Origin of the sequence: Grimontia sp. AD028 (assembly GCF_000973155.1) — a bacterium.
GTDB classification, from domain to species: domain Bacteria; phylum Pseudomonadota; class Gammaproteobacteria; order Enterobacterales; family Vibrionaceae; genus Enterovibrio; species Enterovibrio indicus.
The window spans coordinates 1-47,137 of record NZ_LASY01000024.1; the positions used below are offsets into that span (position 1 = coordinate 1).

The 47,137-nt window shown below is 49.5% G+C and carries 38 protein-coding genes and 1 riboswitch; of the genes, 18 read left to right on the forward strand and 20 right to left on the reverse strand.

Going from position 1 to position 47,137, the window contains the following annotated elements:
- Positions 1-196: hypothetical protein (locus RN22_RS25420; RefSeq protein WP_046303506.1), on the reverse strand; the 196-nt coding region annotated here is incomplete at its 3' end.
- A 58-nt stretch (positions 197-254) separates the two neighbouring features.
- Here RN22_RS25420 and RN22_RS05875 point away from each other — a divergent pair.
- On the forward strand, positions 255-1,457 hold the full coding sequence (locus tag RN22_RS05875) for a sugar transporter (RefSeq protein ID WP_046303538.1): 1,203 nt from the start codon (positions 255-257) through the stop codon (positions 1,455-1,457).
- Positions 1,458-1,616: 159 nt separating this feature from the next.
- Complete coding sequence (gene speG / locus RN22_RS05880; RefSeq protein WP_046303507.1) at positions 1,617-2,141, forward strand: spermidine N1-acetyltransferase; 525 nt, start codon at positions 1,617-1,619, stop codon at positions 2,139-2,141.
- A gap of 68 nt (positions 2,142-2,209) precedes the next feature.
- On the opposite strand, the gene RN22_RS05885 is transcribed toward speG, so the two are convergent.
- The 6 genes from RN22_RS05885 to RN22_RS05910 all read right to left on the reverse strand — a co-directional run bounded on the left by RN22_RS05885 (position 2,210) and on the right by RN22_RS05910 (position 8,858).
- On the reverse strand, positions 2,210-3,184 hold the full coding sequence (locus tag RN22_RS05885) for an ABC transporter permease (RefSeq protein WP_046303508.1): 975 nt from the start codon (positions 3,182-3,184) through the stop codon (positions 2,210-2,212).
- Between the two features lies 1 nt (position 3,185).
- Entirely contained in the window at positions 3,186-4,304 is a 1,119-nt protein-coding gene (locus RN22_RS05890; RefSeq protein ID WP_046303509.1) for an ABC transporter permease, read from the reverse strand.
- The gene (locus RN22_RS05895; protein ID WP_046303510.1) at positions 4,301-5,845 is read right to left on the reverse strand and encodes an ABC transporter ATP-binding protein; all 1,545 of its coding nucleotides are present in this window, start codon (positions 5,843-5,845) and stop codon (positions 4,301-4,303) included. The genes RN22_RS05890 and RN22_RS05895 overlap by 4 nt, the downstream gene beginning before the upstream one ends.
- Positions 5,846-5,988: 143 nt before the next feature.
- Positions 5,989-6,987 (reverse strand): BMP family protein, encoded by a 999-nt coding sequence (locus tag RN22_RS05900; protein ID WP_002539073.1) that lies wholly within the window; start codon positions 6,985-6,987, stop codon positions 5,989-5,991.
- Between the two features lie 190 nt (positions 6,988-7,177).
- On the reverse strand, positions 7,178-8,308 hold the full coding sequence (locus RN22_RS05905) for an endonuclease/exonuclease/phosphatase family protein (protein ID WP_046303511.1): 1,131 nt from the start codon (positions 8,306-8,308) through the stop codon (positions 7,178-7,180).
- 46 nt (positions 8,309-8,354) lie between these two features.
- On the reverse strand, positions 8,355-8,858 hold the full coding sequence (locus tag RN22_RS05910) for a hypothetical protein (RefSeq protein WP_002539075.1): 504 nt from the start codon (positions 8,856-8,858) through the stop codon (positions 8,355-8,357).
- A gap of 377 nt (positions 8,859-9,235) precedes the next feature.
- Between RN22_RS05910 and mobB the strand changes: the two genes are divergently transcribed.
- The 3 genes from mobB (at position 9,236) to fabV (ending at position 11,702) form a co-directional block, all read left to right on the forward strand.
- A complete protein-coding gene (gene mobB, locus RN22_RS05915; RefSeq protein WP_046303512.1) occupies positions 9,236-9,817 on the forward strand; it encodes a molybdopterin-guanine dinucleotide biosynthesis protein B in 582 nt (193 codons plus the stop codon).
- Between the two features lie 222 nt (positions 9,818-10,039).
- The gene (locus tag RN22_RS05920) at positions 10,040-10,495 is read left to right on the forward strand and encodes a methylglyoxal synthase (RefSeq protein ID WP_039850084.1); all 456 of its coding nucleotides are present in this window, start codon (positions 10,040-10,042) and stop codon (positions 10,493-10,495) included.
- A 10-nt stretch (positions 10,496-10,505) separates the two neighbouring features.
- The gene (fabV, locus tag RN22_RS05925) at positions 10,506-11,702 is read left to right on the forward strand and encodes an enoyl-ACP reductase FabV (RefSeq protein ID WP_046303513.1); all 1,197 of its coding nucleotides are present in this window, start codon (positions 10,506-10,508) and stop codon (positions 11,700-11,702) included.
- 64 nt (positions 11,703-11,766) lie between these two features.
- On the opposite strand, the gene RN22_RS05930 is transcribed toward fabV, so the two are convergent.
- Positions 11,767-12,060 (reverse strand): helix-turn-helix domain-containing protein, encoded by a 294-nt coding sequence (locus tag RN22_RS05930; RefSeq protein WP_046303514.1) that lies wholly within the window; start codon positions 12,058-12,060, stop codon positions 11,767-11,769.
- Positions 12,061-12,313: 253 nt separating this feature from the next.
- On the opposite strand from RN22_RS05930, the gene RN22_RS05935 reads away from it, so the two are divergent.
- Positions 12,314-12,562 carry a hypothetical protein gene (locus tag RN22_RS05935; protein WP_046303515.1) on the forward strand — a complete coding sequence of 83 codons (249 nt, stop codon included), beginning with the start codon at positions 12,314-12,316 and terminating at the stop codon, positions 12,560-12,562.
- 131 nt (positions 12,563-12,693) lie between these two features.
- The gene (locus RN22_RS05940; protein WP_046303516.1) at positions 12,694-14,064 is read left to right on the forward strand and encodes a permease; all 1,371 of its coding nucleotides are present in this window, start codon (positions 12,694-12,696) and stop codon (positions 14,062-14,064) included.
- A gap of 13 nt (positions 14,065-14,077) precedes the next feature.
- On the opposite strand, the gene RN22_RS05945 is transcribed toward RN22_RS05940, so the two are convergent.
- Entirely contained in the window at positions 14,078-19,534 is a 5,457-nt protein-coding gene (locus RN22_RS05945) for an S-layer family protein (protein WP_046303517.1), read from the reverse strand.
- A gap of 272 nt (positions 19,535-19,806) precedes the next feature.
- Between RN22_RS05945 and RN22_RS05950 the strand changes: the two genes are divergently transcribed.
- The 3 genes from RN22_RS05950 (at position 19,807) to btsR (ending at position 23,808) form a co-directional block, all read left to right on the forward strand.
- Positions 19,807-21,291 carry a carbon starvation protein A gene (locus RN22_RS05950; RefSeq protein WP_046303518.1) on the forward strand — a complete coding sequence of 495 codons (1,485 nt, stop codon included), beginning with the start codon at positions 19,807-19,809 and terminating at the stop codon, positions 21,289-21,291.
- Between the two features lie 97 nt (positions 21,292-21,388).
- Positions 21,389-23,086: a sensor histidine kinase gene (locus RN22_RS05955; RefSeq protein WP_046303519.1), complete on the forward strand. Its 1,698-nt coding sequence runs from the start codon at positions 21,389-21,391 to the stop codon at positions 23,084-23,086.
- A complete protein-coding gene (btsR, locus tag RN22_RS05960) occupies positions 23,080-23,808 on the forward strand; it encodes a two-component system response regulator BtsR (protein ID WP_046303520.1) in 729 nt (242 codons plus the stop codon). The genes RN22_RS05955 and btsR overlap by 7 nt, the downstream gene beginning before the upstream one ends.
- Here btsR and kch read toward each other — a convergent pair.
- Positions 23,805-25,013 (reverse strand): voltage-gated potassium channel protein, encoded by a 1,209-nt coding sequence (gene kch, locus RN22_RS05965; RefSeq protein WP_082111367.1) that lies wholly within the window; start codon positions 25,011-25,013, stop codon positions 23,805-23,807. The two genes, btsR and kch, sit on opposite strands and share 4 nt — an antisense overlap.
- Before the next feature lie 92 nt (positions 25,014-25,105).
- Entirely contained in the window at positions 25,106-25,936 is an 831-nt protein-coding gene (gene thiD, locus RN22_RS05970; RefSeq protein ID WP_046303521.1) for a bifunctional hydroxymethylpyrimidine kinase/phosphomethylpyrimidine kinase, read from the reverse strand.
- 73 nt (positions 25,937-26,009) lie between these two features.
- A riboswitch (TPP riboswitch) is annotated at positions 26,010-26,107 on the reverse strand.
- Positions 26,108-26,289: 182 nt separating this feature from the next.
- Between thiD and RN22_RS05975 the strand changes: the two genes are divergently transcribed.
- The 5 genes from RN22_RS05975 (at position 26,290) to RN22_RS05995 (ending at position 33,629) form a co-directional block, all read left to right on the forward strand.
- Positions 26,290-26,679 carry a hypothetical protein gene (locus RN22_RS05975; protein ID WP_046303522.1) on the forward strand — a complete coding sequence of 130 codons (390 nt, stop codon included), beginning with the start codon at positions 26,290-26,292 and terminating at the stop codon, positions 26,677-26,679.
- An 86-nt stretch (positions 26,680-26,765) separates the two neighbouring features.
- Positions 26,766-28,142 carry a TolC family protein gene (locus RN22_RS05980; protein ID WP_046303523.1) on the forward strand — a complete coding sequence of 459 codons (1,377 nt, stop codon included), beginning with the start codon at positions 26,766-26,768 and terminating at the stop codon, positions 28,140-28,142.
- A gap of 13 nt (positions 28,143-28,155) precedes the next feature.
- On the forward strand, positions 28,156-29,871 hold the full coding sequence (locus RN22_RS05985) for an efflux RND transporter periplasmic adaptor subunit (protein WP_046303524.1): 1,716 nt from the start codon (positions 28,156-28,158) through the stop codon (positions 29,869-29,871).
- Entirely contained in the window at positions 29,868-32,996 is a 3,129-nt protein-coding gene (locus tag RN22_RS05990) for an efflux RND transporter permease subunit (RefSeq protein ID WP_046303525.1), read from the forward strand. The genes RN22_RS05985 and RN22_RS05990 overlap by 4 nt, the downstream gene beginning before the upstream one ends.
- Positions 32,997-33,050: 54 nt before the next feature.
- Positions 33,051-33,629, forward strand: coding sequence for a cupredoxin family protein (locus RN22_RS05995; RefSeq protein WP_046303526.1), 579 nt, complete (start codon positions 33,051-33,053; stop codon positions 33,627-33,629).
- Between the two features lie 42 nt (positions 33,630-33,671).
- On the opposite strand, the gene RN22_RS06000 is transcribed toward RN22_RS05995, so the two are convergent.
- Positions 33,672-34,400: an SDR family NAD(P)-dependent oxidoreductase gene (locus tag RN22_RS06000; protein WP_046303527.1), complete on the reverse strand. Its 729-nt coding sequence runs from the start codon at positions 34,398-34,400 to the stop codon at positions 33,672-33,674.
- A 110-nt stretch (positions 34,401-34,510) separates the two neighbouring features.
- On the opposite strand from RN22_RS06000, the gene RN22_RS06005 reads away from it, so the two are divergent.
- Positions 34,511-35,425, forward strand: coding sequence for a LysR family transcriptional regulator (locus tag RN22_RS06005; RefSeq protein ID WP_046303528.1), 915 nt, complete (start codon positions 34,511-34,513; stop codon positions 35,423-35,425).
- Between the two features lie 77 nt (positions 35,426-35,502).
- On the opposite strand, the gene RN22_RS06010 is transcribed toward RN22_RS06005, so the two are convergent.
- Both RN22_RS06010 and RN22_RS06015 read right to left on the reverse strand, forming a co-directional pair.
- Positions 35,503-37,110, reverse strand: a complete 1,608-nt coding sequence (locus RN22_RS06010) for a glycoside hydrolase family 3 N-terminal domain-containing protein (protein ID WP_046303529.1) — start codon at positions 37,108-37,110, stop codon at positions 35,503-35,505.
- A 26-nt stretch (positions 37,111-37,136) separates the two neighbouring features.
- On the reverse strand, positions 37,137-37,826 hold the full coding sequence (locus tag RN22_RS06015) for a hypothetical protein (protein ID WP_046303530.1): 690 nt from the start codon (positions 37,824-37,826) through the stop codon (positions 37,137-37,139).
- Between the two features lie 517 nt (positions 37,827-38,343).
- On the opposite strand from RN22_RS06015, the gene RN22_RS06020 reads away from it, so the two are divergent.
- Positions 38,344-39,255 (forward strand): LysR substrate-binding domain-containing protein, encoded by a 912-nt coding sequence (locus RN22_RS06020; RefSeq protein WP_082111368.1) that lies wholly within the window; start codon positions 38,344-38,346, stop codon positions 39,253-39,255.
- Positions 39,256-39,316: 61 nt separating this feature from the next.
- Here the strand turns inward: RN22_RS06020 and RN22_RS06025 are convergent, their stop codons facing one another.
- The 6 genes from RN22_RS06025 to RN22_RS06050 all read right to left on the reverse strand — a co-directional run bounded on the left by RN22_RS06025 (position 39,317) and on the right by RN22_RS06050 (position 46,006).
- Positions 39,317-40,219: a DMT family transporter gene (locus tag RN22_RS06025; protein ID WP_046303532.1), complete on the reverse strand. Its 903-nt coding sequence runs from the start codon at positions 40,217-40,219 to the stop codon at positions 39,317-39,319.
- Positions 40,212-41,276, reverse strand: a complete 1,065-nt coding sequence (locus RN22_RS06030) for a PLP-dependent cysteine synthase family protein (protein WP_046303533.1) — start codon at positions 41,274-41,276, stop codon at positions 40,212-40,214. The genes RN22_RS06025 and RN22_RS06030 overlap by 8 nt, the downstream gene beginning before the upstream one ends.
- Entirely contained in the window at positions 41,273-42,640 is a 1,368-nt protein-coding gene (locus RN22_RS06035; protein ID WP_052737498.1) for an alanine racemase, read from the reverse strand. The genes RN22_RS06030 and RN22_RS06035 overlap by 4 nt, the downstream gene beginning before the upstream one ends.
- A 228-nt stretch (positions 42,641-42,868) precedes the next feature.
- A complete protein-coding gene (locus RN22_RS06040; RefSeq protein WP_156168177.1) occupies positions 42,869-43,900 on the reverse strand; it encodes a hypothetical protein in 1,032 nt (343 codons plus the stop codon).
- 222 nt (positions 43,901-44,122) lie between these two features.
- A complete protein-coding gene (gene hchA, locus RN22_RS06045) occupies positions 44,123-44,989 on the reverse strand; it encodes a glyoxalase III HchA (RefSeq protein WP_046303535.1) in 867 nt (288 codons plus the stop codon).
- 75 nt (positions 44,990-45,064) lie between these two features.
- On the reverse strand, positions 45,065-46,006 hold the full coding sequence (locus RN22_RS06050) for an NADP-dependent oxidoreductase (protein ID WP_046303536.1): 942 nt from the start codon (positions 46,004-46,006) through the stop codon (positions 45,065-45,067).
- 119 nt (positions 46,007-46,125) lie between these two features.
- Between RN22_RS06050 and RN22_RS06055 the strand changes: the two genes are divergently transcribed.
- A complete protein-coding gene (locus RN22_RS06055; RefSeq protein ID WP_046303537.1) occupies positions 46,126-47,043 on the forward strand; it encodes a LysR family transcriptional regulator in 918 nt (305 codons plus the stop codon).
- Positions 47,044-47,137: the final 94 nt, after the last annotated feature.

Here is a 47,137-nt window from a genome sequence, read left to right on the forward strand (position 1 = left end):
CTCGAATTGAACGCATTGATAGCCTCTGAATGCGAGCATCTTCAGGTCGTTTGGGTATAAAACTGTATGAAATGATGAATAGCTCGGTTGGTTGGCTCAGTTGGCTAAAAGTCATCCAAGCTCGCCCTTCCCTGTTAAGGCCACCGTAGAATTGATTGCAACTTTTTTGACCATTGCCTCTTTTTTGAACCTGCATTACACTCGCGTTCCTTTTTCGCTTGTTGTTTATTTTTTGCCTGTCGCTTCTCATTACCATGCACACCAAGTCCCAAAATCTGATGCCTTGGCTCAGAGTGTTTCTGATCGCCCTGAGCGCCTTTATTTTTAATACCACCGAGTTTGTCCCTGTCGGCATGTTGGCTAACCTTGGCGAAAGCTTTGGTATGCGCCCTGCTGAAGTCGGGCCAATGCTGACGATTTACGCCTGGATTGTGGCGCTGGCTTCTTTGCCAGTAATGTTGCTGCTTGCCAATTTTGAGCGTCGTCGCCTGATGTTGGGCGTATTTGCATTGTTTGTTGGTAGCCATGTCATTTCTGCCATGGCTACCAGTTACAACATGCTGCTGGTTTCCCGTGTCGGTATCGCGTTTGCGCACTCGGTGTTTTGGTCGATCAGTGTCGCGATGGCAGTAAGAATGGCACCAAAAGGCAAAGGTGCGGTGGCAATCAGTCTGCTTGGAACAGGTACAGTGCTCGCCATGGTAATGGGCGTGCCATTGGGTCGCGTTGTTGGCGAATGGTTCGGCTGGCGCACGACTTTCGGTGGCATTGGCGTGATTTCTGGCGTGCTGATGTTGGCGCTTTGGCGCTGGCTGCCGATGCTGCCGGTTTCCAACTCCGGTAACCTATCCAGCCTGCCCGAGATTGCGCGTAATAAGCCGCTGCTGAGTCTGTATCTATTGACGGCGATTATCGTCACTGCTCATTTTACGGCTTACACCTATCTTGAACCGCTGATTCAGCAGGTTTGGAATCTGAGTGCGGATGTTACCACCTGGGCGCTGATGACTTACGGCGCGGCGGGTATTGTTGGCAGCTTGTTGTTCAGTCGCATGCAGCCTCGTCATCCAAACACCCTGCTGATTCTGGGCTTTGGCTTGCTGGCATTGTGCCTTTCTATGCTTTCGAGATCCGGTATTGGCATATTCCAGCTTTTCCCGGGTGTGGCACTTTGGGGCGCGGTGATGATGACAGTCGCGCTCGCCCTGCAAACACGCGCGCTGGAATACGGCTCGAAAGCGACCGATATCACCATGGCTATCTACTCCGGCATTTTCAATGTGGGGATTGGCGGCGGCGCACTGCTGGGTAGTCAGGTTGTGCTTCACTATGGCGCGGCGAAAAACGGCCTTGTTGCCCTTGCCGTGATCAGCTTTGGCCTGCTGCCACTTTGGTATTTGGTGCGGAAGAAAAGAACGGACGATACAGAACCAGAGTTGGTTCAAGTGCCATCTTAATAGCCAGAACGAAAAGCCGCTGACCAAAATCAGCGGCTTTTATCTATAGGCAATCAAAACGTCAAAACATTTCATTTCCCTACTTCGAAATCCGGTGATATCTTCCGTCGCCGACAAAAATTCAGTCGCGCTAACAGACACTTCAGAACGAGAAATAGTATGCAAAACGCTATTCGATTGCGCGCCCTTGAGCAAACCGATCTTCGCTTTATCCACCAGCTAAACAACAACCGCTCTATCATGTCATATTGGTTCGAAGAACCTTATGAGTCTTACTATGAGCTGGAAGATCTATTCAGAAAGCACATTCACGACAGCACCGAACGTCGTTTTATCGCAGAAAACGAACAGAAGCAGGCAGTAGGCCTTGTGGAACTGGTAGAGATCAACTCGATTCACCGAAATGCTGAGTTCCAGATTATCATCGCACCGGATTTCCAGGGTTGTGGCTATGCGAAGACACTTATCAATAAGGCACTGAACTACGCCTTTACGATTCTGAACCTGCACAAGGTTTACCTGAACGTGGCAGTGAACAACGAAAAGGCGATTCACTTGTACAAGAAGTGTGGCTTCGTTGAGGAAGGCCATCTCGTGAAGGAAATCTTCGTGAACGGCGAGTACTGCGACATTAAGCGCATGTACATTCTGCAAGATGACTACTTGGCAAAGCGAAGCGCTTAACCGCAGATTGCTAGAGAATAAAAAACGAGGGCATTTGCCCTCGTTTTGTTTTGTGCTGATTTAAGCCATTAACGTTCTTTCTCGTAAGGTCGCCCAATCGCTTTCGGAGCCACAGCTTTGCCGATAAAGCCCGCCAGCAGTACCACGGTCAGCACGTAAGGTAACGCAGAGAACAGCTGGGTTGGCAACACGCCAATCAGCGGTATCGACACGCCCTGCATACGCGTTTCCAGTGCCGACAGGAAGCCGAACAGCAAACAGGCCAGCAGCGCATTGCGAGGCTGCCATTTACCGAAGATAACTGCTGCCAGCGCAATATAGCCCTGACCTGCTGTCATCTCCTTACCAAACGCCGCATTCTGTGCAGTAGATAGGTACGCACCCGCCAAGCCACACAGCAAACCTGCTATCAGCACCGCACGGTAACGTAACCAAACGACAGAGATACCTGCCGTATCAATCGCATTTGGCTCTTCACCCACCGCACGCAGACGCAAGCCGAAGCGGGTTCTGAACAACACCCACCAAGTGATGATCACTGCGATAAAAGCGAGATACACCAGAATGTTGTGGCCGGAAATGACATCGCGATAAAGCGGACCAATCACAGGAATGGTGTCACCCAGCCATTCAGCGCCTGGCAATTCAGCCGGAAGGAATCGCTGGTCGTTGTGAAGCGTTGGCGTTTGACCACCACGCTCAAACCAAGCGTGGCCGAGGGTAATCGTCATCCCCGAGGCAAAGAAGTTCACCGCAAGGCCAGAGATAATCTGATCGCCCTTTTGGGTGATAGAGGCATAGCCATGAACCAGTGCCAACATCATTGAGCCTGCAATCGCAGCCAGAAGCCCCAGCCAAGGGTTACCCGTCACGTAGGAAACCGCAGCCGCAGCAAACGCGGCGAAGAGCATTTTACCCTCAAGACCGATATCAACCACGCCAGCGCGTTCAGAGAAAATCCCTGCCATGGCAGCGAAAATTAACGGTATGGCGAGACGTATGGTGGAATCAGCCGATGAGAGGATCCAGTTAAACCATTCCATGTTACGCCCCCTCTGCTTGCGCGTTACGGCGCATAAAGAAGCCTTCGACTGGCTTGCGGATTAATCTGTCGAGCGCCCCCGTAAAGAAGATCACCAGACCTTGAATCACCATAATCAGCTCTGGGTTGAGGCTCGGCATTTCAAACTGCAGCTCAGTACCACCTTGGTAAAGCGCACCGAACAGCAGTGCAGCAACCACAATCCCGAACGGGTGGTTACGCCCCATCAGTGCCACGGCGATACCGATGAAACCAAAGCCACCCGTGAAGTTCAGGATCAGGCGGTTTTGCGCGCCATAGACTTCGTTCACCGCCATCAAACCTGCCAGTGCGCCAGAAATGGTCATCGCGATAATGATGATTTTCTTGGCGTCGATACCTGCATACTCTGCCGCTGTTGCGTTCTGCCCTACGACGCGAATCGCGTAGCCAAGGCGGGTTCTGAACATCAGTACCCAAACCAGATACGCCACCAGCAATGCGATAAGGATGGAAGGATTCAGCAGAGAGAATGGCAGTTCGAGACCATAGCTTGCACCGAGTTCATAGAGTTTCGGGAACACGGCTTCGGGGTTGAAGTAACGCGAATCGGTCGAGTTACCACCGTATTTGGCGATATGCTCAACCAATGCGTAACCCATTACAGAGAAGGCAATAAAGTTGAACATGATGGTGGTCACCACAATGTGCGAACCGCGTTTTGCCTGCAAGTAACCTGGCACCGCGCCCCAAAGCGCACCGAAAGCCGCCGCGACCAAAATCGCCAATGGTGCCATCAGCCACATGTTCAGCACACCATCAAGCAGCAGCATCAAAATGCCGATGCCTAAACCCGCGATATAGGCCTGACCTTCACCGCCGATATTGAACAAACCTGCATGGAAAGCGACAGCAACCGCCAGCCCAGTAAACACAAAGTTTGTCGCGTAATACAGGGTGTTGTTCAGACCACCAAATTCCAGATTGGTCGCCCCCTGAATCATCACGCTGAATGCTGCAGTTGGGCTTTCCCCTACCAGCAATACCACCAAGCTGGAAATCACCAGCGCGACAGAAAGCTGAATAAAGGGAACCAGAAAGGTTTTCACCCACATTGGGGCGCTTTGTTGAGGTACATTCATGCTGCGCCCTCCTCTTCTGCGGCATTCGCCATCAAGATACCGAGTTGACGCTCGTCCATGTCTTTAGCAATCACATCACCGGTGATTTCGCCATCCACCAATACGATGATGCGGTCGGACAGCGACATAATTTCTTCAAGCTCTGTCGAAACCAGTAAAATCGCGGCACCAGCATCTCGGGCGGCAATCAGGTTGCGGTGAATAAACTCAATCGCACCGATATCCACACCACGGGTTGGCTGACCCACCAAAAGCACTTCTGGCTCACGCAGCATTTCACGGGCAATGATGAGTTTTTGTTGGTTACCACCGGAGAAGTTGGCGGATTTCAGTTGTGGATCAGCAGGACGCACATCGTACTGCTCCATCATGCCTTTAGTCGCTTTTTCAATCGCCACCGGGTCGAGCAAGCCTTTGCCGTAAGCAATGTCATGCTGGAAGCCGAGAATGGCGCTTTCTGAGGCTGGCATCGCTTTTACCAAGCCTTGTTTGATACGGTCTTCCGGAATATGACCGACACTCAAACGTCGCATTAAGCCAGCATCACGGCTGTCTTTGCTGGCGAACTTCTGGCTACCTTTGGAGGTCGTTAAGGTAAAATCCCCTTCCTGCGGCACTGTGACACCTGAGAGCACAGAAAGCAGTTCGGACTGGCCATTGCCTGAAACGCCTGCAACACCCAGAATCTCACCCGCTTTCAGGCTGAAATTCAGATTCTTTAAGCGCTTAACACCGCGGCTGTCAAACCAGGAAACGTTATTCACGCTAAGGCGCTCTTCACCCGGCGTCGCGTCGGTTTTGTCGACACGCAGCAAGACTTTGCGCCCCACCATCAACTCTGCCAGTTCATCTACATTGGTATCAGCTGTTTGTCGATGTGCGACCATGGCACCTTGACGCATGACAGACACAGAATCCGTGATTGCCATGATCTCTTTAAGTTTGTGAGTGATCAGAATGATGGTGACACCCTGTGATTTCAGGGTGTTGAGGATCTCGAAGAACTGTTCAATTTCCTGCGGCGTCAAAACGCCTGTCGGTTCATCCAGAATCAGAATGCGTGCGCCACGATACAAGGCTTTGAGAATTTCCACGCGCTGCTGAATACCAACGGGAAGCTCACCGACAATGGCATTGGAATCAACGGTCAATCCGTATTCTTCTTCAATTTTCTCCAATGCGCCGCCGACGTTTTTTGAGGCCACGTCCAACAGGCTGTGTCCTTCTGCACCGAGCATGATGTTTTCGAGAACAGAGAAGGTTTCCACCAACATGAAGTGCTGGTGAACCATGCCGATGCCATGGGAAATGGCATCTTGAGAATCTTTGATATTCACGGTTTCCCCATCGACTTCGATGGTGCCTGAATCAGCTTGGTAGAAACCGTAGAGAATCGACATCAGCGTCGATTTACCTGCACCGTTTTCCCCGACAATACCGTGGATGGTTCCCGGCATCACCGTGAGGTCGATGTCTTTATTTGCATGAACTGCGCCGAATCGTTTGTTGATTCCTCGCAGTTGAATGGCGGGTTGTGTCATGCCTGCTCCTTGGCATCAATTTAAGAACGACGTAAGCGATTATTCTTGTGAGAGCAATACGTTAAGTAACAAGGCAAATCGCTATCTTTTGATGCAATTCGCCCCCAGTGGCACAAACCAAACTGGGGGCGAGACAAACGAAATTAGTATTCGCAAGAATCGGTGCTGAAGTAATCGTGAACCACGATCTTACCTGCGATGATGTCATCACGGATTTGCTTCACACGCGCTTCCATTTCTGGGGTCACGAGGTCACGGTTGTACTCGTCCAGTGCCCAGTCAACGCCGCCTTCTTTCAGACCCAAGGCTTGCAGACCTGGGGTGAATTCGCCGTTTTTCGCATCATTGAATGCGTCTTGTACCGCAACGTCTACACGCTTAACCATAGAAGTCAGCATCACGCCTGGGTGCAGGTAGTTTTGGTTGGAATCAACGCCAATTGCGTATTTTTGGCCGTCAACGGCTGCCTGGTAAACACCTACACCAGTACCACCCGCTGCTGCGTAAACCACGTCTACGCCTTTATCGAACTGCGATTTTGCCAGCTCAGCACCTTTGGTTGGGTTGTTCCATGCTGCAGGGGTTGAGCCTGTCATGTTTTGGATAACATCCGCGCCTTCTGCTTCAAACTTCGCGCCTTGCTCATAGCCACACGCAAACTTACGGATCAGAGGAATGTCCATACCGCCGACGAAACCGACTTTGTCACTCTCACTCTTCATGACTGCCAGTGCACCTACCAGGAACGAACCTTCGTGCTCTTTAAACACAACAGAACGTACGTTTGGCAGATCGACCACTGCATCGATGATAACGAATTCAGTTTTAGGGAATTGCTTCGCCACTTTCTCTACGATAGGTGCTTGTTGGAAACCTACCGCAACGATTGGGCTGAAACCACGCTGAGCCATACGCAGCATCGCTTGCTCACGCTGTGCTTCATTGGTGATTTCAAACTCACCGTAGCTGATGCCTGTTTCTGTCTTAAACGCTTCTGCGCCAGTGTAAGCCGCCTGATTGAATGATTTGTCGAACTTACCACCCATATCGAAAATGACAGAAGGCTTGAACTGAGCTGCTGACGCCGATGCAGACATAAGACCCAGGGTAACTGCTGCAGCCAGTGAGGTGATCGTTTTCATCCTTGATACTCCATCTATTGAGGAAATCCGTTATTTGATAAATTTATACGCTAGCCATATGAAGACTCAGAGCTTCATATGATTCGGATATATGTATTCATAGGACAAATTAACATTTCATCCACAAAGCACGGACAAATATCGTTCTGCTTGCGGTGAAATCTTGAACGCTTTCACACACCGATTGGTTTTACGTGCGCTGACTCTCGTTTTCACAAGCCTGCTTCTGTGATGACTCCTGCAGTATCACATCCACATAAACGAGGCGATGGTCGGAAGAACACCCTGATACCGCTTTTCCTTTCTCGTTATAGATGAATGATGCTAATGCATCGTCCACTTTCGGCCAGAAAACGCCAGAAGCAATGGGTTTGAGATGGTGGGATGGCAACACATAGTCGAGCCTCAATCCGCGATCGTGGGTTGCGCGACTTTTGCCTCTGGAGCGTGAATTGAAAAGCGCCTTGGCTGCGCCTTCACTCTGGGGTTGAACATCTTGAAGAATAGGGTCAGAAAGCAATGCCCGGACCTGTGCTTTGTCGCCATCACCATTCGCCGGATCAGCATTGAGATCGCCCATAATGACAAATGGCTCTCTCTCATCAATGCCACCCTTAGCGCCGTTATCGTCGATGAGAAAGGAAGCATTGCTGACGATGTCATGCAGAAGTTGAAGCTCATCTGCATTTCTTCTGAGGTTGCGTCTTTCCGGCCCATCAAAAACCGGCGGAGTCGGGTGGCACGCCACCAAATGAATACGCTGGTTATTCACTATCACGGGCAATGCAATGTGATTTTTCGAGGAAAGACGAATAGGTGCCAACCCCTTCTGTTCGAAATAGGACACAGGCATTCGGCTACCTGGGTAGTCTTGCCAGAGTAATGTCTGCCAGCTGCGGCTGTTTTCGGTATCAAGCGGATATTTGCTCAGTACTACAAACCCGTAATGGCCGTGATGTCTGCCAAATCCGTGCGCCCTTTCTGGCGACGCTGACACATCCTCTCCTTCCACCACAGGTAAACCGGTATTAGTGGAAGGTAGGTAGGTATAAGGGAAGTGAATGGCAGCCTGCCCACATTGCGGCTTTTCCAGATATTCCTTTTGGAAGTACGCCAACATGCCATCATCACCGCCATGTCCGAGATGGTCGAATTCGCAGAGCAACAATATATCTGGCTGAATGTGTTGGATGATGGCAGCAATATGGCTATAGCGGCGATGCTTCGCGAGTTTTAACTCAGTGAAGATCTCCCCCGGGTTATCGGCGGACATCGCCATATTGAAGGTGGCAAACCTTAACGATTTTCTATCAGGCACCATGATGGCTACTCAGTCGTTTCGAACTGGGCATGGTAACCTTTTGAATCTACTGCGAACAACGTTCTTGGCTAAGAATCATCGACAAGGCAGTACGAATGTATTTGGCATCAGCTTCCGCACGGTGCGGTGCTGGCCCCAAAGATTCAAGCGCAGCTAGAAAATCATCGCGGTTGATACTCTCATGGTTCAGCAACCAATGACCCACTTCCGTCAATGTGAAAGTCGGGCGCATGTGCGCAGCTTTGTAAAGTCGGCCAAGCCAGAACAGATCCCACTGGCTATCGCAAAGCACATCATCGTAATAACAAAGCGTGCTGTTGAGGTGCGAGCAAACATCGACGACTGACATGCCATCTTTTTTCAATGCAAAGCGGCTCAAACCATGGATCTCTGTTTCCGCAAACTCGTCCCAGTGTTGCCAGTTTTCAGGGGAGGTATCGGGGTTGATAAGCAGGCTGACACTGGTGCCATCGGGCAAGCTGTAACCAACTTCTATCGGATATGAAGCTTCTGTTAGGCCAGAGGCTTCAAAATCGAGGGTAACCCACATATTATCGCTCCATGATAATGTTGTGTTCGTGAAGGTCGTCAGAGCACAAGTCACACGCGGGTCTTTGCTAAAGGCACATCCATTTTGCCTAACAATTTCGCCCTTTAAGGCGCCTGCTGTGTTCTGAATTGATTGTATACCCTAGGCCGGAACCCTGCGGAAGTTGTGACCAAAGTAGAGAGGTTTATCCCATCCCTTTGTCATCAAACCGGTTTCGACTGGGAATTATTAGCGACTGTGCTACCACGAATATGCAACAGCCACATACGCAACTAAATGTAGTGCGTTTTATTTTTCCTGCACGAAAAAACTTTAACCGTATGGCATATTCATTGCCGTTTTATCACTTTTTAGAAAATTAGCCTTTGGCGATATAAATGACATTCCAATCAAACACGCTGACACCCGTACTCGGTTTTGCTGGCTTCAGTGGCTCGGGAAAAACCACCCTGCTTGAATCTGTTATTCCTCATTTGAAGGCAGCAGGGCTGCGGGTAGGTTTGTTAAAGCACAGCCACCACGACATCGAACCTGATAAGCCAACCAAAGACAGTTATCGTCTGCGTTATGCAGGTAGCGACCAACTTTTACTGGCCACCTCTAAACGCCACATGTTGTTTTTCGAATACCACGATAGCGAGGACAGAGAGCCAGATCTAAGAGAGTGTTTGGCGCAACTCGACCATTCCCGTCTGGACATTGTTTTAGTGGAAGGCTTTCGTGATGAAATCTTGACCAAAATCGAAGTGCACAGACCGAGTTATGGCAAGCCTGCACTATATCTTCATGATCAGAATATTATCGCCGTTGCATGTGATGTGATACCAGAAGACTTTGAAGCTTCGTCCCACTTTCGCCTTGATATCAATGCTCCTAAAAACGTGGCTGATTTCATCAAACATTGGCTGAAAACGGCGTCCGATAATGAGAAATATCTCGCCTATGAGCCGAAACTGTAAAAACACCCTGTTCAATAAGCTTATTGACGTGAATAACCTCAGCTTGACTGCCACAATCATTTTGTAGGTGCTCTTGGCGCTTGCTGTATATTTTTACAGCAGCCCACGAGACGCATAGTGGGCGAATAGACGATCTATGTCCGGCTTTTCCCATTCTTGTGTCGCCCGTTTCGATTAAAAACATCAAAATGAGTCTTTCCTATAATGCATAAGAAGTTAGATATGAATTCAACGACCCGCACTGTCACTCCATGCAAACAAGTGGCTTTGGTTGCTCACGACCACCGCAAATCTGAACTGTTACGCTGGGTGAAGGAAAACAGAGACGCATTGTCACATCACACCCTTTACGCGACAGGGACAACGGGCAACATTCTTAGCCGCGAAACGGGCTTATCCATCACCGCTTTGATGAGTGGTCCGATGGGCGGTGACCAACAGCTTGGTGCAATGATCTGTGAGAAGAAAATCGATGTGCTGGTCTTCTTCTGGGATCCACTCAGTGCCGTGCCTCACGACCCGGATGTCAAAGCCCTGCTGCGTATTGCGGCGGTTTGGAACATTCCGGTCGCGATTAACCGTGCTTCTGCAAATTACCTCATCACGTCACCGATGATGACGCACGAAATTGATATCGAAGTTCCTGACTACGACAAGTATCTTTCTGAAAGGCTATAAACCCAACCTCATGATTATCCAGCCCCAAATTCAAGGTGTGGTAGCGCGCAGCTGCCACCCTTTCGGTTGCCAGGCCGCCGTCTCTGAGCAAATCGCAAAATCACGAACCCAACAGTCATCGTCCGACGCCTTACCTAAACGGGTATTGATCCTCGGTGCGTCGTCCGGTTTCGGATTGGCGTCCCGCATTGCACTGGCATTTGGCCCTGCAAAAGCGGACACCATTGGCGTGTCTTTCGAACGTGGTGTTTCAGACAAAGGCATTGGTAGCGCTGGCTGGTACAACAATATCTTCTTTCATCAGGCTGCAGAGCAGGAAGGATTAGTCTCCACTAACATCGTCGGTGATGCCTTTTCTTCTGAAACCCGTGAGCAAGTGGCAAAAGCCATTGAACAGGAATTGGGTGGTCAGGTTGATTTAGTCGTCTATTCACTGGCAACAGGCATTCGCCCGAACCCTGAAACCGGTGAGTTTTGGCGCTCTGCGATTCGTCCAGTGGGTGAAACCGTAGAGGGGTATTCGGTCAACCTCGAGAAAAACAGCCTGGATAAGGTTTCACTTCCACCTGCCACCGAACAGGAAATTGACGAAACCGTGAAGGTAATGGGCGGAGAAGACTGGTTGAGCTGGATGCAGTTCCTCAACGAGAGAAACCTGCTGGCAAAAGGTTGTGAAACTGTGGCCTATTCCTACATTGGTCCTGAGCACACCCACGCTATTTACCACAAAGGTACCTTGGGGTTGGCGAAAACCCACCTTCACCACACCCGCGATGACATCAATACGCTGCTTGAAAGTATCGAAGGTAACGCCAACATCGCGGTATGCAAGGCGCTGGTCACCAAAGCCAGTGTATTTATTCCCGGTCTGACGCCTTACCTTCTGGCCCTGTATCGCGTCATGAAGGCTAAAGGTTTGCATGAAGGCTGTATCGAACAAATGAACCGCTTGTTCTACCGTAAATGGCAAGATGCAGCCGACAGAGATGCAGAAGGTCTTATCCGTATTGATGACTGGGAATTACGCAATGATATTCAGCGTGAAGTGAACGCATTACTCGCTGAAATGACCCCAGAAAACTTCGAGAACATCGGAGACTATCAAGGCGTGCTTGATGAATTCCTTCAACTCAACGGCTTTGCGTTCCCTTCTGTCGATTACAACCAAGATGTCGACATTGAAGCCCTAAAGGCACTTCACCCCTAGATGGAACGCACAAAGAATCTACGGAACCTAAAAATGGCAGGATCAACCTGCCATTTTTTATCGCTTAGCCAGACGTCGGATATTCCAGAAGAGCTTTGAGCTCATCAAGATGCTTTTTCACCCAGGTGCGGTTTATTGCGCCCCAGTCTTTAATCTCATATCCACCGTTTTTATTGGCACCGACAAATTCGGTTTCAATGTCCAACTCGCCAAGCGCTTCAATCGTGTCCTGAGCCGTGCGTCTCGGCATGCCAGTTTCGCTCATAATGGCAGGGACGGTATTCACGCCATTATCGATAAGATGCGCTACCAACAAGCGACGATAGAAACTGGTTTTGGTTTTGCTCGGTTTACTCAAATGCTTTCCCTTTCAGATTATTAGCCTGATTTAGACTGACTTTGAGTGTAACGCCAAAGCATGGCAGAAAAATGTTATCCGCCCTTTTTAGTGCAGCAACTCACGTCATTGGTCACCCATAAGTTAAATCATGCGCAATGCAACAATCCACATTCAGTCTCAGCAATAATACGGGATTCACCCACTGCACGCTGAGATGCGTGCCAGACTGTTCGGTGCTCAAACTATTCCGATATCAAAACGGAGGTCAGTGATGGCTCAGCAAAAAACAAAAGTATCTACCCACGAGACCATGGAGAATACTTATGGTGACGACGTCGAACATAAGCACAACAAAGATCACCTCGACTATCGCGCCCACGAACCCAGCCACGGACACCACCTACATGGTGGAGTGAATTCCCACAAAGGGACTCACCACCATCACCGTACGACGCACCACCATCATCATTACTATGGTCCGGTGACAATTGTCATGGGGCCGGACGAGGACGACGAATAACAGAGAGTAGATAGACTTTAGGTAATCCAGCCCGATAACCGTCGGGCTTTACCCAGATTCGATACACTGCCACGGCGTTGACGAATCTAGGCTTTATTCCCAAAGATGCTCAATGTCAGGGTAATGCGGGTATGGACTTCATCCTTCATCTGTTCGATGTGTTTTTTAATATGGTATGGCAGATTTACTGGCCTCTCGCTTTTGGCTTAATGCTGTCTTCCTTTATCCGCCACTTATTACCCGTGGAGACTGTGGTTAAACACCTTGGACAAACCAATGTGAAAAGCCTGACGTTCACTACCTTGTTGGGCGTGATGTCTTCATCTTGTTCTTACGCTGCGGCTTCTCTTTCCCACACGCTGCTAACCAAGAAAGCGACGCTTGCCAATGCCATGGCGTTTCTGGTTTCCAGCACAAACCTGATTGTGGAAATGTTTATCGTGTTGGTCGCACTACTTGGTTGGACCTTCTTCTGGGGAGAGATTATCGGCGGGCTCATCCTGATCATGGCGGTGGCTTTCCTGTTTGAACGTTTCTATCCCAAAGAAGTGGAAGCGCAGCTTCACGCCAAACTTGATGCGGAATCAAAGCCAGAAACATCTGGCATGAGTGACTGTGGTATGGATATGTCAGCCATGCAAAAAGGCGATGATGATTGCGGTATGGACATGCCCACCATGAGGCACAGCGAACATGAACACCATCATATGGAGATGGCAAAAGACAAAGGCGATGACTGTGGCATGGACATGTCAGCCATGCACCACAGTGAACACGCTCACCATCATATGGAAATGCCAAAAGACAAAGACGATGACTGTGGCATGGACATGTCAGCCATGAATCATGGTGGTAATCACGACCATATGAAGATGGACATTACACCGAAAGATGATAGTTCGTCCATGGCGAAAGTCCGAAAAGCCGCTGGTTTCTTCCACATGGATCTCGCCATGATTGGCAAAGAAATCTTAATTGGGGTGGTCGTTTCTTCCCTGCTGATTGCAGTGGTACCGATTGACGGCTGGCGCACCCTGTTTATTAGCAATGACGCCAATATTCCTGCGTTTCTGCATTCTCTTATCGACGTGGTGATCGGCGTGTTCGTGGCCATGATTGCCTATGTGTGCTCGGTGGGTAACCTGTTGCTGGCCGCAGCACTATGGCATGGTGGCATTTCCTTTGGTGGCGTCATTGGCTTTATTCTGGCCGATGTGCTGACCATTCCCATGATGCGGGTATACCAAAAATATTACGGCACTGAACCAACCAAATGGATTGTCGGCTTGCTCTTTGTGGGAATCGTCTTTACCGGACTGAGTATCGATGCCCTGTTTACCTTGTTTGGTGTTTCTGTTTCCAGCGAAACGCTGCGACCTTTGATTCAAGATGGCTTCGGTATGAACTTCACCACTGTGATGAACCTGATCTTTATCCCGCTATCCATCTGGTTTTATCAAGTTGGGAAGAAAGCCAATGCGGGCATGGGAATGAGCATGTAAGGTGTTTCTAATACTAACCATCGATATGGAGCTGAGATTGCAACACAATGGTATCCAACAACATTTTACTGATTTCGCCATCAGTTTTCCCTGATGTATCAAGCGAGTAGGCGGCAGTCATGTCTGAGACGCTCAGGTTTTCAAACACAATTTGCTGATCAACATTGCCGTCGCCTTCACTGGATATACTAAGCACCGCATTACCAGAGCCGTTGTCGATAAAAGAAAGGTAATCTTCGAGCGTCGCCTCGCTTTCGTTTTGCAGTAAGTCGGACAAATCCAATATGTCACTGCCCATATCAAAATCGGTGATACTGTCGACATTGACGGTGATCGCACCTTCCACGTCTGACTGGAGGAATTTAAAGGTATCTGAACCATCCCCCCCAGTTAATCTGTCGGTCCCAGATCCACCAACAATCAAGTCGCTGCCCAAACCACCATCAAGAATGTCATCGCCACCGCCACCAAATAAAGTTTCATCTGCCGAAGTCCCAGTAAAGGTATCGTCGGTATCCAGTCCAGCAAAGGAAATAATAGGGTCGTCAATGATACTGACAGTCACCGTGGAGCTCACTGACTCTGAGCCATTCGACAGGTTGTAAGTAAACACTTCTGACTCATTGTTACTGTCGCTGGCTGATATCAATTGGAATTGATATTCGCCTGCCCGGTGAACGCCATAGTCTTCAGTATACATGGTGAAGTCACCGTGATCCGTATTAATCGTGATGATACCGTTTCCGTCTGCCGTGTACGTCGTAGCGTTCCACACCACAGAATCAATCTGCGCATCACCCGTCACACCCAGATCATTGTCGAGCACATTCCCCACTCGATAATGCAGATCCGCGCCATATTCAGAGCCATAAACCAGACTAGACTCATTGACTGATACGACATCCGCCACCGCAGTCATTGAGGTATCGTGGTTGATGGTGAGCACGGCAGTATCTGTGTCGCCATCGTCATCACCCAAGGTGTAAGTGAAAAGCTCAGCAGCAAAGGGGCCGCTTCCTGTTGCGGATGACTGAAATGAATAGCTGCCATCAGGATTGATGGTCAAGGTACCCAAAGACGCCGTGATTGTCGTGGGGCCTGAAACGAAGTAAGTCGCGCCGTCATAGAGTACGGATGTTACCGTCGCATCAGAGCTCGCCGAATCTTTGCCGCCGGAGTCACTGATAACATTGCCGTAAATCTCTCCCTGAGTCCCGACACTGTCGGTGTCGTCGTTGGCGGTAATGTTCTGATCAGTAACATTGAGTGTCACTTCCGTCCAGGTGCCACCATCGCCCAAGCGATAGTAGAAACTGTCTTGCATCGTTTCGGAGGTGGTATGATCAATTAATGGCGCTTCGTAGGTAAATGAGCCATCTGCATTGACTGTCACTTTCCCACCAAGGGTGGTCGTGAATACTGTCGCGCCGCTTACTGTAGCGGCATTTGAACCAGAACCGTCTGTAGCAAGCTGTATCGACTGATTAGTGTCACCGGTGTCATTAGCCAGCAGCCCAGATGACGCATCGACCGTCAGGGTATTTTCTTCGGCGATGGTGTAGCTATCAGCTACTTCTACGTAATCATCTGTCAGGGTAATACCGAAGGTTTTGAGAGAAACATTGCCTTGAGAATCAACAGCACGAACTGTCACTGTCGGGTTTGGATCGGTTTCATAATCTAACTTGGTGTTATCACGAATTGTCACCTGCCCCGTGCTGGCGTTGATTTGAAAAGCTCCGTTGTAGTCGTCAGTAAGCGAGTAAGAGACCGAATCCTGGCTCGTAGATTTGGAAATCACATAATTGTTCCAGCCACTTTCATAATGAAGACCGCTCGCCACATTGGAAGTTTGTCCCTCATAGGTGACTGTCGCCCATACATCAGTATTATTTGAGATAGTCTGGTTGTAGTTGGAATGGTGGGCATATACCGTTCCCCCCGATGCAACCACAGAGGAGATCAGGGTGCCACCAAGATAGAAATTCACGGTTGCGCCAGCAGGAATCCCATTGGCATGAATCCCCGTCACATGGCTACCACCATGCCCGTGCCATCTAACTGCCGTGTTATCGATCCAGGAACCAATACCTTCGGGATCCGCATAGGCTGTTAACCCCACCGATGTGCCATTCGCAGCACTTTCGCTGACAGTGTTGGAGCTTCCATTGTTATCGGTGACAGCGCCGATACCAGAACCATCTGTTTCAGCGGTCACATCAATCGTGTATTGCTGGGAAACTGAAGTGCCATCTGCAGACGTTGCAGTCACTTCAATAGTCACTTCAGGCTCAGTCGAAGCATTGAGCAGATTGTGGTTTGCCACATAAACCTGACCCGTCGATGAATTGATGCTAAATGCGCCACCATGACTATCACTCAAGCTATACGTCACTGCATCGCCATCACCATCGACTGCCTGAGCGCGAAGGTAGGTGTAGCCATTGCTCGAATCGCCGACCAGATTTTGCATTGCGTCAATATCAGTCAGCTCACCAATGCCACCATCAATTACGTTGATATCAAAGTCAGCCGTTGAGGTAGAGCCATCTGAGGATGTCGCTACCACGGTAATGGTTTGCGTTGTGTCTGTCAGTGCACTCACGCCTCCAGCTAACGTCACAACACCTGTGGAAGCGTCAATCGTAAATAAACCGCCAGCGCTGTTAGAAAGTGAATAAGTAATGTTGTCGCCATCCGCATCCACTGCAGAAATATCAATGCCAACGGTTGAACCGACGGTAGCGGTATCCGACACCTGATTGAGTCCAGCGTCCGTATCTGTCAACGATCCAATGCTTGCATCCGTATCACCGGTTGCCGCATCCACGTTGGTCACATCAATAGTGAACGTTTGAGTTGAAGTGGTACCGTCAGTCGAGGTTGCTTGCACAGTGATCGTATGTTGCTGCGCCGTCTCGTAATCCAAATTCCCGGCGACAGTCACTACGCCTGTCGCGCTATCGATGGCAAACAGTCCGCCTGCACTGTCTGTCAGTGAATAGGAAACCGTATCCGTGGCATCACTGTCACCAGCATTGACCTTGATACCGACCGTAGTGCCAACGACCGCATTTTCAGATACTGAATTTGCCGTGCCGTCTCCGTCAGCAACGGCTGTCACTGAAAACTCACTGGTGTCATCCAACACATCCACTGTCAGCGTCTGTGTGCTGGTGCTGCCATCTGTTGAAGTCGCTAAAACCGTGATGGTGTGTTGAGAAGCCGTTTCCCTGTCTAAACTGCCTGCTAAGGTTACCTCGCCTGTTGACGCATCAATCGTGAACAACCCACCCGCATCATCTGTGAGTGAGTAGCTCACCGTGTCGGTACCATCATCGTCCTCAGAATGGAATGTCACCCCAACACTGCTGCCAACCGCGGCACTCTCTGAAATCTCATTCGCCGTCGCATCGGTTTCCGTGACTGCAGAGGCTGAATGCTCGGTCGTATCGTCCGTCAGTTGAATCGTGTAGGTCTGAGAAGATGTGGTGCCATCAGTCGACGTCGCCACAACCGTTATGTCGTGCGATGTTGCTGTTTCATAATCCAACACGCCTGCCACTGTCACTTCACCAGTCACCGGGTCGATGGCAAACAGTCCACCAGCATCATCTGACAGAGAAAAGGAAACCGTATCTGTCGCGTCACTGTCATCAGCATTGACTGTGATACCTACCGTAGTGCCAACGGCGGCATTTTCAGATACCGTATTTGCCATGCCGTCTCCGTCAGCAAGGGCTGTCACTGAAAATTCACTGGTGTCATCCAACACATCAATGGTCAGCGTCTGTGTGCTGGTGCTGCCATCTGTTGAGGTCGCTAAAACCGTGATGGTGTGTTGAGAAGCCGTTTCCCTGTCCAAACTGCCTGCTAAGGTAACCCCGCCTGTTGACGCATCAATCGTGAACAACCCACCCGCATCATCTGTGAGTGAGTAGCTCACCGTGTCGGTACCATCATCGTCCTGAGAATGGAATGTCACCCCAACGCTGCTGCCAACCGTGGCACTCTCTGAAATTTCATTCGCCGTCGCATCTGTTTCCGTGACTGCAGAGGCTGAATGCTCGGTCGTATCGTCGGTCAGTTGAATCGTGTAGGTCTGAGAAGATGCAGTGCCGTCAGTCGACGTCGCCACAACCGTTATGTCGCGCGATGTTGCTGTTTCATAATCCAACACGCCTGCCACTGTCACTTCGCCAGTCACGGGGTCGATGGCAAACAGTCCACCAGCATCATCTGACAGAGAAAAGGAAATGGTATCAGTAAGGTCGCCGTCACTCGCAGTCAGCTGCAGCCCAACACTGGTGCCTATCGCTGCACTTTCTGACACCATGTTCGCGCCAGCGTCAGAATCCGTTATTGATGTCACCGAAAATTCACTGTTGTCGTCCGTCAGCGAAATCGTGAAGCTTTGTGTGGAGGTGCTGCCGTCGATAGAAGTGGCTTCAACGACGATAGTTTGCGTTTGCGCAGACTCATAATCCAAGAGACTACTGTCTGCGACCGTGACCTCTCCTGTTTCTGAATCAATGGCAAAGGCACCGCCCGCATTGTCAACCAAAGTGAAGATGACCTTGTCGCCATCTTCATCTGACGCCGTCACCGTTAAGCCCGTTGAAGAGCCGTTTGCAATGCTTTCTGACACAATACCTTGTGCGCCCGCAGTGATATCAGAAACGGAACGATCAGTATCCCCTTCTTCTGGCGCATTGTTGGCAATGTTGATAGTGAAAGTTTGGGTTTTGACCTGATTATCTTCGGAAGTCGCACTAACTTCGATGGTGTATTGCGTAGCTGTTTCGTAATCCAGATTACCCGCAACCGTGACAATCCCGGTTTCCGGATCGATAGCAAACAGGCCGCCTGCGTCATCAGTCAGTGTATAAGTGACGTCACCGTGCCCATCATCGAATTCCTTGGCGATGTGAATACCCACCTCATCACCGATTTGAGCGTTTTCACTGATGACATTGTCGCTGTCATCAACGTCGACCAAATCTGCCAGCGGGAACATTTTGCTGAGGAGTTCGGCCTGCAACGGTGAGAGCTCTCCCGCCAACCCCGTTGTATCGAAGCCCGCCATATCACCCAGCGCCATACCGTGGCTAAGACAGCCCTCAATCACAGAAAGTGGCACTTGCGTGTGATCGTGTAGCTCATCTTGCTCCGTACCGTCAGTGTCCGACGTTCCTCGGGCCAGCGTCATGACTGATGATATGCCAGCATTGGGAAAAGTCTCTGAAAGGATCAGGTCGATGTTATCCGTCGCACGAGATTCAAATAGAGGCACGGCACCGAAATCGCCGATATAGAACATGGTGGCGGTGCTTCCCAGCCCTGGATAGGCATCACTACCGGGCATGGCAGTGACAGTGGTGTCATGAAACGCAATGATAAGTTCACCCGGGGAAGCGACATCTTCCCCATTGACAACACGATATTGACCTTCCGGCGAGATTGATATCATCGTCCACCTCTATGCTAAAACTGCAACCCTCAGCCGGTACATCAATCAACCTTTGTGAAATCATACCGACGCAACTTTACACCTTAAAAATAGCACAAGTGTAAAATTTACTGACAAAGCATTCATTACAAGCTCGCCAAAGTTTTCCGCCACTTAATTTCCTAAGCGACCACTTAATTTTCTATTCCACCACTCAACCACTGAGCGAATGCGTCATTGTCAGGCGAGCCGTAGAGTTGGCACCGTGAATCAACTCAATAAGGACAATGGCTATGATGTGGTTTCTCACCTGTGTCGCTGCGCTGATTGGCGGCTACTTCCTCTACGGGGCGTTTATCGAAAAAGTGTTCGGCGTTAACGAACACCGTAAAACCCCTGCTCACACCAAAACAGATGGCGTTGACTATGTGCCGATGTCGACCCCTAAGGTATATCTGGTTCAACTTCTGAACATTGCTGGTGTGGGCCCAATCTTCGGTCCGATCATGGGCGCCCTTTACGGCCCAGCGGCGATGCTTTGGATTGTGGTGGGATGTATCTTCGCAGGTGCCGTACACGACTACTTCTCTGGCATGTTGTCTGTCCGCAATGGCGGCGCATCAGTACCAACGATTACCGGTCGCTATCTGGGTAACGGCGCAAAACATTTCATGAACATTTTTGCCATTATCCTTCTGCTTCTGGTCGGTGTTGTGTTCGTTTCAGCCCCTGCTGGCATGATCACTAACCTGATCAACGAGCAAACCAGTCTGACGGTCACCATGACCAGCATGGTCGTTGTCATCTTCGCTTACTACATCATTGCGACCATTGTTCCTGTCGATAAAATCATCGGTCGCTTCTACCCGTTCTTCGGCGCGCTGCTGATCTTCATGTCTGTTGGCCTGATGACCGCGATTGGCTTCTCTGACGAGCACACAGTGATGGGCGGTTTTGAAGTGAGCGACATGTTCAGCAACCTGAACCCTAACGACATGCCACTGTGGCCAGCCCTGTTCATCACCATCGCTTGTGGCGCAATCTCTGGCTTCCACGCGACCCAGTCTCCGCTGATGGCACGCTGTATGGAAAACGAAAAGAACGGCCGATTTGTATTCTACGGTGCAATGATTGGTGAAGGCATCATCGCCCTGATTTGGTGTGCGATTGCCCTGTCTTTCTTCGGCACACTGGAAGGTCTGAATGAAGCCGTTGCAAACGGTGGTCCAGGCAACGTGGTCTACAGCGCATCATTCGGCCTGCTGGGTGTATTCGGTGGCATCATCGCCTTCCTGGGTGTGGTTATCCTGCCTATCACATCTGGCGACACCGCATTCCGCTCTAGCCGCCTTATCCTTGCTGAGTACTTCAACATGGAACAGAAAACACTGCGTAACCGCCTGATGATGGCAATACCTCTGTTTGTTATCGGTGGCATCCTGACTCAGGTAGACTTCGGCATTATCTGGCGCTACTTCGGCTTTGCGAACCAAGCGACAGCTGTGATGATGTTGTGGACTGCATCCGCTTACCTGCTGCGTCACAACAAGCTGCACTGGATCACCACCATCCCTGCGATGTTCATGACGTCTGTGTGTGTGACCTTCATTCTGAACAACAGCACTTTGGGTTTTGGTCTGCCAATGAATATCTCGACCGGTGCTGGCGTACTGTTTGCCCTGACCGCTGCAGGCTACGTGATTAAAACCTCTAAAGGTAAAGGTGAAACTGACCTGGCTGATGAAGAGCAGCCAAAAGTGGAAACCAAAACTGCCTGATATAACAAAACGTTAGAGAAAGAGCCTGCCTAGCAGGCTCTTGTTGTATCTGGATTTTGTGCAGATACAATGAAGAAAACTAAAACAAAGGTTCACCATGGAACTGGTTATTTCGCTGCTGCAGCAAATGTGCGTGTATCTGGTGCTGGCTTATATGCTCAGCAAAACACCGATTGTCCTGCCTTTGCTGAACATTTCATCCCGCTTAAGCCACCGCCTGATTTGTTACGTGCTCTTCTCCGGCTTTTGTATTCTCGGCACCTATTTTGGTCTTCAGATCAATGATGCTATCGCCAATACCCGCGCAATTGGCGCTGTGATGGGCGGCCTTTTTGGCGGACCAGTTGTTGGCTTTTTCGTCGGCTTAACAGGTGGCATTCACCGTTATTCTCTGGGCGGATTCACCGATTTAGCCTGTGCGATATCCACTACCGCAGAAGGTTTGATTGGCGGTCTGATGCATGTGTATTTCGTGAAGCGAAACCGTGTCAGCCAGCTATTCAGCCCAGTGGTGGTATTCGGTATTACCTTTGTGGCGGAAGTGGTGCAAATGGCGATTCTGTTGCTTGTCGCCAAGCCGTTTGACCAATCCTATGCGCTGGTTTCGACCATCGCCGCGCCGATGATCATTGCCAACTCCTGCGGCGCTGCCCTGTTTATGAGCATCCTTCAGGACAGAAAAACCATCTTTGAAAAGTACTCTGCCTCTTTCTCCCGTCGCGCATTGACTATTGCTGACCGCTGCGTGGGTATTCTCCACAACGGTTTGAACGGTGAATCCGCTGGGAAAATCGCCCGAATCATCTATGAGGAGACGCAGGTTGGCGCGGTGTCTATTACCGACAAGGAAAAGATTCTGGCCTTTGTTGGCATTGGCGATGACCACCACCTACCGGAAACCAAAATCTCTTCGCAGAACACGCTTGATGCCATTGAGATGAACAAAATCATGTATCTTGATGGCGCAGAAAAACCTTACCAATGCTCGCTCTCAGCAGAGTGCAAACTTGGCTCGGCTCTTATCATTCCGCTTCGTTCCGGCGAAGAGGTCGTCGGCACCATCAAGCTGTATGAGCGTAAACATAAGCTGTTTTCGACCATCAATATGTCGATGGCTGAAGGGATTGCCCAGCTGCTTTCCAGCCAAATCCTGTTCAGTGGCTATCTGCAGCAGAAATCCCTGCTGACCCAGGCGGAAGTGAAGCTGCTTCATGCACAGGTGAACCCGCATTTTCTGTTCAACGCACTCAATACCATTAGCGCGGTAGTTCGCCGCGATGCGGACAAAGCCCGCGAGCTGATTCAGAACCTGTCGCAGTTCTTTCGCAGCAACCTCAAGCAAAACGTCCGCTCAGTTTCGCTTCGCGATGAACTTGACCATGTAAACGCATACCTCAGCATTGAAAAAGCACGCTTCACCGACAGACTAAACGTAGATATCAAAATCGACGATTGTTTGCTGGATGTGCAAATCCCGAGTTTCACCCTACAGCCGCTGGTCGAAAACGCTATCAAACACGGTGTATCAAACCTGTTGGAAGGTGGAACCGTACGTATTTTCAGCCAACCTTATGCTGACGGATTCTCTATTTCTGTCGAAGACAACGCCGGTTGTTTCACGCCACCGCCGGAGAATCACCAGGGACTTGGGCTAGAAATTGTTACGAAACGGCTTGAACATCAATTTGGGCGTGACTCATCGCTGAAAATTGAAAGTGAACCCGATCAATTCACCCGGATGACGTTTATTATTCCGGCCTCAGAAGTAAGCACAGGTGCAAAGGTAGGATGTTAACTGCACTGGTCATTGACGACGAACAGTTTGCCCGCGAAGAACTCGCAACATTATTGGAAGAAACCGGCGAGATAGAGATCGTCGGTGAAGCGCCCAACGCTATCATCGGCCTCAAGAAAATCAACGAATTGAAGCCGGATGTGGTGTTTCTGGATATCCAGATGCCGCAAATCACCGGGCTGGAACTGCTTTCCATGCTGGACCCGGAAAACATGCCGTTTGTAGTTTTTGTCACTGCGTACGATCAATACGCCATTGAAGCATTCGAAGAGAATGCCTTTGACTATCTGCTGAAACCTGTTGAGCCAAGCCGCTTAACCAAAACCGTGCAAAAACTGACCCGCACAGTGAAAAAACAGTCTGCCCCGCAAAATCTATCCGCACTTGCACCGGAAAAGCTGTGCCAAATACCCTGCTCAGGCCATAACCGTATTCTGTTGATACCGATTGATCAGGTTGAGAGTGTTTACAGCGACATCAGTGGCGTGCATGTTCACACCGCAGACAAGACGCCCACCACCCAACTCACCCTAAAAACGTTGGAAGAAAAGACGCCGCTGCTGCGCTGTCACCGTCAGTATCTGGTTAGCGTCAATCACATTAGCGAAATCAAATTGCTGGAAAATGGACTGGCGGAAGTGATTACTGCCAGCGGGTTTACGATTCCAATCAGTCGTCGCTACTTGAAAACACTGAAGGAAGTGATTGGGCTAACAGGCTAGTCTCTTTCCCCTTTTACCAAACCATCACCGGAGCGCAGCAGCATACCCAACAACTGTTCGTTGCTGATTGGCTCGCCCGACAACACACTGGCGAGGATTTCGCTGCCAAACAGCTGTGGTGATAGCAGCACATCTGCGTTCACCCGTTTTACTTTCTTCATGTTTTTGGCATCGTTGACCGCCGTAACCACTTTGATATCAGGTGAAATCGCCTTTACCGAAAGTACGATAAATGCGTTGGTGGCGTCATCTTCCGTCAGCACTAAGACAGCGCGACACTGTTCGACGCCAGCTTCCAGCAGCACATCACTGTCAGTGCTGTCGCCGGAAATAATATCGAGTTTGGTTCCGACTCTTTGCTCAATCTGGGCAAACTTATCTTCGTCTTCAATCGTCACCATGGTAACTGGCAATTCACGCTTGTGAAGCTGCCAAATGGTGCTGGATGCCAGCACTGATGTGCCACAAACAATAAAGTGGTTTTTCCTGTTCATTGGCTTTTGTACTCCTTTCACAAGCTTGTTCAAACCACCCCGGATAATCGGGCCAAACACGGTAGTCAAAGAGGTGGCGAAGACCGTGATCCCCGCGATGATGACGGAAATGGTAAACAGCCTCGCCGCTTCGGTTTGGGGAATAATGTCGCCATAACCGACAGTGGTCATGGTCACCATGGAAAAGTAAAACGCCGTCATCAAATCATGGATGACTGGGTGAAAACCCTCGCCGAAATAGAGCGCACCGTAAGTGGAATAAAACAGCAAGACTGCAAAGCTGATAAAGGCCGCAATACCGCCCGCTGTGGCACTGGAATGGTTGAAGTCTTTGCTCAGCAAAATCAGCAGTAAAACCGCGCTGGCACTCCAATAGAGATGCGCGCCGAGATGCGGGAAAAAATGCCAGGTAAAGGTGAACACAATCATCAGCAGAATCAGACTCACTGCCCAGGCAATTCTGGCGCGGAATAGCAAGCCAATCGCGTTTAACATCAGGAAGATGCCGAGCAACAGCCAAGGACCGTTCACCGCATGTGTCCAGTTGATGTCGGTAAAGCTTTTGATGTGGAATAGCGCCACCAGATCGAGATTCTTTCCCCAAACAGATTGGAAAATCAGAAAGCCGTTGATAAACACCAGCGCCGCCACAAGGGAATGCCGGATTCGGCGCCAAAAGGCTAAGATTTTTTGAAAGACATGAATGCGCAAACTGACTACCTGAGAATATACGTCGAGGGGAGTATAGTTCTCAGGTTTTTAGGGCTATGTTTTGTTGCCAAGACAAAGAGATATAGCAACCTTCAGCGGATGCCTTGATGTCCTTCGAAAAAGTGGTTTACCGGGCCATGCCCTTCCCCAATTTTAAGTTCATCTGCATGCTCTATGGCACTCGATATGTAGGCTTTAGCCAGCTGAACGGCACGATAGCATTCATTCCCCTGCGCTAGGTAAGAAGCAATGGCTGAAGACAAGGTGCAGCCTGTTCCATGCGTGTTCTTCGTTGCAGTTCTCACCGACGAAAACGGCTCAATGCCTTCGTCTGTGATCAATAAATCGGTGCTTAAGTTATCTGAAGCGAGGTGACCACCTTTGAGCAATACCGCACTCGCACCAAGCTCTAACAGTGCAGAAGCCATTTCTTGCATCTGCTGTTCATTGCTGGGAATGGCTTTTCCGGTCAGAGCCGCCCCTTCCGGCAAGTTTGGGGTGACAAGATCTGCCAGCGGTAACAAATCACTTTTCAGGGTGCTGATGGCTTCTTGCTCCAGCAGTAAATCGCCACTGGTTGCGACCATTACCGGGTCAACCACCAGATACTGAGGGCGATAGTGGCGGATTTTGTCTGCGACGACCTTGATGATATTGGCATCTGCCAACATACCCACTTTCACTGCGACCACGTTGAGATCGGAAAACACGGCATCCAACTGATGGGCAAGGTGTTCGACGGGAATCGGGAAAATAGCAGATACGCCGAGCGTGTTTTGAGCTGTGATGGCAGTAATCGCTGAACAGGCATAGCTTCCCGTCGCGGAAATGGCTTTGATATCTGCCTGAATACCTGCGCCGCCACCGCTGTCAGAGCCTGCAATGGTGAGAACAATGGGTGTTTGCTTTGATTGGTCTTGCATGGAAGTCCCTTAAAAATAAGGGGAACTTGAGAAAGCTGGGGATGGTGGTTAGTGAATACTGGCCCGATTGAAACCCAACTTCAACATAGTTCCCTACGTCAGTATTAACTGCCTCAGGTTCAACGGGTCACGCGATGCGTTCTCAGCCAATTGGCTCCCCGACTATTTCTCTGATAGTAACAAGTTCGGTGTTTAGCGCAATCACTAAGTAAGATTCAACTTTTTGTTCTGTGGAAAGCCGCGCACTAGTTGGAAAAACCAGCAGCCTGTAGCGGGTGATAGGGAAAGTCATTGACCTTACCCTAAGGGGAAGGTTTATTCTGAGTCGAATGTTGTTTCGCTATTGAAGTTAGATGCGTATTTCTTCTCTTAGAAAATACTGGATATCCATCATCAGCCTGCTTGCCATGCTGGTGTCGGCTATTGCATCTGGCTCCCCAATGAATGCGATGGAAATGATGACGCAACATCATCAGCCTGTTGTCGCCTGCGAAATGAAAGAGCAAATGGCTAATCCACATGCCGGTCACACCATGATGACCGAAGCCTCTGCTCCTGACTGCGGTTCAGCGTCCGGCATGGACCACAACTGTTGCCCTGCAACCTGCTTCTCTGCCTTTGCGCTATTCACAGACCAACAAACATCCCCAATCAATCAGGCAAAACTGGCACTGATGAATACCGACCTGTCAGCCCCGACGGTCTATCAGCCACAGTCTCTCTACAGACCTCCAATATCCTAAATCCATCATCTTGACCTTATTGCGCCCGAAATAAGGCGCTGAGTGTGTTTTCGCGTCGCTTTTCGACGCCAGAAATGGATTTAGTTATGAAATTCAAACCAAGCTTACTGGCTTTGTCGGTATGTGCTCTGGTCTCTGTCTCTGCACCTGTTTTTGCCCACAGTGTGGCAACAGCAGCTGAGATAACGGCCAAGCAAGACTCTCTGACACAGTTGATTGAACAAGCGCTGCGCTATGATGCCAGTCGCATACAGTTTTATGCGCAATCTCAAGCCATGCGTGAAACCGGCATTGCCAGCGCAACACTGATGGATCCGAAACTAAAAGTCGGGTTCGGCGGGTTACCTGTCGACAGTTTTCAGTTCGACCAAGACCCAATGACCAATATCTCTTTGGGTCTGATGCAACAATTCGAACGTGGTGAAACCCTCTCGCTACAGCAGAAAAAAGCCAATCAGCAGGCTGACGGTATGTCACTTCAGGTCGACGCCCGCGAGCGCGATATTGCCAATGGTATTACTCAACTTTGGCTGGAATTGGGGTATCAGCAACAAGCCGAAGATATTCTGAAAGAAAACCAACGCCTGATGCGTGAACTGGCCAACTTCATTCAAACCAATTATTCGATTGGCAAAAACGAAGCACAGGATTTACTGAACGCACAACTGCAAGTGAGCAAGCTGGATGAAAAACTTCAGGCCAATGCCCAAATGCAGCGCCGCATTACCTCGCAGCTTTCCGAATGGCTGGGTACAGAATGGCTGGCACAAAATGGTCAACTTCTCACGTCAAACCAACTCGATTGGCAACACCTGAATCAACGCATTGAACGCTCAGACGGCACTGAGCATTACGCACTGTTGGTCGATCACCCTATGGTCAAAATGACCGATGCCGCTATTTCAGCCAGCGAAACGCAGGTGGAAATTGCCGAGCAAGCTTACGCACCGCAATTTGGTGTTGAAGTCATGTATGCCTACCGACAGGCAAACGGCATGAACGGCCAACCAGCATCCGATTTGGTCAGTGCTTACCTGACCATGGATTTACCGCTGTTTACGGATAACCGTCAGGATAAAAACCATGCTGCTGCCCAGTACCAGGTAGGTGCAGCCAAGTCCCAGAAAGATCTTCTTCTCGCACAGATGAACGCCAAGGTGAATGCCTTGCTCGTTGACAGGGAAAACCTGGAACAGCGTTTGGAGCGCTACCGAAACACCCTGATTGAACAAGCAAAGGCGCGCACTCAAGCCGTTGAACGTGGATATCAGAACAACACCGCACAGTTCAGCGATGTGATTGCCGCTGCCAGCGATGAGCTGACACTCGCGCTGGAAAAACAGCGCCTTATCACTGACCTGAACTTAGTGAACAGCAACCTCGCTGCTTTGCTGGGTGGCTTTGACTACCGCGTCGAAACGCCGGATATCGCACAACCAACAACAAGAAACGCTCATCAGTAACGGGGAAAGAACAATGAAAACAATGCAAGTAGCCACATTGGCGTTACTGGTCGGTGGCGTGATTGGGTTTAGCGCGAATCAATTTATGGCCGGGCATGGCCACGATATGTCGGCCATGGCAGAAAGTACTTCATCTGCAGGCTCAGACGAGCCTCTGTACTGGGTCGCGCCGATGGATCCTAACTATCAGCGCGATAAGCCGGGTAAGTCTCCGATGGGGATGGATTTGATCCCGGTTTATGCAGAAGACCTGGCTGGGGGTAACGACAAACCCGGCACAGTGAAAATCGACCCTGCGGTTGAAAATAACCTTGGCGTGAAAACGGCAACCGTTGAGTTATCCCAACTATCACCACGCATCGAAACCGTCGGTTACATCGCCTTCGATGAGAGCCTGCTATGGCAAACCAACGTCCGTGTCGCGGGCTGGGTTGAGAAACTTTACATCAACGCAGTCGGAGAGAAAGTCAGTAAAGGCGATGTGCTTTTCACGCTCTACTCTCCTGAGCTGGTCAAAGCGCAGGAAGAACTGCTCAACGCCTACCGCACTGGCCGAAATGGGCTGGTCAAAGGCGCGACCGAACGTCTGGTTTCACTTGGCGTCGACCGCGAACAGATCCAGCAAATCAAAAAGCGTGGCAAAGCTTCCCAAACCATTGAAGTAAAAGCACTGGCAGACGGTGTCATCGCAAGCCTGAACATTCGAGAAGGGGGTTATCTTTCCCCTGCTCAAGCGGTGATCAGTGCGGGCCCATTGGAAGAAGTCTGGGTTGATGCCGAAGTCTTCGAACGTCAGGCACATTGGGTGAAAGCAGGCAGCAAAGCCACCATGACGCTCGACGCGATTCCCGGTCAGGAATGGCAAGGTAAGGTTGACTATGTTTATCCGATTCTGGACCCGAAAACCCGGACCCTTCGCGTTCGCCTGAAATTCTCGAATCAGGATGGCGATCTCAAGCCCAACATGTTCGCCAATATCGCATTGCAACCAGTGACCGATGAGGCGGTGCTGACTATTCCTAAGTCGTCAGTGATCCGCTCTGGCGGCATGACCCGCGTGGTGCTGGCAGAAGGTGAAGGCAAATATCGCTCTGCCCGCCTCGAGGTTGGTCGCGAAGCAGGCGATAAGATCGAGGTGTTGCAAGGGCTGACAGAGCAAGATCGCATTGTCACTTCTGCACACTTCATGCTGGATTCTGAATCTAGCCAGTCTGCCGATCTCGCAAGAATAAACGGTGTTGAACCACCACCTGAAACCCAGTGGGCAAAAGGTGAAATCACTAACGTAATGGCAGGTCACCGCATGCTCACCATTAACCATGAACCTGTTCCTGAATGGAACTGGCCGGGCATGGTGATGGATTTCACCTTCGCAGAAGGCATCGAAATGGGCGACTTCTCTGCAGGTCAGGCAATCGACTTCGAGATGCAGAAAGGCGCTTCCGGTCAATACGAAATCGTTGATTACAAAGTCAGTGAAAGCACAACACCAAATGAAGTGTGGGTTGTCGGCGATATCTCCATGTTAATGGCGGATTTCGGCATGATCACACTCAACCACCAGCCGGTAGATGAGTGGAACTGGCAAGCAGGAGAAATGAACTTCTCGGTAGATGGAGACGTTGACCTTGGCAGCTTTGCAGAAGGTCAGACGGTACGTTTTCAGGTTCAGAAAAGCGGTTCTGACTACACACTGAAAGCGCTGGAGCTGAATGGAGGTAATCAATGATTGGCGCGATTATTCGCTGGTCGATTGCCAACCGTTTTCTGGTGTTGGTAGCGACCTTATTCCTGACATTGGGAGGCCTCTACAGCGTAAAAAATACGCCTGTTGATGCGATTCCTGATTTATCTGATGTTCAGGTGATCATCAAAACTACCTATCCCGGCCAAGCGCCACAGGTAGTGGAAGATCAGGTCACCTACCCTCTCACTACCGCAATGTTGGCGGTGCCGGGCGCGGAAACCGTACGCGGGTATTCCTTCTTTGGCGACTCGTACGTTTACATCATTTTCAATGATGATACCGACATGTATTGGGCACGCTCCCGTGTGTTGGAATACCTAAGCCAGGTTGCACCCAAACTGCCGCCGAATGCCAAACCCACCCTGGGCCCAGATGCTACCGGTGTGGGCTGGATTTACAGCTACGTGTTGCAGGACAAAACCGGGCAACACGATCTGGCTGAACTTCGCAGCTTGCAGGATTGGTTCCTGAAGTACGAGCTTCAAACGGTCGAAGGCGTGTCAGAAGTGGCCACTGTCGGCGGCATGGTGAAGCAATATCAGGTGCAAATTGACCCTGCCAAACTGCGTGCTTACGACCTGACTTTGCAACAGGTCAATATGGCAATCCAGAACGGCAACCAAGAAGCGGGCGCGTCGGTGATCGAGATCGCCGAAGCTGAGCACATGGTGCGCACCACGGGTTACCTTTCCAGCGTGGAAGATATTCAATCGCTGCCTATCAAAGTAACCGACAAAGGCACGCCTCTGTTGCTGGGTGACATCGCGGATATCAACATCGGCCCTCAAATGCGCCGCGGTATTTCCGAGTTTAATGGTGAAGGTGAAGCGGTTGGCGGCGTGATTGTGATGCGCTTTGGCGAAAACGCCAGCGAGGTGATTGCCAACGTTAAAACCAAACTGGAAGACCTCAAACGCAGCTTGCCGGAAGGTGTGGAAATCGTCCCGACCTATGACCGCTCCACGTTAATTGATGCGGCCGTTGAGAACCTTTGGAAAAAACTCGCGGAAGAGTTCATCGTGGTTGCGGTGGTCTGTGCCCTGTTCCTGTTCCATATCCGCTCATCGCTGGTTATCGCCATCAGTTTACCTATCGGAATTCTGTCTGCGTTTATCGTGATGCACTGGCAAGGCATTAACGCCAACATCATGTCGTTAGGCGGTATCGCCATTGCCATCGGTGCCATGGTGGATGGCGCCATCGTGATGATAGAGAACGTCCATAAGCATATTGAACGAACGCCGCTGACGGACAAAAACCGCTGGCAGGTGATCAGCAAAGCCGCAGAAGAAGTCGGTGCGCCACTGTTCTTCTCGCTGCTGATCATTACGCTGAGCTTTGTTCCTGTGTTCGCCCTGGAAGGTCAGGAAGGCAAGATGTTCTCGCCACTAGCATTCACCAAAACCTACGCAATGGCGGCCGCTGCGGGTTTGGCGATCACGCTCGTGCCTGTGCTGATGGGTTATTTCATTCGCGGAAAGGTACTGCCCGAGAACAAGAACCCGGTAAACCGCGGTTTGGTGGCGCTGTATCGCCCATTGTTGAACCTCAGCCTGACGTTCCCGAAAACCATGATTGTGATAGCAATCGCTCTGATGGCGTCGGCGTACTACCCCACCAGTAAGCTCGGCAGCGAATTCATCCCACCGCTGGATGAAGGTGACCTGATGTACATGCCAACCACTTACCCGGGGATATCCATCGGTAAAGCACGCGAACTGCTGCAACAGACTAACAAGCTGATCAAAACCGTACCTGAAGTGGAATCTGTCTGGGGCAAGATTGGCCGCGCCGAGACCGCGACTGACCCTGCACCGCTGACCATGATTGAAACCGTTATCCAATTGAAACCTCGCGAAGAATGGCGTGACGGTGTCACGACAGATTCACTGCGTAAAGAGTTCGATGATCTGGTGAACTTCCCGGGATTAACCAACGCCTGGGTGATGCCGATTAAAACCCGCATCGATATGCTCGCAACGGGGATCAAGACACCGATTGGTATCAAGATCGCGGGTCCAGATTTGGCGGTGATTGAAACCATTGGCTTCCAGCTTGAGCCAATCCTGAACGGCGTTGAAGGCACAGCCTCAGTTTACGCAGAACGCGTTGCTGGCGGGCGTTACGTGACTATCGATATTAAACGTCGTGCCGCCGCCCGTTATGGCCTCAGCATCAAAGATGTTCAGCAGGTCATCACCACGGCGGTGGGCGGCATGAATGTCGGAGAAACCATCGAAGGCTTGGAGCGCTACCCCATCAACGTGCGCTATCCGCAAGATTACCGCGACTCAGTGGTGAAGCTTCAGGAGCTGCCTTTGGTAACACCAAACGGTGCGCGTATTGCGCTGGCGGACGTCGCGGATATTCGCTACGAAGATGGCCCTCCGATGATCAAAACGGAAAACGCGCGTCCTAACGGCTGGGTGTTCGTGGACATCGACGGTCGTGATCTGGGCTCTTATGTGGCAGAAGCACAGCAAACCGTCGCAGAACAGTTAGTACTGCCAGCGGGATACTCACTCGCTTGGTCAGGACAATACGAATACATGGAACGCGCCAAAGAACGCCTGAGCGTTGTTGTTCCTGTGACGATCGCCATCATCATGCTGCTGCTTTACATGAGTTTCCGCCGCGTCGGTGAAGTACTGATCATCATGGCTACCCTGCCACTCTCTCTGGTCGGCGGCTTGTGGCTGATGCATTACCTTGGCTTCAACTTCTCCGTTGCTGTTGGTGTTGGTTTTATTGCTCTCGCTGGTGTTGCTGTGGAGATTGGGGTCATCATGCTGGTTTACCTCAATCAGGCTTGGCACTACCGCAAACTCCATGCGCAGGAAGAAAACCAACCACTGACAGGGAAAGATCTTACCGACGCGATTCGCGAAGGTGCTGGCCTTCGTGTTCGTCCGGTCATGATGACGGTGCTGACAGTCATTATCGGCCTTATCCCCATCATGTATGGCGAGGGCACAGGCTCTGAGGTCATGCAGCGTATCGCCGCGCCAATGATTGGCGGCATGGCGTCTGCTCTGTTACTTACCCTGCTGGTTCTCCCAGCCATCTTCAAGCTTTGGAAAAACAAAGAAGTCACCCAAAACGCATAAAAAATCCACTGGGCTTTTCAGCCCAGTGATAACCATTTTTAAAAGGAAAATATTATGAAAAAGACACTGATTGCACTTTCTCTGGCTCTGGTTACCACTGGTGTATTTGCACAAGCAATGGATCATTCAAAAATGGATCACGGTTCTATGGACCACAGCACGATGAATCATGGAGAAATGGATCACAGCACCATGGGTCATGGTGATATGGACCACTCTAAAATGGACCATTCAAACATGATGAACATGGAAGGCATGTCAGCGGTAGGTATGCCAGCTAACGGCGCGAAGCCCGACAAAGTGGTTCACGTTATCCTGACTGATGACATGCGCATCAACTTCAAAAAAGACGTGACTATCGAACCTAACGATGTGGTGCAGTTCGTGGTGATGAACGTGGGTAAAATCGACCATGAATTTTCTATCGGTTCGATGGAAGAGCAACTGAAACATCGTGAGATGATGAAAACCATGACGAACCACCACGATCATGATTCGGGCAGTACTGTGACCGTTAAACCAGGTAAAGCGAAGCAACTGCTGTGGCATTTCCATGGTGACAAGAATGTGGAATTTGCTTGTAACATCCCAGGCCACGCAGAAGCTGGTATGGTGAAGAGTGTGAAGCTATAAAAGAGCGAGGAATGCGCCGCACTTGAGCGGCGCATTTTATGACTAGAGACGAACACCGCCATCAACCGTCAATGCTGCATTTCGCATTGCCAATGAAGCATCAGACAAGAGGAAAGCCACTGAACCACTGATATCACCAGCCTTCAATGCTCGCCCAATTGGTGTTGTTTCCATATCCTTAGCCAGCGCGTCTATCTGATCTTCCGACAAACCCGCTTTCGACTGGATCTCTGTCAGCGTCACCCCAGGTCGCACGGAGTTTACACGAATTCCCCGAGGGGCAAGCTCAAGGTTCAATATCCCCGCCATCCCTTCAAGTGCCGCTTTGCTGGCGGTATATACCGCCGTTCCCGGAAACGCCTTTTCAACAACCACACTGGAAACAAACACGACGCTGGAAGGATTTTTCATCAATGGAAGCAACGCCTGAAGCGTTAAGTAAGGACCAAAGGTATTGATGGCAAATGTATGATTGAAATCATCCACATCTACTTCACCCATTGGCTTTGGAAAAAAGACACCCGCATTCAGCACCAGTCCATCAAGAGTGACATCTTGCTTCTTCAACGTTTCAGCCAGCGCCTGGATGTCTTCAGACTTTCCACTATCACAATGGTATGCAGACACACCTAGCTCATTCGATACGTTATCCAACTTCGTATTGTTTCTTCCCGTAATGAGGACGTTCGCACCAAGCGCTTTCAATTCAGAAGCCACTTGATAGCCAATGCCTGCTGTGCCACCCGTTACTAAAATAGTTTTATTTTTCATCGTCATTCTCCTCGACATGCGCGTTATGGAGAATTCATAGTAGTGGCTGGATTGTTTCCAAATAAGTCACTAATATCGAATCACAATGTTTCCATAAAAGAACCAAACTGATGGAGCAACTTCACCTACAACTACCTAATGTGTACATTTTTCGATTAGTTAGCGAGCTAGGCAGTTTTCAGGCAGCTGCCACACAGTTAAACATTCCCCGCTCATCCGTGAGCAAAAAGGTTGCTCAACTTGAAGACTATTTGCAGCAAAGACTATTACAACGTAGCACTCGGAATTTGAAGTTGACCGAGGATGGGCTTCGCCTTCTCAAAGCCACTTCGGGCCTAGAGGGTTTACTTTCTGGCACCCGAGACATACTCATTGAAAATCAGGCAGAACCTGTTGGGCGTGTTACGTTGAGCACATCTTCACTCATAGGACAGCAATATCTGACACCTCACATCAAAATGATTCGCGCTCAGTATCCAAAGGTGACACTTCATATCAGTTATTCTGATGATGTCGAAGATCTGCTTGATGAAGGGATTGATATCGCCATCAGAACCGGGAAGCTTCCCGACTCTTCTTTGGTGGCCAGATCAATTGGATGGAAAGATTCTGGCTGCTTTGCCTCGCCAGATTATCTTGCTTGTCATGGTGAGCCCAAAACCCCCGACGCCTTACGTGAACATGATTGTCTTGTCTTCAAAAACAACAAGAGCAAGATGAACCACTGGCAGTTTGAAAGTAAAGATGGTGGCATTACCTCCATTGCCGTCGAGGAATCGATTGTCGCCAATAGTGGACGAGCACTGATTGACATGGCAGTTCATGGGCTGGGTATTGTTCACGTTGACCGACAAACAGTAGAAGCCGAATTACAATCGGGCTATCTGGTACCTATCCTTGAGCATTTCCCAAGCCCAGCACGGCTACCGATACAGCTTGTGTGCCTCGGTAAACATACCCGAAGCAAAGCCGTTGATGCGGTATGGAACTACTTGAGTGAGGCCTTGCCCGCCCAGTTATCTTAGAGGCTGTCGCCCTTTGAGAATGAAGGGAGCCAGACAAAAAATAGCCGCTTATAGCGGCTATTTTATCCAACCGAACATCATTTCACGCGACTTACCGCGATACCATAAGCCTCGGGAATCTTCCCTAGTAGAACATTGGCCGCCGCTTCTGCACTTTCCGGTCTCGAAGAGTGCGCGCATAGGTAGTGAGTCACATCAGGGTAAACCAATAGGTCATAAGGGCTTCGCAATGCAACCACAATCAAGTTGTCGAAATCCCGGCTGAGCTGTTGAACCGTTTCTTTCGCCTTCACCTGATCAAAGTCTTCTCCCGGCAGTGGGTAATTTTCTGTGACCACCACCAGATAGCCATCATCACAGTGATTCAGTGTTTCTAATGTCACCTCACGGCTATTGCTATGTTCCCGCAGAAGCACCTCTCTAAACGTACCAAACGCAGACTCTGCCTGATTCGGACCAATGCCACGCGGATTCATCAGGTTGTGATAGCTTTCCGCAGGCGTAGCGTTCAGCAAGTAAACCGGTTTCTCAGCCACATCTTCCAAGCCACCACGCACCCAGGTAACGGCGTTTTCCGCCACTTCACTGGCAATCAGCCTGTTTTGTGCGAAGGAGACCTCGGCATAACGCGCCTGAGGCACCAGCTTGTCCAGCTTAAATGCCACGACGCGCTCCAGCGCTGAATCAATCACGGACTCGTCCAAATCACCAGATTCCACCGCATCAATCAGGCCATGGATCATTGCCAACTGCTTGTCGAGATACGCATCTGAATGATCGTAATGCTCTTCTGAAAGCATAATCATGGTGATGCCCGCTTTCATTGCCTTCACTGCTGCGTCGACTGGGGAGTAGTGGTTTTGTATCGCTCCCATGTTCATGCTGTCTGAAATGATGATGCCATCAAAGCCCATATCCTGACGCAGCACCTGCTGCAAAATCGCTGGAGACAAGGTAGCCGGATATTCCCTGTCAATTTGTGGATAGAGAATATGACTGGTCATGATGAGATCGACACCTGCATCAATTGCGGCCTGAAATGGCGCTAAATCGTTGGCTTTAAGCTCATCATAGGATTTATCAACCCGTGGGATTTCCCGGTGCGTGTCACCATGGGTATCACCATGCCCCGGAAAGTGTTTGGCACAGGCGACAATATTGCCAGCATGAAGTCCTTTCACTGCTGCGGCTGAGTGGTCACTGACTTTATCCGGCTGATCACCAAAAGATCGTGTGTCGATGATCGGAGAGGCTGGGTTCAGGTTCACATCACAGCAAGGGCCGAGAATACAGTTAAAGCCTGCGTTTCGCATTTCATCGCCGCAAACTTTGTACATCAACTCTGTCCCTTCAGTGCTGTTTTGCACGCCTAAAGCCAGATTGCCTGGGCCTGTTGTGGATTCACCCACCAACACGCCCCATGCCCCTTCCTGATCAACACCAAGCAACAGCGGCAGTCGATGATTTCTTTCCAGCAACTCATCAAGCGCTTTGTTGAGGCTGCGGGCCTCTTCAAAGGTTTCCGCATTGTCTTGGCTCAGATAACAGCCACCAAGGTTGTATTCGGTAATCATGCGCTCTGCTGTGGCAGCTGATTTCCCGGGAAACGCCAGAATGAACAATTGCCCGACTTTCTCTTTGAGACTCCATCCAGCAATCAGGCCCGCGACCTTTTCTTGGCTCATTTCTCTCTCCTTAAAAGGGTGATGAATCAGTGTTGTTTCGAATGACAGTTGTCTGGGTTGGCAGCAAAGAAATAGGCTTCAGCGGCGCTCTGCGCATGTTGATAGGCTTGCTGCTCGTCGACAGCTTGTTGGATTTGTTTGATGTCGAGGGAAAGTAGAATAATCAACTCTCCAATGTTGCTCATTGGCGCCACTTTCCAATCTGATTCACGTTGCAGGAACTGAATACCAACCACCAGCCAGTGGCGTTTTGTCCCACGATCAAAACCTTCCTGATAGATCCCAAGTGTCGCTAAATCATAGTGATAAGCAGATTTTGGCTGTTTCAGGTATTGGTAGCTGTATTCGTATCTCTCATCTGCACCAAAAGGCACCTGCTCCTTTTGAGGAAAAGAAGATGCGATTACTGTGTTAGAAAAGTAGGCTCGCTTGGCCGGTAATTCATTGAGATAGCGATATTGACGAGCCGCAGCTTCACCTGCGACTTGCTTCAAAGCTTTCCTGAAAACCTGATCAGTTTCGAGCGTATTTAAAACTGGTTGACCAGATGGTGATATTTTCAGACAAACGAAGTAATCAAAGTAAGGGAAGCGTTCTAGGGAATAAATTTGACGAGAGTCGATGTCGATTTTGGGATAGGCATTAAGCGGAGCAGCCTGCGAAACCATGGCCATCATGGACAAAAAAGCCACTGTTAAAATCGTCTTAATTTTCACCCAACTCACCTTCAATGAATCAAAGCTCAATGAATTCATCTTAATTTAAGAGTTTGAATTTAGGCGAGATAAAAACTTAGCGCAAAGATAAAAAAGCAGGTGTCATCGCAAAACACAGCAAGTCGGGGTTTGTCTTTTTCTTCGAAAGTGCGCGGGACATTTTCAATTTGTTTTGGCAGATGAGTGAACCTACCAAAAAATGAAATTTCTGTTCCACTTACCGATGTCATCGACACCCTTCATTGCTTCACTTCACAACAGTTTGACCAAATAAACATACATCATCTTTTCAAGCCGAAATGACCACAAAACTGGATGAAGTGTAAAGTTTTCCGACAAAAGCACTAGATACAGGGGTAAACAAAGCGATGACTCACTACTCTCTGTAACACGCGTGTGAACATAATTAGATTCACCTCTCATATCAAACCCAAAAATTCGGACATGCATTGCAACACCGAGACAACAGAGGTCATATAATCTTTCCACTATTGAAACAGGACTCAATAATTAACCGATGTCACGATGCACCCCCTCTTATAAAAGCCTTGAAGTGTTCCTCGCTGTTGCCAGAACCCAGTCCTATTTCCTCGCGGGAGAGGAAATGTGTATCGATGCAACAGGCGTCTACAAGCACATTAAGACTGTCGAGAGTTACTTTGATCAGCGACTGGTGCTTGGCAGTAAGGGGAACGTAAAACTCAGTGAGGCCGGAAAGCAATTGGCAAAGCAGTTGAATGATGGCTTCGAGATCATCAACTCTGCTTGCTCAACCCTAAAAAAAGATGATTCGCTGAATGTAAAACTCCCTATTTCATTTGGGCTACGTTGGATGCTTCCCAATACTCACGATAACTTTTCATTAGTCTCCGAGTTCGGTCAGTTTCACTTTCATGTTGCTTACAGCCATACCATCGACTTTGCCGATGAAGACTTTGATATGGCGGTGGTTTATACCGTTAACAGCAAAGACCAAAAGTTCTACGACGAGCGGCTTGTCGCCGTCGCTAAGCCTGAATACCTTGAAACGCTCATCGACGCCTCTTGGCCGGAGTTACTCAAACACGGACGTATCGTTCACCCTTCGTCAACTGAAGCTGACTGGGAGATCTTCCTGGACAAGCTAGATATGGATGTTCGCCAAAGTTGGTGTTCGCAGAGAATGATGACGGACTCTATTAGCAGCGCGATTTCTATCGTGAAAGAGATCGGTGGGATTGCCGTCGTCGATCCTCTCTTTATTCAAAATGAACTCGCCACTGGAGAGTTGGTCATGGTGACACCGCAAGTTGTGCCGACAGGTTTTGGTTATAAGCTTGCTGGCTCACGCGTGATGCCGGATGAAGACGCTTACCGTTTTCTGGAAAAGTGGCTGACAGAAAATTGCCAGTTCAATCGGCCTGCTCTATCACAGGCTGATGTTGCATAAAAAGAAACTCGCCCTAGGGCGAGTTTTTTATCGTGTGTAGTGGCTCATCTAACAGAGCGTATTAAGAGTTTACTGGCACTTCGTCACCTGATTCATCGCGCTGCTTTTCACCCGGTCTTCGCATGTTTGCTAGCATGCTTGCTCCTAAGATCAATGTACCACAGACCACATCAGACAATGTTGGGACTTCTTTGAAGAACATCACACCGATGATAAATGCCATAGGTACTGACAGGTACAACAACACACTGCCTGTTGCCACACGCGCACGACGGAATCCCATAATAATGAAGTAGTTATAGGCATTACCCAACACTGCCGCGAGAAGTACGATACCCCATTGCATGGCCGAGATTTCTACCCAACCTTCCACAAACACTGTCATTGGCAGAGATACCGCGGCCAACGGTACCGCCAACCAGAACAGCATAAATTGAGGGTTTTCCTCTGAACCCAAACGCTTATTCAGCACGTGTTCAATCGCCAGCGTCAACGCCGCCACAATTGGCGCAATCACACTGAATCCGCTGCCTGCATCTTCAGGTCGATTGATGTAAAACACCGCACCAAAGCCGACTAGACTCGCGATGACGTTCTTCAACGAAATCTTTTCACCGAGTAAAAAAACAGCCAACGGGATAATGAAAATGGGCTCTGCAAACAGAATGGTAATCACGGTGGCAAACGGTAGGTTGGCCAAGGAGTAAAACAAGGCGTAGCAACCCACCAGATTGAGCGCAAAGCGCCAGTAGTAGATACGGCGATCTTTAATCTTCTCACGCTTTTTCCAATAGTAGGCCACCACAGGCAGGATGACTAAAGCGCCGATTATCCAGCGCATAAAGAGCAACTGCCAAGTGCCTATATCACCACCAGCGAGCTTGATGAATGCATCCATGGCTGTCGCCGAAACGACAGCCAGGAAAATCATCGCCAGCCCAGTCCAATGTGTTTCTCTATGCAAAAGACGCCTCCTTGTCTTCTTGCTCAGCATCAAACCATGGCGTTTCAGTACGCTGTGGTTTAGCAACAACATCGTTTAAGTACTCATAAACAGAGCCATGGTAAAGTCCTTTACCATGTAACCAATCATCGTTGTAAACCGTGTTCAGGTATTTTTCTCCGCCATCGCAGATCAGGCAAACCATGTTGCCGCTGCCTTCACGCTTCGCACAGCGTTTAATGGCTTCGTAAATCGCGCCACCCGCTGAGCCACCCACCAACAATCCATGCTCACGGGCGAGATATCGACAGGTTGTGAAAGCTTCCGCATCGCTGACGCGAACGCCTTCGTCGAGAAGTTCAGGGTCGTAAAATGGCCCCATCACATCCCCTTCTGGCATACCCGTCCCAGATTGCCAGTAGGGACCACTAGGAAAGCCGAAAATGACCGAACCAACCGGTTCCACACCAATAATTTCCAGCGCTGGATAACGCACGCGAAGCGCCTCGCCTACACCGACGATGCTTCCGCCTGTGCCAACGCAACAAACCAGACTATCGAGGTTGTCGCCAAGTTGCTCCTGAAGCTCTACCGCCAGCGTGTTGGTGTAACCAGCAGGGTTCGCGGCGTTATTGCACTGGTCCATAAACAGACCACCATCAATGGAAGCGGCGAGGTTTCGAGCAGTTTCAATGCGGGCAACCGTCGCCACTTCATCATCAGCAAAGTCGCCTTCCAACAGATGTATCTTGCCACCATAAGCTTTAACTGCTGCGAGCTTGTCAGGTGCCGCATGGTGATCGACAACTGCAATGAAGTTGATGCCAATCTCCGCACACATATAAGCAAGTGCAGTGGCTGTGTTCCCAGAAGAAGATTCCACCACTGTTCCGCCGCGCTTTAATCTACCTGAGCGTAGCGCATCAAAAAGCATTTCACGCGCCATGCGATCTTTCATGCTTTGTCCGGGATTATTCTTTTCCACTTTAAGCCAAAGTGTCCAATCACTGTGGGCAAACCTCAGAGCAAGCATCGGTGTTTCACCAATCATCTGGTGCATCGCTGTGCAGAGTTTCATCCTCGTACCTCCTCGATTGAAAAAGAATCTTCCTTGTTATCCAGAACAACTTTGTTAGGGATAGGCAAACCATGAAAACGGGTTTCCAGCAGGTCCATCAGATAGCCTGCTGTATTGTTGAAAACCAGTAAGTCGCCAGCTTTGGGCATTTGAGAGAAAGGCACCTTGCGGTAAGTCAGAACATCTTCTTCAAGGCAGCTCTGCCCGGCGATATAGGCGCGGACGGGGTTTGTCGATTTAGTCGTTTCTTGAGAGGCAGGAAGATGAACAGGATCGACGATAAATTCCGAATTGAACCAGGTTTCTGAGAAGCTGAAGCTGAGGCCTTTTACTACGACACAGTGGTCTCCAGCGTTAGTGGTTTTAGTGCCCAGCACCTCAAAAGCGGTAAATCCAGCGCCATCTGTTAGTGCACGTCCTGGTTCAACACTGAGTTCAATGTTGCTCGCTTTCAAACGCCCAGCATTGCCGCTTTCTGTCAGCACTTTTTCTAAAGCAGTCTCCAACGTATCTGGGTGCCAGTAAGGGTAAAAACTTTTTGGCATTCGGCCCGCAACAAAGTCCTGTTTGTCGATGGCATTTTGAAAGCGTCGCCAAGTGGCTTCTTCGACATAGCGAAGCGGGTAACCGCCGCCAATGTTTATTGCTTTCCAACGAATGTCAGCGCCATACCGCAACGCATCAGCCACATCCAGCAAGTCAGAAAGTGCTTTACCACGTTCTAGCGGGCAGTAACCGGAAAGGTGAAAGCCTGCCCCCTCCAGTTCAATGTTCGATAAGCTGTCAGCAACCAAAGAGGCGGCTTTCAACTTGACTGTATTCATCCCAAAACGTGTATGAGGCTGTTCTGCATTCCAGCGAAGTAGCACACGGGCGGTTTTTCCAATCGATACCGCAAGATTCTGGATTTGAAGCAATTCTTCATCGCTATCGACAACAATTCGAGCATTCTGCCTCAGTGCCAGTGTCAAAAACTCCACTGATTTAAATGGCCCAGATAAGCTGCAGTCTCGCCCGCACACTCCTTGCGTGAGTGCTAGTTGAAACTCTTCAAGCGATGACACATCAATGCCAATCCCTTCCTCAGCGGCGGCCTTTACCAACGCAGCAGAACGATTGGTTTTCATGGCATACAACACCTGAAAACGCTCTCCTAAATATCGGGAAAGTACGTGCTTCACACCCACAATATTTTGCTTAATTCGATGGGGTAGCATGGCGTGAAATGGGGTGTTTGCTGCTTTGGTGATAAGGGGAAAGAGTTGGCGATAAGGAAGCGACAGATCCTCTTTAGCGGGGAAACGGGTGTCGAAGCCGTTATTCGCTTCCACCACCGTCATCGTGTCCATACTGATATTATTCATTGCGTCTCCAGCGTCCAGGCTACAAATCAGGACAGCCGCGTGAAAAATTCAAGCATCTTGGCTGTGTTCAAATATCCGAACAATCTGAGGCACTCGTTCCTGAGAGCATCAGATTGTCGGTATCTATGATTAATTTTCAGGACATCCCACGCTATGGAAATAAGTGCACATTAGTTTGCAGTTTTTGCATCCCTTTGCTGTAAAAGCACTCTTTTTCTTTCGCGACAACTAACTAAATACTGGAGGTGGCGTTATCTCGCTCGCTGGAGCCTGTGGCGCATAATCCGCATGCTTAGGAACTGTTCTTCCTACGCCAGAGTTGGTAAGGAAAGGGATTATCCAAATCAGCCAAGGTGGTTGCGGACAATCAAACGCTGAAGACGTGTCGGACAATACTGCTTCCGTAAACGGGGCTCCAAGCTGATAGATATCACCGGTGCTGAGTTCAAACTCAGCCAGAACATGCTGCCAGACAGATTTGCTCATCCATTTTTTGAGAAGCACTTCATAACTGACCCGCACCAATTCTGCCTTCATTTGCTCATCATGACTCAGTCTTTCTTCCAAACTAGCAAGTGGCGGTGGAAGGCGTTCGCCTATCATGAGTTGAACCATGTCTATAACAGTCAGACGCACAACGCCGTATCCCATGAGATCAAAAACGACAGAAGGCAAATCTGCGCGCTGGCATCCAACCAATGGACGACTCATGTCTTCAACATTGCGAAGTTTGACCCGAAATGAAGCCAGCATTTGGTCTTTGCTATCCGTGGCGGCTGCACGCCCCTGCTGTCCTGACATGATGGTCAGGGCACGGAGCCGATGCAGCGTGGCGAGAACAAGGCTAAGCGCCATGTCTGCCTCTTTCTTGCTTTCAACAGTGCGGCTGAAATTCCCTTGGGAGTACCCGCTTAACCTACACAGTTGTAACGGGCTGAAATTCAGCTTCTCTAACTCTTTGCGTACGGCTTCTGAAGGTGGAGCATATAGTCTCAGCATATGGCAAGCCGTGGACTGCAGCTCCCGCACAAGCATGCCTGTACTTTCAGCATCACCCCAACGGTTCAGCGGAAACAGAGCAGGTAAGAATTTTGATGTAGCGCGGACGGAGCCATCTTGCATACCGGCGAGGCAAAACATATCGCTCCAAGAAAGAACGACGGTGTCAGTGCGCTCCCGAAAGCAGAGGTCTGCGGTAAACGTGCCGTTGTCCTGAAATGACAACGGGCGAAGGCAATGGGCATATGTTGGTTGTGTCATCACTCCCCCCTAAATCAACAGCGAGGTATATACAACGCTAACTTCTTGGGTCAGCTCGAGTAGATGACAGCGTACAAGCTAAGGCTGAGGGATATTTGGAATTGTTTGCAACCGCAATTGCAGGAAATGCACCTCCATGATTTCCAAGCATTTTTGTTGCACATTGAGAGCACATAACAAAAGCCCGCCACATAGGCAGGCTTCTATATCGATGAAAAACGCTTAGATATCAACGTTGTTATACGTATCTAACAATGTTTTCGCTGCCAGCTTACCCAACTCGTTGGCAGCAAGTGGACTCGCACCAGTCAGCAACAAACGATCACGACAAACTGTGTTATCCGATTTAGTGTTCATCAGCGTCATACCTAGGCCTTCTAGCTTTCCGCTCACGCTACTTGGCATTTTTCCTGGCAAATACCCCACCTTGGGGGTCATCTCATCAACGGAATCAGGGAAAACGGCCAGCTTATAGCCTTCATAGAGAAATGGCTGTTCATCAAGCGTGGTCGCCAACAAGGCCGCTGGGCCATGACATAGTGTAATCGTGAACAAATCATTGCTATCCGCCCATCGCAGTACTTTATCAACATTGTGATCGTCTGGAATGCCCAACATGGCTCCGTGGCCACCTGGGATAAACACCGCGGCGTATTCATCATTGTTTTGCAATGATGTTTCTACAAAGTGCTGCAATGAACCCGGTGCTTCGAATTGCTGCTTATATTCCTCATAGAAAGCTTTCACGTATTCATCTTTCTTTGGGAACGCCCACATTTCTAAAACCACAGGCTTCCCTGTTGGTGTGACTATCTCAAATTCAAAGCCAGCATTTTTAAGATGAAGCATGGGTAAAATCGCTTCCACAGGATGATTACCTGTCGAAAACATTTTCCCATTTTGCATGGTCATGTTTTTTTGCTCAGTGAAGATCACCAGTACTTTTTTGCTGCTACCGTTGTACTTTTGATATGTGACATTCTCGAAGTCGGTTTTATCAACCGTTGCTAACTTCAGAGCCAGTTTTGATGGCGAATAGGAACCATCAGCTTCCTGTTTAGGCGCAATTCCAAATAATTTCTTCAGCATATCCCTTTCCCTAATGAGTATTTCTGAAAAGGGATATCACCTGAAATCCCTTTATGGTCACTTCTTCAGTCATTATCAGGCAGAAACATTGATGATGATTTTGCCTTTAGCGCGACCAGTTTCACTGCGCTCATGCGCTTCAGCAACCTGCCCTAGCGCGAACTCACTGTCGATACTTACTTTCAATTTCCCTGCATCGGCCAGCTCAGCAAGTTGTTCTAATTGTGCACGGTTTGGCTGAACGAAGCAGAATTGCGCATTTACACCGTATTTAGCGGCCATTTCTGCTTCAGGAGATGTCGCGATAGACACCAAGCGACCACCTTTTTTCAGCGTTTTGTAGCTCTGGTTTTGCGTTTCACCGCCAATGGTGTCGAAAACAACATCCATATCTGTCAGTTCAGAGAAGTCCTCATTGCGATAATCGATAACGTTGTCAGCGCCAAGGCCTTTTACAAGCTCAATGTTACGTGAAGACGTTGTCGTATAAACATTCGCACCTTTTTGCTTTGCAAATTGGATAGCGAACTGACCAACCGCTCCCGAACCACCGTGGATCAGCACTTTTTCGCCTTCCTTCAGATCGACATACTCAAAGAGTGCTTGCCATGCTGTTAGTGCCGCCAAAGGCACACCAGCAGCCTGTTGCCAACTGAACGACTTTGGCTTCAAAGCCACTTCGTCTGCAGCTGCCGTCATGTATTCCGCATAACTACCGTTCTTAGCAATGTCAGGTCGGCTATAAACTTCATCACCTATCGCCAAGCTGCTTACACCTTCGCCAATGGCAACCACTTCACCGGCAACATCCCACCCCAGTGTTAGTGGCAAAGGGTGATTCAATAATGGCTGTAAGTAACCCTCTCGGATCTTCCAATCTACTGGATTAACTGCCGCTGCACGTACTTTAATCAGCACTTCATTTGCAGCTGGCGCCGGGATATTAATATCATTCAGTGACAGCACTTCCCTGCCACCAAATTCACTAATTTGAACTGCCTTCATTGAACTGGTCATCACTTTCCTCTTTGAACGATTTGTTTGAACATGAGCTAAGCGTACACGGATTGAACTGCCTTGATTAGACAGTTAACCGTCACTATATTGTTTCCATCACTTCAACAATTGATATTGAAATGGCATTTAGAGACGAAAATTTTCAGGCATTGATTCTTTTTGCTCACATAAATCGGCAAGGGAGTCTGTCTGCTGCTGCCGATCTTTTAGGTATCAGTCGCTCATCAGTTAGTAAACAGCTAGCAGCATTAGAGAAGAAGATTGGTTCAAGGCTGTTCAACCGGACGACAAGAAAGATCGTGCTAACCGATGTTGGCCGTAAAGTGTTGCAGGAAGCACATAGCGTTGAGTCAGCACTTCAGCGAATCGAGCATATTAGTGAAGACTCTCGCTCAGTGGTCTCAGGGCATATCAATATCTCTGCCCCGATTGCTCAAGGGCGAATCCATATCGCCCCACTGCTGACTGAATTTATCAATCTTCACCCCAACGTTACTGTCAACCTTCAACTGGAAGACAGATTTATCGACATGATCGCGGAGAATGTCGATGTTTCTATTCGTGTCGGTTACTTGCCAGATTCTTCACTCATCGCACGAAAGCTCGGCGACGTGTCCTGGGTGCTTTGTGCTTCCCCTAAATACTTAGAAGCAGCACCACCACTAAAAACGCCGAGTGATTTACTCAATCACCGTTGCCTTTACTATCGAAATTCGAAAGTCAGCATGAACACCTGGACGTTCGTTGGAGAACATGGCGAAGAAGAAGTCACCGTATCGGGACCTTTTTCAATTAATGACCCCGGCGTGTTGATTACTGCAGCTTTAGATGGTGCAGGAGTGTTACTGATTAACAGAGGATTACTTGGCAACGCCATCGAAGAGGGAAGACTGATTTCCTTGCTTGATAACTATCAAGTGGTCGGCGGATTGCCCACTTACGTGGTTTATCCGGAAAGAGAGTTTATTCCCGCAAAAACAAGAGCTTTGGTGGATTTTTTGGTTGAGAAAATGCCTTCGAGGATGAGTGGTGATTAAGGGACTCAAAAGAGAACTTTGATTGTTCGGATGCGAAAAGCAAAAAGGCCGCTGATAGTTCAGCGGCCTTTTCTAATGTGGCGGAGAGATAGGG

What these genes read in the sequence shown, in the direction of transcription:
- RN22_RS05875 (WP_046303538.1), top strand. Translation starts at nt 255, where the DNA reads ATGCACACCAAGTCCCAAAATCTGATGCCTTGGCTCAGAGTGTTTCTG.
- speG (WP_046303507.1), top strand. Translation starts at nt 1,617, where the DNA reads ATGCAAAACGCTATTCGATTGCGCGCCCTTGAGCAAACCGATCTTCGC.
- RN22_RS05885 (WP_046303508.1), bottom strand. Translation starts at nt 3,184, where the DNA reads ATGGAATGGTTTAACTGGATCCTCTCATCGGCTGATTCCACCATACGT.
- RN22_RS05890 (WP_046303509.1), bottom strand. Translation starts at nt 4,304, where the DNA reads ATGAATGTACCTCAACAAAGCGCCCCAATGTGGGTGAAAACCTTTCTG.
- RN22_RS05895 (WP_046303510.1), bottom strand. Translation starts at nt 5,845, where the DNA reads ATGACACAACCCGCCATTCAACTGCGAGGAATCAACAAACGATTCGGC.
- RN22_RS05900 (WP_002539073.1), bottom strand. Translation starts at nt 6,987, where the DNA reads ATGAAAACGATCACCTCACTGGCTGCAGCAGTTACCCTGGGTCTTATG.
- RN22_RS05905 (WP_046303511.1), bottom strand. Translation starts at nt 8,308, where the DNA reads ATGGTGCCTGATAGAAAATCGTTAAGGTTTGCCACCTTCAATATGGCG.
- RN22_RS05910 (WP_002539075.1), bottom strand. Translation starts at nt 8,858, where the DNA reads ATGTGGGTTACCCTCGATTTTGAAGCCTCTGGCCTAACAGAAGCTTCA.
- mobB (WP_046303512.1), top strand. Translation starts at nt 9,236, where the DNA reads ATGACATTCCAATCAAACACGCTGACACCCGTACTCGGTTTTGCTGGC.
- RN22_RS05920 (WP_039850084.1), top strand. Translation starts at nt 10,040, where the DNA reads ATGAATTCAACGACCCGCACTGTCACTCCATGCAAACAAGTGGCTTTG.
- fabV (WP_046303513.1), top strand. Translation starts at nt 10,506, where the DNA reads ATGATTATCCAGCCCCAAATTCAAGGTGTGGTAGCGCGCAGCTGCCAC.
- RN22_RS05935 (WP_046303515.1), top strand. Translation starts at nt 12,314, where the DNA reads ATGGCTCAGCAAAAAACAAAAGTATCTACCCACGAGACCATGGAGAAT.
- RN22_RS05940 (WP_046303516.1), top strand. Translation starts at nt 12,694, where the DNA reads ATGGACTTCATCCTTCATCTGTTCGATGTGTTTTTTAATATGGTATGG.
- RN22_RS05945 (WP_046303517.1), bottom strand. Translation starts at nt 19,534, where the DNA reads ATGATATCAATCTCGCCGGAAGGTCAATATCGTGTTGTCAATGGGGAA.
- RN22_RS05950 (WP_046303518.1), top strand. Translation starts at nt 19,807, where the DNA reads ATGATGTGGTTTCTCACCTGTGTCGCTGCGCTGATTGGCGGCTACTTC.
- RN22_RS05955 (WP_046303519.1), top strand. Translation starts at nt 21,389, where the DNA reads ATGGAACTGGTTATTTCGCTGCTGCAGCAAATGTGCGTGTATCTGGTG.
- btsR (WP_046303520.1), top strand. Translation starts at nt 23,080, where the DNA reads ATGTTAACTGCACTGGTCATTGACGACGAACAGTTTGCCCGCGAAGAA.
- thiD (WP_046303521.1), bottom strand. Translation starts at nt 25,936, where the DNA reads ATGCAAGACCAATCAAAGCAAACACCCATTGTTCTCACCATTGCAGGC.
- RN22_RS05975 (WP_046303522.1), top strand. Translation starts at nt 26,290, where the DNA reads ATGCGTATTTCTTCTCTTAGAAAATACTGGATATCCATCATCAGCCTG.
- RN22_RS05980 (WP_046303523.1), top strand. Translation starts at nt 26,766, where the DNA reads ATGAAATTCAAACCAAGCTTACTGGCTTTGTCGGTATGTGCTCTGGTC.
- RN22_RS05985 (WP_046303524.1), top strand. Translation starts at nt 28,156, where the DNA reads ATGAAAACAATGCAAGTAGCCACATTGGCGTTACTGGTCGGTGGCGTG.
- RN22_RS05990 (WP_046303525.1), top strand. Translation starts at nt 29,868, where the DNA reads ATGATTGGCGCGATTATTCGCTGGTCGATTGCCAACCGTTTTCTGGTG.
- RN22_RS05995 (WP_046303526.1), top strand. Translation starts at nt 33,051, where the DNA reads ATGAAAAAGACACTGATTGCACTTTCTCTGGCTCTGGTTACCACTGGT.
- RN22_RS06000 (WP_046303527.1), bottom strand. Translation starts at nt 34,400, where the DNA reads ATGAAAAATAAAACTATTTTAGTAACGGGTGGCACAGCAGGCATTGGC.
- RN22_RS06005 (WP_046303528.1), top strand. Translation starts at nt 34,511, where the DNA reads ATGGAGCAACTTCACCTACAACTACCTAATGTGTACATTTTTCGATTA.
- RN22_RS06010 (WP_046303529.1), bottom strand. Translation starts at nt 37,110, where the DNA reads ATGAGCCAAGAAAAGGTCGCGGGCCTGATTGCTGGATGGAGTCTCAAA.
- RN22_RS06020 (WP_082111368.1), top strand. Translation starts at nt 38,344, where the DNA reads ATGTCACGATGCACCCCCTCTTATAAAAGCCTTGAAGTGTTCCTCGCT.
- RN22_RS06030 (WP_046303533.1), bottom strand. Translation starts at nt 41,276, where the DNA reads ATGAAACTCTGCACAGCGATGCACCAGATGATTGGTGAAACACCGATG.
- RN22_RS06035 (WP_052737498.1), bottom strand. Translation starts at nt 42,640, where the DNA reads ATGAATAATATCAGTATGGACACGATGACGGTGGTGGAAGCGAATAAC.
- RN22_RS06040 (WP_156168177.1), bottom strand. Translation starts at nt 43,900, where the DNA reads ATGACACAACCAACATATGCCCATTGCCTTCGCCCGTTGTCATTTCAG.
- hchA (WP_046303535.1), bottom strand. Translation starts at nt 44,989, where the DNA reads ATGCTGAAGAAATTATTTGGAATTGCGCCTAAACAGGAAGCTGATGGT.
- RN22_RS06050 (WP_046303536.1), bottom strand. Translation starts at nt 46,006, where the DNA reads ATGACCAGTTCAATGAAGGCAGTTCAAATTAGTGAATTTGGTGGCAGG.
- RN22_RS06055 (WP_046303537.1), top strand. Translation starts at nt 46,126, where the DNA reads ATGGCATTTAGAGACGAAAATTTTCAGGCATTGATTCTTTTTGCTCAC.